Raw genomic sequence first — 57671 nt, 5'->3', positions numbered from 1 at the left:
CGGCGTCTGCCGCGATCGATACCCTGTCGACAGCACCAGCGGTGTCTCGCGCGGGACGAACCGAGTGGTCAGGCTGCGTCTGCCAACGGCGGGACAGCTTGCCCGCCCCGTCGACCAGCTCCACGCGGCCGTTGAGGTTGGCATCTGCCGCGACGCCATGGAAGGCGCCGTCGATCCGAGTCCAGGACATGTGTCCGGACGTCCGGGAGGTCGCCACGGCAGCGTGGCATCAGCGGCACTCCAGCGCGCGGTGGATGATGGAAGCCCGGCACGGCGATGCAGAATCCGGAACACGTGTGAGGCAGACATGAGCAGGTCCGACACCTGGCCCGAGCACGATCCCGCGGTGGCTTTCTACACGCAGGTCTCGGAGAACCGGTTCGCGTCCACGGAACACACGCGTGGCCCGTGGAGCGCCGACACGCAGCACGCCGGGCCACCGGCCGCGTTGCTCGGCCGCGCGGTCGAGCAGCTCGCAAGGCCTGGCATGCGTATTGCGCGTATCACGTATGACATAGCCCGGCCTGTGCCGATAGCGCCCCTCACGGTCTCGGCGACGGTGGTGCGCGAAGGCCGAAGCACCATGATCGTCAGCGCCGCGATCGAACCCTACATGCGGTGCACGGCGCTGGTGATACGCACCGCGAGCGGAGTCGCTCCCGACATCGTCCGCGAGGCTCCTTCAGGTCCCGCCGACGCCGTGCCGCGACCTTTCATCCCGGTCCCGTACAGCGTGGGCTACCACACCGCGATGGAGATCCGCTTCGTCGACGGCTCCTTCCTGGATCCAGGACCGGCGACCGCGTGGATGCGTATGCGTGGCACCCTGGTAGAAGGCGAGAAGCCGAGTCCGCTGGCGCGTGTGCTCGTCGCGGCGGACTCCGGCAACGGTCTCAGCATGGTGCTCGACATCGACAAGCACGTGTTCGTCAACCCCGACCTTTCCGTCCACCTGCTCCGCTATCCTGTCGGCACGTGGGTGTGCCTGAAATCCAGGTCCTACATCGACGGCGCGGGCATCGGCTTCGCGGACACCGAGCTTTACGACGAACTCGGCAACCTGGGTCGATCGGCGCAGAGCCTCTTCGTCAACCCTCGTTAGCAGCACGGGACGGCGGGAACAGGGTGCGTTCATGGAGCACCCGGGAACGCGCCACAGGTAGTAACGATGTGTCATGCGACGGAGGGGCACAACAATGACAGTCAGTGGCAGCAGTGACACCGATCGGTTCCCGGTCACGGCCATCGGCTGCCTGCTCGCTCCAGCGGGCCTCAACTACGTGATGTCCGGAGCGACCGTGTGGATCTACTCCACCTCGGGCGGACATCCCCTCAGCGACCGTTCGGACCTGCGATTCACTGTGCACGGCGGTGAGCGCATTCCGTTCAGCGTGGACGGTCTGCTCGACTACCTGCCGGCGCTCAGCCTTGTGGGAGCGCTACTGAAAGCGGAAACCGAACAGCTCGCCCAGGAACGGGCGGCGATCGATCTGCCGTACGGGATCCGCGACCACCTGACCGAGGCAGGCGCCGCGGTTCCCGGATCGGGGATCATCGAGGCCATGCTCACCAGCGCCGCCATTCTCGAAGCGTGGAAAACCTGGTCGGGCTACTCGGTAGTCGATTATCTCAGCGACATGGTGAACAACGGTCTGGTCATCCTGCTCGTCGAGCCTTCCTGACCCTCGCTGCGCCGCGCCCGGGAGGCCTCCGACACACAGCCGACAGTAGTGTCCATTCGCGACCTTCAAAGCGAAGTCGACTGTGACGCCCTCAACGGTTGTCACCGCTACCGCTCAGCAGGCCACGGCCCTGACGGCTGGCCAGCTTGGCCAGGTTTGAGGCCGCGATGTCGTCCAGCGAGAGGTCGAGATAGTCGGCCAGCACCGCCACATACCAGAGCACGTCACCAAGTTCCTTGGCGATGTCGGCCCGGTCGATCAGCGACTCGTCGCTGTCAAGGTCTCGTACCCACTTCTTGAACTTCTCGGCGATCTCACCCGACTCGCCGACCAGCCCCAGAACCAGGTGGAGCAGCTCGTTCCTCTTGTCACGTGGATCGGCGGTGCGCAGAGCACCGCGCTGGTACTCGTTCAGGTCCATGGCAGACAAGTATGGTCGAACCTGTCCCAACCCGGCTCGTCGAGTCCTATTCCAGCCCTCGGTCGCCGGCGATGGTGGAAGGTCCACGTCCACCGGCACGCAGAGTCCACGGCAAGCGCCGTGACTCACGATCGTCGATGAGGATCACTTCGAGAGTCCCGTCTTTCTCATCGCGATGGAACTTGATGTCACGCACTCTGGGCACACGCCAATCCTGCTGTCAAAAGGGCGAAAAATGCCGAGAGCGTCGATGACGGCCACAACGCCCGAGAGCTGATTCGAGTGACGTATGGGCAATGATGGCATCGATGCGGCGGAGTTCGACGAATTCCGCCCGGACCTGCCCGGGATCACGAGCCTCGGACTCAACTGGGACCACGGAGTTAACGCGGAGGCCCGCAACGTCGGAATCACCTTCGCAACTCCATCGGCCACACCGGGCACGACTGGGTCGCGGCCTGCGTCATCCCCGGGATGAGCCCCGAGCGATACCCGATCGCGGTCGTCCGGGAGGAGGGCTACACGGTCGACGTGTTCGCCTCGTCCATCAGAACGTGGCTGCCCTGTTACGTCATCCGGGTGGCGGAACTCCTCCTCCGCACCGCCATCCGGCGAAGCCGACATGGCTGGGAGATCCCATGGCTCGACGGGGAGGTCGACCGCATGCTCGCCGAGGAGGCAGCGCTGCGCCAGGCTCTGACCCCTTTCTCCGGCGATGTGCTGACCCCCGGTCCTGGACCTGCTGCGGCGCAAGGACTCCTTGACGGAGACGGACTGGCGGCCGGCGGCCCTCTACCAGATCGCCGAGCCGCAGGGCTATGTGCGCGCCTACCGCCAAGCAACCGAAAGCCCCGGCGACCTGCGGGCGCTGACCCGGACGTACCCCTTCTACAACAAACCGCTGTTTCACCGCTTCGCCGACGAACCGACCGCCGATCTGGCGCACGAGATGTTCCTGCGCCGCATCTTTCACGACAGCGACGGCACGACCAGGCCACTTGACGGTGCGGCGAAGGTTCTGCGCAAGCAGCGATACCCGCTGGCGGAGCCGATCGAGCCGTTGGTGCGGCAGATCGCCGAGGAAGGGGCCGAGAACGTCGCGCTTGGCGAGGCGTACTTCGCGGCCGGGCCGAGCTGGGAGGCGGCCGGCGACACCGGACTGGCGCTGGTCAGCTACGAGAACGCGGTGCACGAGTACGGTCTGCAACACGATTGGCACGAGTCGGCGCTCGGCCGCACCCGCGCGTTGACAGAGGGCGATTTCAACTACACCTACCATGTCACCAACGCGTTCAGCTAGCTTGCTCGGCTGATTCGGTGGCGGCCGGGACCGCCTTCCCACGCTCCCCCAGGTGGGCGCGGGAAGGCGGCGGCTTTGGCAGCGGATCGGACCGCTTCACCGACCGGTGGCCCGCCCGGGGGAGGTCCAGATCGCCACGACGCACGCGATCCCCGCCAGCACGCCGGCCAGCACGAATCCACGGGCGAACCCGGACATGAGGGCGTCGTTCAACACCGCGTCGAAGGAGACGCCAGCCCCGCTTGCCGCGTCGAGCTGCTCCGTGGTGACAGTGGCGGCCATCGAGGCCAGGACCGCCACCCCGACCGTTCCGCCCACCGCCTGGAACGTGCTCAACAGCCCGGACGCGATGCCCGCTTCGTGCTCGGCCACGTCGGTCATCGCCGCAGCCGCGTTTGCGACGAAGGTGGTTCCCACCCCCGCACCGAGCCCGACGAGGCAGGGCAGGAGCAGGCTCACGTAGGAGTCGTCTCCGTCGAGCCGGACGAGCAGCAGCGCGGCGAGCATCGTGGCAGCCGTGCCGCCGATCACCATCACGCGTGCTCCCGACACCACCAGCATCCGGCGTGTCACCAGCGCGAAGATCAGGACGCCCAGGCCGATCGGAAGGAACTGCAGTCCGGTCTCCATCGGCTGCCGCGCGAACACGTCCTGCAGGGCGCGGGTCAGGAAGAAGAACGACGGATAGAGGCAGCCGAAGAGCAGCATCGCGATCAGGTACGCGCCGAGCCTCGTGCGGTGTCGCAGCAGACCCAACGGCAGCATCGGCTCCGCGACGGAGCGCTCCACCAGCACGAACAGTCCGAACAGCGGGAGTGAAACCGCCAGTGCGAGCTGCGCGACCGTATCGCTCCAGCCCTCACCGCCCGCGCGGATCACCCCGTACACCAGTGCGGTCAGTGCCGCGGTTCCCGTCAACGCGCCCAGCAGATCGAGCTTCCGGCGACGGCCGGCGGAATCGGGCAGGACCTTCGGCGCGGCGGCGATGAGAAGGACGCCGATGGGCACGTTGACCAGGAAGACCCACCGCCATGAGGCTGTCTCCGTGAGAATCCCGCCGAGTACGAGGCCGAGGGTGATGCCGATTCCTGCCATGGCCCCGTAGGCGATCATCGCCTTGTTACGGCGCGGCCCGACCGGGTGCAGGGTGGTGATGAGTGACAGCGTCGTCGGGGTGGCGAGCGCCGCGCCGAGTCCTTGGGCCGCGCGGGCTCCCAGGAGCACCGACTCGTGCTGGGCGAGTCCGCCGATCAGGGACGCGACGGTGAACAACATTACCCCGAAGATCAATGTCCGGCGGTGGCCGAGCAGGTCACCGGCACGACCGCCGACCAGCAGCATGCCGCCATAGGTGAGTGTGTAGGCGTCGATGACCCACGCCAGCGAGGCGTTGGAGAGGCCGAATTCGGCCTGGAGGGCAGGCAGCGCGAGGTTGACGATCGTCACATCTAGCGTCGCCATGAGCTGCGCGGTACAGATGAGCGGCAGTGCCAGCGCACTCAACTGCGACGTCGCCACCGGATGTTTGTCGATCATGTACTACCTCCGGGTGTTTCAGGTGCATACGAGCCGCGATTGACGCGTTCCTTCGCGTTCCACCTGCGGATGCCACCCGGCGGGAACTCCGGCTCCTCCGACATCACCGCCGACGCTATGCTCGACTGCGGCGTGACGGCCTTCCATCGGCCGGTCGGCTGCAGCGGGGGGTGACCGGGGTCATGAAGCTGCCGGAGGAGACGGCTGAACAGGACCGGCTGATCATGACGCTCGCCCGCGCCTGGAGGCCTGGCGACCAGCGCGTTGCAGACGCCTGGCCCCTGGTCGTCCAAGGCTTGGAGCACCAGGGGCGGCCTGCCGGCAACCTCAGCCGCATCGCCGCGATGCTCGATCGGACGAACTGCCTCGGTGGCTGGGACGAGTTCGGCGTCGACGAGGCCACCGGCCAACCGGGCATGGTTGAGGTGTGGTTCATCCGCGAGTTCGCGACATGCGACCGGGCGGCTCTACTCGCCGAGGTGACGGCCCTCCGAGCCGCCACGGCGCAGGGCATGAGCCGACCGGGGCGTGGGGTGTCGCTGGAGGGCCGGAGCTGAAACCTGTGCTGAGCGTTTCCGGGTCGGATGTCAGTTGGACCAGCGACCGCATACTGCCGTCGAAGGCGGTCCAAAGCGTCCACCACTCGGCTCCTGCTTGGAGCTGTCGTCGGTGCATGACCTGGTCGGTTCCACCGCGGCCGAACACTTCCAGGCGGCCGTCCGCGTTGCGGGCTGCCGCCAGCGTTCCGTCGGGAAGGTGTTCTGGATATTGGGTTGCGCGGTTCCGGAAGCCGCCCAGCTTGACGCTGCCGCAGCGCGCCGAGCGCGGCTGCGGCAGCCAGTCGGAACCGGATATCCCCTACTTGCCCCTACGGCGGCCACCGCGCACGCATCACGGCCACGGTCCTGCCACCTCGGTTGCGCCCACGTCTGGGTTCCCCAACAGCACTTGCTCCCCTTCCGGCGAGCTCATCAGGAGCACGGTCGTATCGCCATGGCTGACGCGGCAGTCCGCCGGCATAGGCGCACAATGGCCCGGCCTACGTCGGCGATGACTCACAGATCCATCCCTCCGTCCGGTTCCACGCGTTGCTCGACATCCGGATCCGGCGGTCGCCGGTGACACTGCCGCACCGCCGGCTGACTGGATCAATCGCCACCACTGCTGCGACACGAGCGGCGGGCCCGATCGGTGATGTCACCGGCCGGGCCCGCCGTCTCCTTCGTCCCCGCGGTCTAGGGCTAGGCGACGTTCACAGCGACGTCGTCGATCACGAACGAGGTCTGCCGGGACGCGTCCTCGCTGCTCATGAGCTGCAGAGTGACCTGCTTGCCGGCGAACTGATCGAGCGGAATCGTGTGCCGGACGTAGTTCGCTCCGGCATCCCTGTTGGAGAACGTCGCGAGCGTGACCGACCCCAGGTTGGTGACGGCCCGGACCGTGAGCTTGTCTGTCACCAGCCCAGGCGACGGCTCGGCTGAATCGATCTTCATCCAGAAGGTGAGGTCGTAGTCGGCGCACGCCGTCGGCAGGGCGAACGTCTGGCTGATCATTTCGCTCGACATGACTCCGTTTCCGCCCAGCCACGCGAACCGGGTGCCGGAATGGGGAGTCCGGCCACTCGACCCGATGGTGTGAGTGTGCCCGGCCCAGGGCGCGGTGCCCACCTCGAAACCTGGGTTCCCGAGCTTCTGGCCAGGGCTGGCACACATGTCGCCCCGCACGGTGAGCGTGTAGTTCGCGCTGTGGGTGGAGGAGTCTGCGGCGGTTCCCGTGATGGTCACTGGGTAGGTGGCCGAGGTGAGACCGGCCGACGCCGTGATCGTCAGCGTGGACGTGCCACCCGACAGCACCGTGGCGGGGTTGAAGGCACCGACGACACCCGGCGGAAGACCCGTGACGGAAAGAGTGATCAGCTGGGGGTTGCCGCTCACGGTCACGGTCTGGACCTGGCTGGTGGCCGCGCTGCCCGCGATCACCTCACCGGCGGTCGGCGTGACCTCCACCGCGACCTCATTGCAGGTCGTCCCGTTGCCGACGACGTTGACCGCGTTCCACGCGGACTGCACAGCCTTGTACTCCCGGCTGCACATACCGTACAGATCGGCGGCCGCGCTCAGGGTGTAGGCCCGAGCGGTGTTGTCCGGATTCTCCGGGTCGACGTACGACGTGGTGGAGGTGAAGTAGACGTCCAGCGCCCGGAACCAGATCTTCGCCGCCTTGTCCCGGCCGATGCCCGTGACCGGCCTGGCCGACCCGCACACCGGGGATGTCCCGAAGGCCGTGGCACCCGAGCCTTCGGCGAGCATGAAGAAGAAATGGTTTCCCACACCGGAGGAGAAGTGCGTGTTGACGTCCTTGGTGCCAGCCGACCAGCAGCTGTGCGAAACGTTGTCCAGCGCCGGGTTGTACATGTACCGGAACGGTGTGCCGTCGCCGTCGAGGTCGATCTTCTCACCGATCAGGTAGTCCCCGCGGTCGGCGGCCACGTTGGCCTGAAACTCGACCATCGTGCCGAAGATGTCGCTCGTCGCCTCGTTGAGCCCGCCGGACTCGCTCTCGTAGATCAGCCCGCCCGGCACCATGAACTGGGTGACGCCGTGGCTCATCTCGTGAGCGACCACGTCGAGCGAGACCAGCGGTTTGCTGTTGCCCGGTCCGTCGCCGAACATCATGTACAGGTGATCGCCGTTCCAGAAGGCGTTGCTGATGGCCTCCCCGTAGTGCACCCGCGCGGGCACGCCCCTGCCGTCGCCGAAGATCCCGCTACGTCCGTGCACGTTCTTGAAGTAGTCATAGGCCTGGGCGACCCCGAAGTGCACATCGACGGCGGCGGTCTGCCGGTTGGACTGGACGCCGCTGCCCCAGATGTTGTTCAGGTCGAGCATCGCATCACATTTGATCTTGACGTTCATGCCGTCGCACGTCACCCCGTTGCCCCGCAGCGGGTCGGTGAGCGTGTAGGAGCCGCCTGACAGCGTGGTGTCGACCGGCACCGTGCCCGAGTACAGGCTGTTCCCGGTGCCGGAGACGTGCATGATCGCGTCGACGGATCCGATCCGCGCCCCGGTCTGCGCATCGCTGAAGACATGCAGCCGCGAAGGCGACTGGCCCTTGCTCAGCGTCCCCTCGACCACCGTCTCCCAGGCAAGCCTGCCACGTCCTGAAGCGGCATCGATCATGAGCTCAGGAGTGCCGACCTCGTGCACGGTACCCGCGAAACCCTCTCGCGCGGCAGCCGCTGCGGCCGCCGAGGACACCTTCGGCTCCGTGCTGAGCTGGAGCGGGGCGGACAATCCCACCGACGCGCCGGCGAATGCGCCACCAGGTGCCGCGTGCATCACGAAGTCGCCGCCGCGGACCCGCAGGCCATGGTGTTTTCTGGTGTATCGGACGTGGGCTGCCCCGTCGGGGTCGACGCGGGTGGCGAACACGCTGTAGGTGTCGTCGAGCGCCGCGCGCACTGCCGCGCCGTTGGCACGGATCGCCAGATCTGCACGCGCGACGGCCGCCGCCTCGGCAGAGACGCCTGGTTCGGCGAGCGCGGCAGGCGCCTCGGCGAGCAGCATCGTGGCCCCGAGGAGTAGTGCGGTTGCGGTGGCTAAGGTCGTACGTCTCATCGTTTTCCACTTCCGGTTCTGCGTTCAGGTGTGTCGCCGGTTGCGGCCGCATATGGGACGGCGCGACGACGACCGTCGTCGCGCCGTCCGGCTTCGGGCCTGGCGGCGTGAGGTATGAGCGGCGACCGTCGGCCCGCAGCCGAGGAGACGGGCTAGGTCGTCGGACAGCGAGACGCAGCTGCCGCTCGTGGTGCCGTCAACGTGGCGTCGGACCGATCGCCCACGCCTGCGCCGGGGAGGTGATCACACAGGGGACCTGCCGGATGATCGTGTTGTTGGCGGAGCTGTTGTTGCGCAGCTCGAGGCAACGGCCGGTCCGGAGGCTGCGCAGGACCGAGTAGGTGCGCCCCGCATAGAACTCGTGGATGACCTCCCACATCGCGCCCGTCTGCGCGCAGGCAAGGCCGGACACGGCACGGACCAGGTCGGTGCCGCCGCCGACGCCGTCACCGTCCATGGCGACGATGCACTTGCCGTTGGCCTTGCTCTTGAATACAAAGGCGTGGCGGGTGGGATTCGCCGGATCGTGCCCGGGCTCGTAGAACCAGCTGATCCACTGCTGGTTCGAACCGCCGTGGCAGCTGTACAGCTGGATCGTGACGTCGTCCTGAGTCCTCAGGTCGACACACTTGCCACTGCTGTAGGCGTGGATCGGCCTCGGCTGCGACTCCACCACGGCGGCAGCCGCCGGTCCAGCGCTGAAGGCCACGGCGAGCGAAGCCAGCGCCGCCACCAGCGCCAGGGATCTGATCTTTCTCATTAACGCACCCCTCGCTCGGTCTTTCGGTAGCTCAGGGGCGTTCCATGCTGGGACACGACGTGCACCTCGTTGCTCGACGCGACCGTCGGGACCTCGAAGCCGGCTTCACGGAGATCGATCAGGCGCGCGCCGACGTACGCACCGCCCGACATACACGTGGCCGGAGGCCGCGTTCTCCCCGGCTCGTACGGAACGGGGCCGGCCCGGCAGCCTTGCTGCCTGGACCAGCCCCGCTGTGGTTCTCGGTGCCTGTGCTCTGCTACTCGTCACTGCGGGCTGCGAGCCGGGTCAGACATCTCATGTCGTTGGCGGTCAAATTCAGCCGTCGGACAGCGACGGGGGGGTACCGCCTCGCGGAGAGCGGGAAGGACTCGGCTTCCGGTGTGGTGAGGACACGTGCGTGTCAGGGCTACTCGGTTGCGGCCGTGGATCTCTGTCGGCATATCCTCGTGTGGGTGGAGCCTTTCCAGATCGATCTTCCGTCCGCCGCTCTTGAGGACCTGTGGGACCGGCTAGACCGCACTCGGTGGCCGGACGAGGCTGATGATGCAGGCTGGCGTTATGGCACTGACCTCAGCTACTTGCGTGGTCTGGTCCGGTATTGGCGAGACGACTTTGATTGGCGTTCGGTCGAGGCTCGGCTCAACGCTGTGCCACAGTTCCGCACGGAGATCGATGGGCTTCAGGTGCATTTCGCGCACGTGCGTAGTCCCAATCCTGACGCAGTGCCGCTGATATTCAGCCACGGCTGGCCGGGGACATTCGCCGAGTTCTTGCCCCTGGTGCCGCGGCTATCGGATGCGTTTCACCTGGTCATCCCGTCATTGCCCGGCTTCATCTTCTCCGCGCCCTACACCCGGCCGGGACCACGCCGGATCCACGACGTGTGGGCCGCCCTGATGCAGCGACTCGGGTACGCCCGGTTCGGCGCGTGTGGTAGCGACGTCGGTGCCCGGGTAACCAGCCGTCTGGGCTGGTACCACCGTGACCGGGTGATCGGGATTCATATCTCCAGCGTGGACCTGGAGTGGCCGAACCCGCTGCCTGATGACCTTTCCGAAGACGAACGCGCCTACGTAGCCCGCTGCAACGCCTGGGAGGACACCGAAGGCGGCTACGCGGCCATCCAGTCGACCAGACCTCAGACCCTCGGTTACGGCCTCACCGACTCGCCTGTCGGCCTGGCCGCCTGGATCGTCGAGAAATACCGTGCGTGGGGCGACTGTCACGGCGATATCGCCACTCGGTTCACTGCCGACGAACTGCTCACCACGATCAGCCTCTACTGGTTCACCAACACGATCAACTCGGCGAACCGGCACTACTTCGAAGCACGCCATGATGCAGCACCGCTGAGGCTGCCGCCCGGTACTCGCATCGAGGCTCCTGCCGGTATCGCTATGTTTCCCGGTGAGGCAGACCTCCTCGTGCCACGCACGTTCGCGGAACGCTGCTACAACATCGTGCGCTGGACTGATCCGCCTCAGGGTGGACACTTCCCGGGGCTAGAGGAGCCCGCCCTGCTCGCGGACGATATCCGGGCCTTCTTCGACTCCCTACAGGCCAGCTGACACGTCGTCTGGGGATCGTTACCAGCTCGGATGCGATGCCAGTGGGAAGGTCTCCAACGAGTGCGCCCGTCAAGTTCGGCCGTCAGGAGCCGAGGGCGAGTAGACCCGGGAAGGCGTGTTCGGCCTTGTATGTAGTCCTGTGCTGGAGGCAGTGGTAGAGGCATCCCAGGAATCTGTTGAACAGATTTCGCAAAGCCGCGGTATGGCGCGTTCGCCGATGCCACGTCGCCGATCGTAGTGAGAACGTGGCCCAGGGGAACGCAATGCGGCGAACGCCCACATGTACCCGGTCGCTGCCAGGCGTCGATTCTTGACGGTCCTGGCGACCACGACGTGGCGGCGACCGGAGGCGCGTGCTATTGGGCGCGGCGCCGGCGTAGGCTTTCAAGGCCTTGGCATCGGCGAACCGTGCGGGGTCGTCGCCGATCTCGGCGAGCACCCGCGCGCCGGACATCACTGACAGGCCGGGCAGGCTGGTGATGATCTCGGCGTCGGGGTGGCCAGGAATGCCTCCTCGGTTGCCACAGCCAGCTCATGCACGGCGAGGCAGGCGGCGTTCAACAGCTGGAGCAGGGCGATGGTTTGGCGGCCCATCGCGGCCTCGACCGCCGGCAGCTGGCGCATCTGCTCCCGTCGGAAGGTCTCGCGGAGGCGCTCGACGTGCTCATCGGTGCCGCGGCGCAGCCGCCCGGCCTTGGTGAGCAGAGCGCGTAGCTGGCTGCGGGTGAGCTTGGCGGCCTCGGCCGGCGTTGGGGCGGCGGTCAGTACCGCGCGGGCGTGTGCGGAGTCCAGTCCGAGGTTCTTGTCGCCGTGGAATGCGGTCAGGGCGGCCGGGTAGTACAGGCGCAGGTGGGAGCGCAGCCGGTTGAGGTTCTGCTGGCGCTCCCAGACGGCGTCCTGGTGGGCGCACGCCAGTACGGCTACGGTCTGGGCCAGCTCGCTGTCGGCAGGCAGCGGTCGGTGGGCATTGGCGTCGGTACGTAGGATGTTGGCCGGCACACGGGCATCGGCAGCGTCGGACTTGGCGCGGGAGACGCTGGTCCGGTCGCGATAGCGGGCCGCAGCCAGCGGATTGATGGCATACACCGTGCGCCCTGCAGCCCGCAGACAATGGGGCAGCAGGCCGTGCGGGGTTTCGATCGCCACCGGAATCGGATCTTGCGGATCATCCCCGTGAGCGGCCAGCAGCTCCAGCAATGCGCGCAGCCCTGCCGCGTCATCACTGATCCGGAGCTTGGCGACCTGGTCGCCGTCCGCGTTGACCAGGGCTATGTCGTGCTGGTCTTCCGCCCAGTCGATACTGCAGAAGATCTGACTCAACATGTCCTCCTCGCGTTGCGGCCAGCGCCTTTGCGCTGGTCAGTGCCATGCGGAGACGCGGCGCTCTAATAGAAGTGATCAGGTCACGCCATCTCATGAGCCGTTCGTGTCTCCAGCGACCGGCAGGGACCTCGGTCTAGGAAAGACCTCGTAGCTCGCGAACTGCTGAGAGGTCGGCCCCTGCCGCGGGCTGAGAACATGAAACCGGAGCAACGCTGGTGCCGCCGGACAGGACCCGCGCTCACCCATACCGGATGGGCACTGAACCTGGCTGATACCTGTCCGACGGCAGTGATCAAGGAGCCCGGTCTGACCAAGGGGATCGCGGTCGCCAGAACGGCGGAAGGGCTTCCGTGACCTTGGTGCGTACCTGCGAAGCGCCGCTCGTACTCACCAGTGAGCTATTAGAACGGTGTGGCCACCGCGTTGAGGCAAGCCTTGTCGGCGCAGTGAACCACCTTGAGGTCGTTGGTGCCGCCGCTCTTGAAGACGGCAATGGGAAGACCGTCGCCGCCGATGGTGATGGACACGTTCTGCTCCACGGAGTCGAACTCCTCGACGGTGGTCCGCGAGCGTCCAGTCGCGTTGTCCGCGCAGGCCGAAACCTTGCAGTGCACGATGCGCATGTCGTTCCAGCGATCATCTCGGTAGGCGATGATCGCATTGCCGTCCGTGCCGAATGCGAGACCGTGCTGAGATCCGTCGAAGTCGACGACGGTGAACGACCCTGGTCCGCCTGTGCACGGCCGCGACGAGCACCGGAACAGTCGCAGTTGTGGGTCGTTGTCGGAGGAGAGCTGGGCAAGTATCGCCGGGTTGCCGCTCGGGTCGAAGGCCACCGTTCCGGAGTGAGCGCCGCCGGTGATGGCGATCTGCTCCTGCGAACCCACAACGGCACATTCGGCGTCAGCGCATCGCGCGAGCTTGAGTCTGCGGCCGATGTTGTCAGCGTCGATCGTCGCGTACAGCACGACGGGGATGCCGTCCGGACCCACCGCGATGGACACCCAGTTCGCCGTACGCCCTGTATACACAGTACGGGACAGGTAGCTCTCGCACTTCACATCGACGCAGTGAGTCACCTTGACCACCGACGACGTGTTGGGCCCCGTCCGCTCGTAGTCCACATAGGCAATCAGTGGCAGGCCGTCGGGGCCGATCGCGATGGAAGGCTTGCCCATCACCCGCGTGAACGACTCGATCGACCGGACCTGGTCCATCGTCGCGCAGGTGACGTCAGCGCAGTGCGCGAACATCACATCGTTCGTGTACACCCACTCCGACCATGTGCTTCCCGTCCGGCGGCGTTGGGAGACGTACACGATCGCAGCCTTCGCGTCGCTGCCGACCACGGCGCTGCTGAGAAGCCCGGTGTCGAGGTTGGAGTAGGGAACCGCCGAGGTGGTGTACGAGCTGCATGTCGCGTTGCTGCAGTGTGCCACCTTCAGCCGCTTGTCGTTGCCGTCACGGTAAGTGATCAACGCCAGCCCGTCGGAGCCCTTGACGATCGACGGGTCACCGACGATGGCCGCCTCGTCGACTACCGACACCACGGCGAATTCATCCTCCACGGCCGCCGTGGACACGCCACCACCAGCAGCGCCGGATGCCGGGGACAGCGCAGCCTGGCTCAACCCCAGCAGCATGGCCAGCGAGAGTGCCCATACGCCTGCTCGTCTCCGGCCGCCGGTCCTCATATTCACCACAGTTACACCCTCTCGTTGAACGGCCGGCGGGATCTCGTCTGTCCTCACCTGATGCGGTGTCGGCTCCGTGTCTGCTCGACGTTCCACACCGTTCCGTCCGAGCCGATCGCAGGTTCCCTCCGAGGGAGCAGAGCGCATACCCGCCGTGCCGCGCCGGCTCGGGAGCGAGGCCGACCGCCGGAGCACCTGACCGGGCAGCGCTCACCGGCTGACGGCGGTGACGGAGAGGGGAAGACGCCGTAGCCCTGCGGGGGTGCCCGCCATGATGCGCGGGCGTTCGGCTGCTGCGGTGCCTTCCTGCAGCCGCTGCTCGAGCCGCTCGTAACTGGCGCACCGTCGATCACGCCTGCCCTCGGGGAAGGTCACCGACTCCAGCTTCGTCAGGAACTCGCTCGAAGGCAGGTTCATGGTGGTCTGGTAGGCCGCACAGGATGCCACCAGCACCCAATCGCCGCGGGCGGGAAGGCACCCGCCCAGGGCCGACGCATAGCAACTGTCGACGACCACGACGACACGAGTGCCCGCACCGAGCCTGGAGAGTAGCCGCCCCAACCCGGCCACCGGCACTTGAGCATCCTGCAGGCACCAGCTCACGTCGGTTGAAGCCGGTCCGGTACGAATACTGTGCCCGAAGTAGGATAAAAACAGCAGGCCGCCCTGTCGCAGAAGGTGCCGCGTCCGGACGATCTCGTGCCGCATCGCCGCGGCCGTGGCCATGGTTCCGAGCAGGGGGACCTGCTCGACCACTCCCGCAGCGGCGCATATCCGGGTGAGGCGTTCCAACGCATCGCGGCCACCCCGGATGGGGGCCCATGAGGCCCCTACCGGGGTGGTCGCCTCTGTCGCCAGCAGGTGAATCGCCCTCGCCGGGAGCTTAGTTCGCTTCAACTTCGGTGATCACGGTCAGCACCGGCCGCGGGCCGTAGTCGCCACTCCCCTTCGTGGAGAACGCCTCCGAGTGCTTGGCCCAGGCCTCAGGAGAGACGGAGGACCAGATCGTGGGCGCCACCGGTGGGTCCGGCCATGCGTCCTTCTCCTGGGGAACGATCACGTCGACCCCGTCACCACGGACCAGCGTGACATCGCTGGTGCTGCGGAAGTGATAGACGCCTTCGCCCAGGACCAGCTCCGACTCGCCCGCGGAGATCAGATCCCCGTGCCGCTCGGCGACGAAGCCCGTCGCGTCGGAATAGGCGAGACGGTCGATGCGGATGTCCTCCTGGGCGACCATCGTGAGGGTCGTCGGCTTACTCACATACAGCGCCGCGGCGAGCGTTGCGCCCAGCGCCGCGGTCGATAGAGCATTCGCGACGGTGCGCGACTTTACTTCCATGACAACCTCTTCAGCCAATGAGACATGCGATGTGGACTGTCATCCAGTGTTCCGATATGGATGATGCGCCGCTGACGGGCGACTGGAGTGGCGGATGAGGCAGACTCAAGCCCGAAACGGGGCGACCGGCACTGCATCGATCGTCGCCCGCTCCGGCCCGACGGGCGCCGGGCGACCGCTGCCGACTCTCCCAGCCAGGCAGCCGCACTCTCCATACGATCAGCTTTCGGGCGCGGCCCGGCGCGCCGGCAGGGGACGGTCCGATCCACGGTTGCGCAGGCGGCGGAGCATCCTCGCGTCGCCGAACCCGACGTCACGGGCGGCCGCCTCGACCGTGGCACCATGCCCGATCAGGTGTTCGGCGCGTTCGAGACGCAGCAGCTGCTGGTAGCGCAGCGGTGTCATACCGGTCGCCCGGCAGAACGCTCTGGTCAGAGTACGTTCACCCACGCTGACCGCAGAGGCCAGCTCCGGCAGGGTCAGCGGCTGAGCGAACCGGAAATCGATGATGTCCTGCACCCGGTGCACCACGTCATTGACGTGCGACCGGAATCGCAGCATCGCGCTGGCCTGCTGCTCGTTTCCGTTGCGCCGTGCGTAGACGACCATCTCGCGGGCCACCTGCGCTGCGGCGCCGGGACCGTGGCGGCGGGCGAGCAGGTGAAGGGCAAGATCGATACCGCTGGCGATGCCTGCCGACGAGACCAGCCGCCCGTCGGTCACATACAGCACGTCCCGAACGACGGTTGCCCGCGCGTGGCGTCGCGCGAGCTCGCCCTGTAGGTCGTAGTGCGTCGTGCAGCGCCTTCCGTCGAGCAACCCGGCCTGCCCGAGCGCGAACGCGCCGGCACAGACGCTGGCGACGATGCCGCCGCCGTGGTGATGAGCCGACAGCCGGGACAGGGTCGAGGCGGAGAACTTCGCGTGACTCTCGTGCTCCGGTGACCGCCAGCCGGGCACCACGACGAGATCGTCGGGTGAGAGCTCGGGCCACGTGATCGAGGCGCGCAGCGAAATGCCCTGCGCGGTCGGGACGTCCTCCTGCTCGCCCACGAACTGCAGCCGGTAGTCGTGGCCGAGGTCGGCCGCGGTGGAGAAGGCCTGCGCGGGGCCGGCGAGGTCCAGCAGGTGCAGTTGCGGGGCGAGCAGGAAGACGACGGTGCTCACGCGCCGGTCAACTCCGCCACGGTGCGGATGGTGGCGAATCGGCCCGCGAGCGCGTACTCGGTGCGGGTGATGATGTCCTGGACCTGCAGCGTGCGCGGGTCGGCGAGGATCTCGGCCAGCGGCCTGCCGGGCGGGGCGTCGCGGTGCTCGATCGGGTGGGTCGCGGTCGCGTCGATGACATAGGTGACCTCGTACCCGAATCCGGCGGCGCAGCGGGCGGTCGTCTCCGCGCACTGCTCGGTGCGGATGCCGCACACCACCACCTCGTTGATTCCGGCGCCGATCAGCAACTGCTGCAGGTTGGTGGTGTTGAACGCGTCGAACGAGGTCTTGGTGATCACCGGCTCGCCCGCGGCCGCGGCCAGCCCTTCGATGAGTCGCACGTATCCACTGGCGGGGTCGAACACGTTGCCGGTGCCGGGCTCGACATGAAGAACCCAGATGATCATCTCGCCGTTCGACCGGAACGTCTCGGCGAGTTTGCCGACCTGCTCGGCGATGGCGGGGTTCGAGACCGCGGCCCAGTTGGGGCGCTGGCGGAAGGATTCTTGGACGTCGACGACGACGAGTGCACGCTTCATGACGACGATCCTGTCCTGCTCGCCGCGGAGTCGTCAGGCACCATCTTGCCCGGGTGCGGAACGATCCGGTCACCTGTTCTTCGGCCAGTGCGCACAGCGGCGACGGCGTTCTCCAGGACGACTTTCGTGGGGCGATGCTGATGGCCGGTCGCTCGCATCAGCAACCGGCCATCAGGAACCGCTGAAAGGCCGTCGAATCTCTCAGTAGACCTCGTCGACCGGACCAGGCCTACGCGGCTGGCCGATCAGCGGCAGAGCTTGGAAGGTGTGGTCCTGCCAGATGAGGCGGGAGGTCTCCTCGGGGTAGGCGGTGACAGTCGGCTGCACGTCGAAGATCCGCACCAGGCGCTGCGCGGTGTCGTAGGCCGGCCAGCCGGGGTCGCCGTGGGCGGCGAACGCGGTCCACGCCGCCCGCATGTGCGCGGACAGGACCTCAGCCTCCGCGGAGGGAGCTTCGCCGATCAGCGCGGCGGGCTGCCCGCTGGCCAGGTTGCCGAACACCAACGGCACGTCGAGGCCATGACAGGCGCCCAGGATGCCGCCCATGCCCGGGGCCGACCAGGTCAGCTCGTACACGTGGGCTCGGCCGCCGCCCGCGACCTGAGCCTGGGCCAGGTGCAGCGACGGCATCCGGAACAGCCAGTCCGAGTTGACGAGTTCGTAAAGCTCGTCCGGGCCGGCGGACGGGAATCCGTCCAGGTAGCGGTTCGCGCCGTCCGGGCCGGGCGCTAACACCCTCAGGGCGGTCTCGGCCTGCTCCGAGGTCACCTGGCCGAGCAGTCCCTCGAGCGCGGTCAGCAGTCGTTGCTCATCGCGGGTATGACCGACGACGAGCTCGACGTCCCGACCGGCGCCACCGGCCAGAGCCTGCCAAGGGGCTACCGGCAGCACGTCGCCGTCGATGACCGGCGCGACCGGGATGGACCGATGCGCCACCTGGCCCCAACGATCGGCCCGCCCTGCCATCGCGGCGGTGACCGCGTCACCTGCGGCCGCGAGTGCGGCCGGGGCGACGGCGGACAGGTCACCCACCGTGGGCCTCAGCCCCAGCTCGGCGGCGCACGCGGTGGCAATGTCCGTGGCCAGGGCGGGAGAGAAGAACGTGCCCTGCACACTCTGGGCGATGGCCCGCTGGAACAGCCCCGCCGCGCGCGGCATCGCCAGCAGCGCGGCGACGGCGCCCGCTCCGGCCGACTCGCCGAACACGGTGACCCGGCGGGGGTCGCCGCCGAAGGCCCTGATGTTGGCGCGTACCCAGTCCAGGGCGGCGACCTGGTCGAGCAGGCCTCGGTTGGCCGGCGCTCCCTCGATCTGCGCGAAGCCTTCCACACCCACGCGGTAGTTGAAGGTCACCACGACGACGTTGCCGTCCCGCGCCAGCCGGGCGCCGTCGTACTCGGGCAGGCTCGACATACCGATCAGGTAGGCCCCGCCGTGGATCCACACCATCACCGCGAGCTCGGCGCTCGGGTCCAGGTCCGGCGACCAGACGTTGACGGTCAGCCAGTCCTCAGCCGCCGGGTCCGACGACGCCGCCATGGGGGAAGCGCCGGCCTGCGGCGGCGCGGCACCGTACGTCAGCGCCGTGCGGACGCCGTCCCACCGTTCAACGGGGTGTGGCGCGGCGAAACGCAGCGCGCCGACCGGGGGTTGAGCGAACGGGATGCCTCGAAAGACTGCGAGGCTCGCCTCCTGGCTTCCGCGCAGCGCCCCGGCTGCGATGGTCACCTCGGGAGAGGATGTGGCAACAGTCATCAGACAATCATCGCGCGATGATATGTCGCCGCGCTGACGTCGGGCTGAAGCGGACTCGGAATCGCGTATTCCGGCGCTCGTCATGCGAAGGACCGGCTGGGCGCGGCCATGGCCGGGCGGATGGCGAAAACCTTGCGAGAGGTGGCCCGCCCGTGCGGGAGGGGACCGTCGCGGATCCGGACGGAACCGCTGGAACGCCTCTAGAGGTCAGTACGACCCGCTACTTCCACGATCCACACATCGGAGGTGTCATACATGATGCCCGACGAACTAGAGCTGTTGTCAGCGCAGGAGGAGCACGCCTACCGCATCATGGTGAAGCTCGACGGGACCCGGCCCGATGATCTTGCCGGGCTCACTGGGCTTCCGCACGACGAAGCTGCCCGGCTGCTGCGGTCGTTACAGTCCCGCGGCCTGGCAGCGGAGGAGCCGGGCGAAGAAGCCGTGTTCCGTCCGCTGCCGCCTGACGTCGCGCTCGGCAACCACCTGCTGCGCCGTCACCAGGCCCTGGAACAGGCTCGGCAGCTGGTCGGCGAGCTGAGGGACGCCTACTGGGCGGGCATGCGCCGTTTTGAAGCCGACCACCTGGTCGAGGTGATCGTCGGTGGCGGTGCGTTGCGCGAACGCCTCCAGCAGCTGCAGGACGGCGCCCGGGAGGAGATGCTGTGGTTCTGCCGGTCCAACCCGGTGGTTCTGCCCAGCGGCGAGAACACCGCGGAGCTTGACGCACTACGCCGGGGCGTGCGCTACCAGGTGATCTACGACCGGCTGTTCCTGCAGGCCCCTGGTGTCCTGAACAACGCTCTGGCCGGCATTCGGCTCGGGCAACGGGCCCGGGTCATGCCGAACCTGCCGGTAAGGATCGTCATCGCGGACCGCACCACCGCGCTCTGTCCGCTGATCCGCGACACCGACGGCGGCGAGCCCACCGCCGCTGTCATCGGGCCCAGCGAGTTGCTCAACGCCGTCATTGCACTATTCGATGCGTACTGGGCGACAGCCACCCCGCTACATGGCCCTGGCGACACCGCCGCCCCGGGCCCCGACACACCCGATGACGACGAGCTGTACGTGCTGTCGCTGATGGTCGGTGGTGTGCCCGACAAGGCCATCGCGTCCCAGCTCGGCGTCAGCCGCCGGACTGTGCAGCGGCGGCTCGACCGCCTGATGGCCTTGGCTCACGTCGGCAACCGCCATGGCCTGGCCTACCACGCCGCCCGACACGGTTGGCTCTGATGGTCGACCGGCGCTTCGTCCCCGCCCGGCGGCATCCAGCGGTCGGCGAATCGCCAGGATCCATCAGGAAACGATTCGTGACAATGTGGAACTTACTGGAACGTCACCTTCGCACTAGCAGGTGTTCATGATCTGAAGGCTGGTGAAGGTGTTGGGTAGGCGACGAAGCCTGAAATTGGTGACCGTTGGTGCGGTGCTCTCGGTCTTGTCCGTCGGTGGTGCGGCCCGGGCTGGCGCCTCGGCGGCGGATGGCGGGGTGGCGGCTGGTCCGACGTATTCGATCACCGCTGACAGTCAGGTTGACCTGTTTGTTCAGGCGGTGTCGGTTCGGGACGCGGTGATCAAGATCGCGGGGAATGTCAATCTGAACCTGAGCGGCAAGCAGGATCTGGCGGTGGCGCCGGGGGTTCAGATCATCGGCGATCAGTCGACGTACCCGAAGGGGCCGCGTTTGTTCACCTCCACGAACCCGACGTACCTGTTCGATATCGGTGACGAGTGGGCTGGGCCGAGCGACAACGTTCGGATCAGTGGGATTCGGTTCGATGGCGGTACGCCTCAGGGGACCGTCAACAGTGTCGCTGTTTCGGTTCGGTCGAGCATCAACGTGGAGATCGATCACAGCGAGTTCTACGGGTGGGGGGTGGGCGTCGAGGTCGTTGATCCTTGGGGGAATCGGATCACGTTGGCGAACGCCTCGACGGTCCATATCCACGACAACTACATGCATGATCTTCAGGTGCAATTCGGTTATGGCGTGGTGACCGGCAAGGGTGCCTCCGCCCTGATCGAGGAGAACGTCTTCTACAACAATCGGCACTCGATCGCCAGCGACGGGAGGGAAGGCTCCGGTTATCTGCTCTATCGGAACCTGATCCTGGCGAACAGTGGGATCAACGCCGACGAGCAGCAGATCGACATGCACGCGGTGAACCATTGCGGCGACGGGCACTGGAACTGTGGCCCGGCCGGTGAGTACATGGACATCCGGTACAACACGATCCAGCACGTCGAGGGCCGTTCGTTCCTGCTGCGCGGGGATCCGTACCATCGCGCTGATGTGGCGTACAACGTGTTCGCGCTGCCCCAGCAGGAGGCGTTGCATCAGAACGAGGGCAACGACATGCTGGTGTGGGGCAACACTTTCAGCCTGAACACGTACAACGACGCGAAGTACTGCGATTTCGATGCCGATGGTCAGACGGATCGGTTCATGGCCACGGGTATCACCTGGTGGTACAAGTCGAGCCTGACCACCCGGTGGACCTATCTGAACCAGTCGACCAAGCGTGCAGGCAGCCTCACGCTGGGCAACGTAACCGGTGACAGCCGCTGCGACATCAGGCACGACGGTGTCACCTTCGACGCGGGCATGAACCCGACCCGGGGAACTGACGTGCTGTGGCGCAAGGTCGATGGAACGAACCCGCTCGTGTGGCAGGTCAACACAGTCGGGCAGGTGCCGGCGTCGAAGAACCCTGGTTCTGCGCTGGCCGGCAGCGATCAGATCCTCGGCACAGGGGACTTCGACGGTGACGGTGACAGTGATGTCATCACCAAATCGACCGATGGGAAGGTCCATCGGGTGCTGATGGACAACGGCCTTGCCTCCTCGAAGGACACGCAGCCCACCTGGATCGGCCCGATCCTGGCCGGCGTCGGGGACTTCGACGGTGACGGCGCCGATGACGTGTTGTGGCGACGGGCCGGGGGCCGGCTGGAGATCTGGTTCTCCGGTATGGCGATCCGCTCCGCCGCGCCGACGTTCAACAACTCGGGCGCGCCGGTGGCCGACAGTATGCAGATCAACGGTGTCGGTGACTTCAACGGTGACGGGTACGCCGACATCCTGTGGCGCGACGCCCAGGGTGATGCCTCGATCTGGTACATGAACGGCGGCAGGTTCGTCAGCTCCCTCACCCACCCGGGTACCGACCCGTTCCACGTCTTCCAGGTCGCGGCGGTGGGCGACTTCAACGCCGACCACCGCGCCGACATCCTGTGGCGGTCCACCGATGGTCGCCTCGTCATCTGGTTCAGTGGCCAAGAGGCGGGCAAGGTGTTCCCCACCTACAAGAACCTGCCCGGGTGGCTGGCCAGCAGCACCTGGCACATCAAGAACGCCGGGGACTTCAACGCCGACGGGCGTGCCGACATCCTCTGGCACAACACCGCCAATGGTCAGGTGTTCATCTGGTTCATGAGCGGCGGCACCTGGCTCGGTGAGGCTTTCCCCGGCAACGACAGCGGGGGTGTATGGAAGATCGAAGGACTCCTCCCGATCCGCAACAGCTTCGCTAACACCCCGCCCCCACCCAGTGGCATCACCGTTGTGGTCCCCAACCTGACCGGCCTCACCGAAACCGAGGCAAGCCAGGCCCTCCGTGACAGGAACCTGCTCACCGGCCTTGTCGGCACGGTCATCGACTGCGGTCTGCTCGACGTCGTCGCCGAGCAGACCCCCAACCCGGGGACCGTAGTCCCCGCCGGAACACGCATCCACATCGACACCGGCGTCGTACCCGCGCCACCGGCCAGCTGCCAGTAACGACAGCAGCACACCAGGGGTGGGACGCCGAACAGCGTCCCACCCCTTCCCATGTCAGCAGGGACGGCAGTGGGTGTACGAGATAGCTGTCAGACGGTGGACTGGCTGCGGGAACAGGTCTGTATGGCGCACGGGCCACCCTCTGGGCGGAGGTTTCACGGTCGATCCGACCGGCCACGCTCAGCGAGGAGCCTTCTCAGAAACGGATGGGCGTCCTTCCCCCGCGGGAAGGACGCCCATCCGTTCTGTCAGCGCAGGTCGTAGGCGCGTACGACGGTCTGGGTGACCGTGTTGCCCACGCCGTCGGTGGCCCGGGTACGCAAGGACACATGGCCAGTCCCCGCCGGAATGTGCGCCGTGTAGGCGTCGCCGCGTCCCGTCACCCGCACCGCCCGCCAGCTCTTGCCCTCGTCGAACGACACCTCGACGACCAGCGTCGTGTGCCGCGGCGCGGGCAGCCCCGCCTGGTGGCGCAGCCCGATCCCGACGGTGTGCGGCCGCCCGCCGACCGAGCCGTTGAGGTCGGCCGGCACCCGGTAGTCGACCTGGAGCAGCGCCAGCGGCCTGCCCTTGTCACCGGACACCGTCGCGGACCGGAAGTCCCACACCGTGTCGGTGTGCGTGGCCCGCGCCCACTCCGCCACCGGCCGTGCCGTGGTCAGCTGGAGCCGGTAGTCGGCTGCTCCGGCCGGCACCGCCACGTCCCGCATGGCGTCGGGCAACTCCGCGACCAGCGTCCCGTCGCGCCACAGCTTGGCTGCGACCTGGTCGGTGAAGTTGCGGAACCCGCCATGGCCGGCGGCGTCGACGAACTCGGGCACCCGCAGCGACAGCTTGTCGCCCAGACGTGTGGAGACCAGACCGTTCGCCGCCGCGGGGCGGACGACCGGCCCGAACCAGGTCTCCCGCGCTTTGCCCGGCCGGTAACTGCGTGGCAGGTCGGTGATGCCGCCGACCAGGATGTCCCCGGTGATCAGCTCATATTCCTGGTGCACCCGGTGGTGCCACACCGCGTCGCCGGCCGACACCCACTCCTCACGCACCGACGGTGTCGGCACGAAACGCGTGGTGTCGTTCCAGGAGAACGTCTGCCACGGCCGCCACGCGAACCGCTGCTCCCGCGTCCACGGCTCGCCGCCGTTGTGCACGTAGCTGGTGTCGATCCGCATCGAGTTCGCGGTTGTCACCCGGTGCACGATCCGCTGCGGGACGCGCCCGTTCTCCACGTGGAAGACGTCGTACAGGTAAGGGCTCACGAGGTTGACGGTCAGCTCGATCGTCGCTCCGGGCCGTCCGGCGCGGGCAAGCAAACGCTGCCCGTCGTCGTTCGCGACGAACATGGCCGGGATCGGCTCGCGCGCACCCAGCGGATTCCATCCCGTCCACGCCGAAATGCCCGCGGGCACGACGATCACGATCGCCACGGCTCCCGCGGCCGCCGCCGCCGCGGTCTGCTCCTGCTCGGTGCGGTCAGGCGCCGCCTCGACCAGTGCCACCGCGTCGCGTACCCGCGCCGCAGCGAGTTCGTCCGGCGTGCCGGTGCCCGCCCGGACCAGTTTGAGCCGCCGCGGTCCGCTGTAGCCGGGTGACTGGTGCAGCAGGTTGATGTCGAGTGGGCCGTCGACACCGTCGACCTTGGTCTGCACCCGCGGCGCAACCAGCTGCCAGCGGGACGAGAACTCGTACGTGCCCGCCCGGACGGGTTTCGTCGGCGTCACGCTCACCTGCTCGATGTCGCTGAGGTGCATCGTTCCGTGGCTGATGCTGCGGCCGTTGGGGAACACACGATGTACGTAGTAGCTGAAGGCGGTCTGCTGCTCGGCCGGCTTGGGCGTCTCGATGCGGATCGGGGTGCCCTTGCGGGCGTCCAGCACGACGGTCATGTCGCGGTCGACCTTGAGCTCCGGGTCGGTGACGAGGGTGTACCGCTCGATGGGCCGCCCGTAGTCGACCAGGCCGTGCAGCAGGTATGAACCCTCTTCGACCTGCACGTCGATGCCATCCTCGTAGAAGAACGTGATGGTGTCGGATCGCCTGCCCTCGCTGTGCAACATCGCCAGCGACACACCGGTGGGCTTGCCGTCCAGGTCGACAGCGCGCAGCGTGACGGTGTGCTTCTGTCCGGCCAGGGTGATGCCGACCGCGGTGCGCAGGGCGACGCCGCCGGGGCCGGTCGCGGTGATGACGCCGCTGTGGGCACCCCGTTCCAGCTTGGCCGGGTCGAGGGTGGCGGTCACCTCGGCGGTGCCGTTCGCCGGGACCGTCACCTGGCTCGCGCCCACGGTCAGCCCGTCTGTCTCGGCCACATCCCGATCGAGGTTGCGCAGTTCGACCGCAAGGTCGAGGGTGACCGGGGCACTGCCGGTATTGGTGAACGTCAGCGTCCGCGTCAGCGGCGGTGCCGACGGGGCGTCGATGACCAGACCGAAGTCGGCGGTGGCGGTGCCGTACACGGTCTGCGTGACGGCCCGGGACACGTCGACCCGGCCCGCGCCCTGTTCGTACACTGTAAGCGACGCGTTGGCGCGAGCAGTGCTGACCAGAGCGTTCTTCAACTGTCCGGCCTTCCAGCCCGGATGGGCCTGGGCAAGAAGCGCGGCCGCGCCGGCCACATGCGGACTGGCCATCGAGGTGCCGGAAGCGGACGTGTGGTTTGCGTCGACCACGGAGCCCATGGACGTGCCTGCCGCGCGGGCCGCCACGATGCCGACACCCGGCGCGGTGATCTCGGGCTTGAGGCCCTCGTCGCCGACGCGCGGACCGCGACTGGAGAAGTTGGCCAGGTTCTCGTTGCGGTCGACAGCCCCGACTGTCAGCGCCGACGCCGCCGCGCCGGGAGAACCCACACTGTATTCGGCACCCTGGTTGCCTGCCGCAATCACGAACAGCGAGCCGCTGGCGGCGGTCAACCGGTCCACCGCCAGGCTCATCGGGTCCTGGCCGTCGGTGGCCTCACTGCCCAGGCTCAGGTTCACCACCTCGGCGCCCTGCTCCACCGCCCACTCCATACCTGCGATGATCCAGGACTCAAAGCCGAAGCCGCCGTCGCTGAGCACCTTGCCCACCAGCAGGTTCGCCCCGGGCGCGACGCCCTTGCGGGTGCCGCCCGAGGCCGCGCCGGAGCCACCGACGGTCGCGGCGACGTGCGTGCCGTGCCCGTGCCGGTCGACGGCGTCGGGGCTGTTGGTGAAGTTGCGGGCCTGCCCGATGCGGCCGGCCAGGTCGGGGTGGTTCGCGTCGACGCCGGTGTCCAGGATCGCCACGTCAATGCCCTTGCCGTCGTAGCCGGCGGCCCAGGCGTCGGGCGCGCCGATCTGCGCGACGCTGCGGTCCAGGTCGGCCTCGACGCGGCCGTCCAGCCAGATCCGCTCGATGCCGCCGCCGAGGCGTCCGCCCTGCGCCGCGCGATCCCGCACGCTGCCCGCCGTGTCAGCCGCGGGCGCGTTGGCACGCCAGAACTCGGCAAGGCCCGCCGGGCTCGCAGTCACCGCCACACCGCCGATGCTCGGCAGGTCGCGCACGGCGGTGATGCCTGCCCTTGCCTGCTTAGCCGCCATGCCGTCCGCGTAGCGCACGATCAGGGGCAGGCCGGTCGCGGAGGTGTCCCCGTATCCGTCCGCGAGCAGGTCCTCGACGTCGAAAAGGTCGGCGTCGAGCGCGCCCGAGACCACGTAGGGCACCGCATCGGATGGCAACACGCGCAGGCCGCCGTCGACCTCCAGCGTATGGAAGGTGATCCGTTCCCGGCCGGGCGCCGGGCGCACCGTGGCGGTGGACCGGCCCCCGCCGGCATCGATCAGCGTGACGACGTCGCCGGTTATCAGGGTGACGCTCTGGGCACCGGCCGACGGGATCGCCGCGGTCCGGTCGGGCGCGGTCGTCGCGGCGGCAGCGGTCTGCTGCGCCGGGCTGACCGCGGTGAAGGTGAGTACGGCCGCCATACCGCCGGCGGCGGTGGCGCGGCCCAGGGGTGACCACATCGTGTGCAGCTCCTCACAATCAACGCCGCTGGCTGCGGCGAAGTTGATCGGATTGTTCAGCGGCGAGGGCCCGCGGTCACTACTGCGAGCACCGCGCAGAAGAGACAATGTCACCAGGTGGACAGAGGCCATCACTGCATCGCAGCCGCCTGACTACACACCGTCAGGTCGGGGTGAGGGTCGCCGGTTCCGACAGGTCGTTCTATTCTTCGCCCTGGGCGGCAGCAGCACCATGCGGAGCACTGCAGGTCCGCAGCAGCCCGAGTCAGCCCGGTGGCATCCTTGTGGCCGACGAGATCGACTATGCGGAAAGGCATGAGCTCCACAGCGAGTTGAACCAAGCGCCGACACGCGCCTTGGACGGCAGCAGTGCGCGGCACCGCAGTCCAGGGCGGTTCCGAGCACCAGCAGCAGTGCTGCGGCATCAACCCGCCCGCCACCAAACGACTGCACAAGTACCGGGAAAACTTCCGCTGCTCAGCGCCACCCTGAATCGGTTTGTCGCGATCACCGCCCAGGCATGCTCCGCACACCTTTCCGGAAATGCCGGGGAGGTTACCAGCGCGAACAAGTCGTCGAATGATTCAGAAAGCACCTCGTCGATGGACTCCGGAAAGCCTGTGGCGGTCAGCTGGACACTCAGCGGCTGCACCTCGCCGACCATGAGCAGTGAATGCAGTTGTGAATCAGTCATGCGGAGCAGATTCGCCGCTCGGTCGCACTGCAACCGCAGCTCGCCAGCCTCCCGCGGCCACGCCGGGCCCAACGCCAACGGCATCGTGGCCAGTGCCGCGATCAGATCGGGAATGTCTCTACGGGGGCGGCCTTGTGCCTTGCCTAGGCAATATGGCACGAACTCCGGAAGACCCATGCCGAACGCCGCCGCAGCCAGCCTCAACCAGAACTCTCTCGGCAGCTCCATGTCCCGACCAGTCTCCTGCGCGAACCAGCCCACGTCCTGCAGGCCATTCATCCACAAATGAAGATAGGCGAACCTTGCGCACTCGGTCAGCTCTTCACCTAGCCCGCTCTCAGAGAGCAGATCTAGCGGGATCAAGGACTGGGCTGCCGCAAGCAACTCCTCGACTGTGCCCTCTGGGGGAAGCGCATGATCCGCTAGCCAGTCAGGAACCATGACTCTCCTACATCACTCACTAACCAGTTGCCCGGCGCTTGGCCATCCACCCTGACACGATGGGCTGAAGCCACACTGAAGGCTCCGCTGCCGCCAGCCTCCGTTCAGGAAGATCGCGTTGCGCCGACCCGGTGCACCTGGTCTATCAAACCGCGTGGATGGCCTGCCGTGGTCACGCAATGCCCGCCGCGAGTGGGCTGCGCTGGCAACAACGGCTCCAGCGCAGCCCACTCGGCATTTCGGGGGCACTCACGGGCCGTGGCCCCCCGACAACCCGATTCATGATCGACGAGATGGAACCAGGACTGTGGGCGACTGGCCGTCACTCCAGGCCTGGAGGCCCCGGCTGCAGCACCGGGCGAAGCCCGCCGAGGGCGAGGTTGCTCTGCGAACGAGTGTCCACACCTGGGAGGTCGACGACCATGGCGAGCCCACCGACGGCGAGCGCGACGAGCATGTGTGCCGCACGCAACTCTCGGGACCCCAGTAGGACTTTGTCATGATTTCAGCCCGCGCGTGGCTTCCGTTGAGGGAACCGGGTTTCGCAGGTCGGGCATGTACCGATGAGTCGGACGAGGATGGCTTGGATCTGAGGCCAGTGCGAGATCCACCAATGCGGCGGTAACCACAATCAGGCACTTCTTTCTTGACCTCGTCCTGGTGGTCGGCGACGAGGTCCCGATGACCGGTTGAGCCTCCAGCAAGGCCGATGCTGGCGCGTCGGTCGGGAAGGCACACCTGGGGTGCTGACTCTAGTCGCGGAGAATGGGGTGCGCCGTGAGGGCGTCTCGTTGCTTGGATGACTTCATGCCGGGAGGGCGTACGGCTGATGCTGACCGCCGCACCGAAGGCCGAGTCTGCGTTGGGGTGGAGCGATCCACCCCAACGTAGACGTTCGCAGGGTCACTGGCGGATTTCGTATGCCCGGATAATGGTTTGATCGACGGTGTTTCCGGAGGCGTCCAGAGCGTGGGCTCGCAGCGAAACGAATCCTGACTGACGCGGGTGTCGCACTAGGAGGAACCTGTGCCCGACAACCGTGATCACCTTCGCCCGCATCCACGTCCGGCCGTCGTCATGGGAGACATCGATGGTGAGCCTGTCGATACGGGTGGCGTCGGAGTCGGCGGTAGGTGACGGTCCGGGTCAGCACCTGGTCGTCATCATGCGGCCACTGCTGGCGGCCGAAGCTGACCGTGGCTGGGCTCGTGGTCACCGTCTGTGTGACCGCTCGGGCAACGTCGACTCGGCCGGCACCCTGAGCGTAGACACCGATGGTCGGGTTCGGGTTCGCGGACGCGATCAGCGCCGACTTGCGCTGGTGCGGGGTCCACTGCGGATGGCGTTGGGTGAGGACAGCGGCCGCGCCTGCCACGTGTGGCGCCGCCATCGACGTGCCCGACATCGCCGTGTACGACTCCCCTGGCTCGCCGGACGAACCGTCTCTTCCTCTGGCCGCTGTGATGTCGACGCCAGGTGCGGTGATCTCAGGCTTCAAAGCCGCGTCACCCACCCGCGGACCGCGGCTGGAGAAGTCGGCCAGTTCATCCGTCTTGGTGACCGCGCCTACCGCCAGGGCGGCGTCGGCGCTCGCCGGGGAGCCTACGGTTGAGTCTGCCGCCCCGGCGTTGCCGGCCGAGATGACGAACAAGGCGCCGTACTGTGCGGTCAGGTCGTTGACGGCCTGTTCCAGGGGTCTGCCCCAGGGCCGTCGGTGCTGCCCAGGCTCATGTTGACCACGTCAGCGCCGGACTCGGCGGCCCATTGCATCCCAGCCAGGATCCACGACTCCCTGCACCCGCCAACAGCGCACACTTTACCGTCGAGCAGGCTGGCACCTGGGGCAACGCCCTTGTACTTGCCGCCGGACGCGGCGCCGCTGCCGGCGATCGTGGACGCGACGTGCGTGCCGTGACCCACATGGTCGAGCGCGTCGTCTGCCTCAGCGGCGAGGTTACGGCGCGAGGTGACCTTGCCCGTCAAGTCCGGATGAGTGGTGTCGATTCCCGTGTCCAGCACCGCTGACGGTGACCCCGGTGCCGTCGAACCCAGCCGACCACGCGCTCGGGGCGCCGATCTGCGCCGTGCTCGCATCCAGCGTGGGCTTACGCAGGCCGTCCAGCCACACCTTCCCCTGGCTGCCGGACTTCACCGCGACTGAGCTGGTCAGCGACTTCCAATAGGCGGCCAGCTTCTCCTTGCCCACCTTAGCGGTGTAACCACGCACTGCGGCGAGTTTGCGGATGGACTTCAGCTCTCTGGGTGCGGCGGCGCTGTCGCCGGTGACACCGGAGACGACCAGCCCAAGGCTTGCGTGCTTGTCGTAGCCCGCTTCCAGCAATGCGGTGACGTCGAACAGGCGCCGATCGAGCCGATCCGAGCGCAGCAAGGGCAGCGCATCAGATGGAATCACGTACCGGTGATCCGCAACGGCATAACGGAGAAAACGCACGCCGTCGCGCGGCGCCACCGCGATATGGCCGCTGCCATATGACGTGACCTGGTCACCGGTGACCAACGTGACCGTGCGCGGCTGGGCCGCCGCCGGCCGGCCCAGCGGCGCGCTCGCGGCGGGCGGTGATGCGGCCGTCGCACCACCCGTTCCCGTACCAGCCGCGAGCAGCGAGACCGCCAACGCGGTAACCATAAGACCGCGTACACGGCGGCCGCCTGACTTGAGGGATGACATCCTTCTCTTCCTTGATCGAGTCCGGGCCGCAGCTGAGGCAGCATCCGGCCACGGGTAAGCCGCTGGGCTTCCGGCGGCAGCGTGAGGTGGTGTTGCAGTCGCGTGGGATTGCCGACCACCTGCCGCAGCGAAGCGAACTGGGGCTTCGGCACGGGTCAGCGTTCGATCTCGGTGGCACGGCAGCGTAGGGGGCGCGGAACGCAGGTGAGCGCTCTGCCGAAATCGTCGCCAACGCCTGGTCGGCGGGTGTGCCGTGCGCACCGCCGGCACACCCGCCGACCATCCATCGATACCGTCACACAGGGTTTTGCGCGAACGCGACATCAGGCGCGCGGTTGCCGGCCCAGTCCGCAGCGTCGATCAGGCTCAGCGAGAACACGGTGCACAGGGTCAAAACGGCAGGCAGTACTCCCACCGCGTCGTGGAGCATGTCGTTGGTTCCGAATACCAGCCCCGGGTCGTATCCGCTGATCGTTGCCGGGTACCACCACAGCGCGTCTTTCCGCGGCGCGGCGTGTGCGTCCAACACCGAGAGAACATTCGCAATGGTGCTGAGCTCCAGGACCATCAAGCCACCGAACGCCGTGACCAGGACGGCCATCAGGCGGCCGCCTTCACGAAGCTTCGCCCGCACCGTGATCAAGCCCATCAGGCCGAGGCACCAGGTCGCTGTGGCGGGAATTGTGGCCAGCAGGCTTTCGCCCAGCGACTCGCCCGCCATCGGGATGGAGGGCACGGTCCAGACAAGGGTGACCGCAGCAGCCAGGGCGAGGGGTACCACCAGGCCAGGCGCCGCGATGAGCCTGGTGCGCCCCATTCGCCGTCCCCACCACAGCGCCAGGAGCGCCACCGGAACCAGCATCGCCGCGCTGGCGATTGCCACCGTCTGATAGCCGGCACCCGGGTCGACATTGTTGAACACCATGATCACGGCGGACAGCGCAACCAGTAGCGCGGCGCCGAAGACAACCGGTGCGGCCATGATGGTGGCCAGCGTAAAGGTGCGCGATCGTGCTTCGGCCATGGTCATCGTCTCCGGTCTCTGAGAAAGTCGGTCGGACAGCGCGCACCAGGCCACGTCGGCCAGATCACGCGCGGGTCGGGGTGAGTGGACGAGCATGTCGGCGACCTCGTCGCCGTAGCGTTCGCGGATCGAGCGCGGGTACACCGCCAGCACCCCGCGAACAAGCCGTGGCGACATCAGGCCACCGCCAGCCGGCGCAGACCTGTACCGGCAACCGCGCGCATCCGTTGCAGCTCCACGTTCAGGGCCGCGCGGCCGATATCGGTGAGCCGGTACGGCTTACGACGGTCCTGGTCCGGTAGCGCCTTGATGTATTCGTGCTCCTCCAAGCGCCGGATCGCGCCGTACAGGGTGCCAGGCCCGGGGCGTTCGCCGACGAGCTCGGCGATGTCGTCCTGCATGGCGTAGCCGTGCTTCGGCCCCGCCGCCAGGCTGATCATGATGAGCACCGCAGGTTCGGAGAACCTGCCGAGCTCGGAAAGTCCATACATGGGGCCCCCTTCCTACGTTCAGCGCTATATCGCTGAACGTAGTATCGCAGCACGTAGTACGCCGATGTCAAGCCCCTGCGCAAGCGGTGCCCCAGCAGGGCACTGTCGAGAACCAGGCGCCCACCTATCGATGGAACACGGCGGAACGGCGAGGCCCGACGCGGCACGCCACTCTGGACGATGGCACGCGTCGTGCCGCAGGAAGGGCGAAACAATGAAAGTTGGCCGCAGACTTACAGACGACACTGACCGCGACCGCATCGATGATCAGCCCGGCGCTGGCCACGACGCCTGAGCCGGGGCCGCTGGCCGGGGCCGAGGTCCGGAGCTTTGATCACGACAAGTGCCTCGACATTCGGCTCCAGGACTCGCGCACAGTCCAGCAGTACACATGCGATGGTGCGATCAACCAGCGATGGGTCTACAGCTACTGGCCGGACAGTAATGACTTCACGTTCTGAAGCCCCTACAACCAGGGGTGCATCTCCGACACGTTCAACTTCTCAACCGAGAGGCGCGAGATCCTTGCCATTCCCGGCTCCTGCGAGACCTCGAACGCCCGGTGGGTTCTCCACTACACAGAGAACAAAAGCCTTCGATCAACCTGCGCTCGATATCGACGCCGAGTCGCGGACAGAGTCGGCGGTGCCGGGACTGCGATACCTCGCCGACTGGCTCAACGCCGATGCCAGCAGGGCCTTGCTCCAGCGCGTTGATTCCGAGCCATGGTCAGCGCAGCTGAGACGGCGCGTCCAGCATTACGGCCACCGGTACGACTACGGCCGCCGCGCCGTGGCCGCGGACCCACAGTCATCCGCTCCGCCGCTCCCGGGATGGGCAGAGGAGCTGAGCATACGCCTGGTGGGTGAGGGTTTGATGGACCAGGTGGCCGAGCAGGTCATCGTCAACGAGTACCAGCCAGGGCAGGGGATCAGTGCACATGTCGACTGCGTGCCGTGCTTCGGCCCAGTGGTCGCCGCCGTCTCCCTCGGGTCGTGGTGTCTCATGGACTTCACGAATCCTGCCGACGGCACGAAGGTCGCAGTGCCGATCGCACCAGGCAGCCTGCTACTCATGACCGGTCCGGCCCGATACACCTGGCGCCACGCGATCGCCGCGCGCAAGAGCGACCCCGGACCGATGGGCAGGATGCTTCGCGTCCGCCGTGTTTCGGTGACCTTCCGTACGGTCCTGCACCCCGGTGAGTAGACCGCGACGCTGATCCGCCGGGTCGACGGCGAGATCTGTCGACCCGGCACGGTTCCACGAGTACGGGTAGGGGCGAGGCCCCACAGGTCTGGGCCTGACCATCGGTCGGTTCAAGGAGCTTAGTTGTTGACCTACAGTGCGACGGTCCCTGGGTCTTTCCACCGTTCACCTGAGGTTTCTGGCGCTTCCGGATCAGGTGTACCAGCTTGCACAAGCGCTGGTGGATACACCGCAAACGCACGTGCGGCACGAACCTACAGGCCCGCGCGAACGAGACCGGCAACCTGCTGTGGATCTCCGGCGCTGCCCGGCTCAACCCACGACCTGAACGCCGCCAGGCAGCACGGCATTGTTGACGCCGCCTTCCGGCACGACGTGCAGCTGTGGGCCGACCGCGGCTGCCAAGGCGAAGCGCCCGCCGTGATCACCCCTGTCAAAGCCGGCAAGAACAAGCCACTGATCCCAGCAGCCGAGGCCTGAACACGCCGCCCGTCGTGCTCCGGGCGAGCGCGCCTTCACCACGTTGAAGTGCTGGCAGATCTTGGCCCGGATCCGCTGCACTGCCGGCAAGACCGGTGCCATCACGCGAGCCATCCTGGCCCTACACCACGCGGCATCGACACCAATCAAGACGAAATGAACTCAGCGTGGTTGTTCCGCATCGTCGTGCGAGCAGCCGATGTCGGGCGTACGAGGCCGCAGATCATCAAAGTCGATAACCTGGCCGTTCGTATCCTTTATGACGACGCTCTGCAGAACCCGCGCGAGAGCCTTGGCCCTCCGCAATTTCGTATACATGGGTGTCAGAGTGTCGCTCTCCATCAGCCGTTCGATGACGTCCTCGGCGTCAAGGTGCGTGGAGGATGCCTGCTGGATCACCTGAGTCGCGAATTCACGTTCGGTCACCTTGATATCCATCGCGTCTACCAGTCCGTCAAGGACGCTCTCGGCCATCAGCCTGTTTCGTGTCCATGCCAGAAACTCCGCGTCGGCGCGGGCCTCAGTCGTCCCCGCGGCGCTGAAGTATTCGGCCAGTGACACCCCTTCGTTGAGTTGATCCTCCAGGTCCTTCTTTCGGTCGGCCAGGGCCTCCTCAAGCATCTCAGCCGGGATCGCCATGCCCCAGATCCGCGCGATCTCCTGTAATGCCAGATCGCGCGCGGCGTACAGCTGCCCTGAGCGCCTGGCGCGGGTAAGGCGTGTCGCCACCGCATCGCGGAGGGCCTCGACGGTGTCAGCACCCGTAGCCGCTACGGCGAACCGGTCGTCCAATGGCGGCAGTTGCCTCTCCGCCACGCTGCTCACGGTGATGGCCAGGTCGGCCTCCTGACCGGCGAGCTCGCCGCCCACAAGCCGCGTCTTGATCGTTTTGCGAGCCCCCGAAACCATGCCCACGACCGCCTCGTCCAAGCCTTGCAGCAGGTGACCTGACCCGACCTCGTGCAGGACGTCGTCAGCCTGACCTCGCTCGACGTCGGCACCGTCCACGGTCGCGGCGAGAGACATCCGCACGAAGTCTCCCGCCTCGGCCGGCCTGGACACCTCGTTCAGGAAGGCGAATCTGGCACGAACGCGCTCGATGTGCTCATCGACCTCGTCGTCAGGCAGCGTGACCGGATCCACCTCGACGACGATGGCGGACAGATCGGGAAGCGCATATTCCGGTGCGAGGTCGACCGTAGCGACGAACCGGAGGAGACGAGGCTCGTCGAGTTCGACGATCTCGACTTCCGCGAAGTTCCGCACGCTGACCTGGTGCTCCCGCACCGCTTCGGCGATGCCGGTGGATATGGCGGCGTCGACGGCCGGGGACAGACTCGCCCGATCCGACCCGCACAGCCGGAAAGGCAGCAGGACTCGCTCCCCGTGCGCTCCGTGCCCGCGCTCCGCGGCGGGACGACCGTCCGGCAGCACATCGTCGACCTCGGACCCGAGCGACATGTGGACCGAGAGCTTCGCCTGCGAAAGGCTGACTACTTCGATGGTGCTTTCCATCCGCGTCTTCTTCATTACTGCCTCCGGTATGTTGCGGGCACAGGGGCATGCGGTCAGCGCTGTCGACGGGGCTCTCGCTGCCAAAGTCACGACGTAGGGGCATGTTCGTAACATCGCCGAACGGCGGGGGCGGGTGACCACCTTCCACCGGATCACCCGCCCCGATCGCGGCACGCTGTGCCGATCGCCGATCCTTAACGATCACGAGCTATTTGCGGCTGCCGTCCCAGACCCCGAGGTACAGGTCCACAGCAGTGCCGGGTTGCACAGCAGTCCCAGCGGCCGGAATCTGCTGTGCCACCTTGTTGCTGTCGAAGTACTCGCCGACCGGAACGGTGCGGATGGGGCCGAGTGGGAGCCCAACCGCTTGGATGGCGGTGGTCGCGGTCGCCCGTGTCTTGCCACGAACGTCCGGCACGGCGATGTTGACCTTGAACGTGAAACTGTTGGCGAACGAGTGGCCGTAGTTGTCGGTGACCGTGAACCCCACCAGGTAGGTGCCGGCTTGGGTGAAGGTGCCCGAAATGATACCTGCGGGTGTCCACGTGAGGCCGGGAGGCAGGTTGGTGAAGGTCCAGGTGAACGGGCCCTGCCCCCTGACCACAGCCGTGTTCGAGTCGGAGAACCACTGCGTGCCGCGCAGGACGGGCACACTGACGCCGTACGAATTAGCGGCGAGCTTCAGCATCGAGAACGGCATCGAAAGCAGCAGCTGCGTGTTGCGGTGGATGAACTTGGACTGGTGGTCGCCGACGCCTTGGAGCTCGTTGGCGGCCACTTGGCGGCCGAGTGCCGCGAGCGCCCTGGGGGTGCTGGTGTCTCCGTTGTAGTTGAGAGGAGCATCAGCGTCGACCATCGTCGTGTAGATCGACAGAACTCCCGCCCCTTCGGTCATCTCGATGATGCGGCTCTGGATCGGCCAGTCGATGTGCGAGGCGGTGTTCACCTCCCAGAAGCCGCCCGGTGTTCCGAATTCCGGCGTCCGCGCGTGCGGCCAGATGTTGTTGCTGTGCTTGTGCCCGTCGACCATCAGCACCACGTTCGGAAAACACAGGAGCAGTCTCCGGAGGTGGTCACCGCCCCAGTAACGCTCCTGCCCGGGCAGGCTGGTGGTGTTGGTCATCGACGACAGCGGGTGGTGACAGTAGATGACGATGAGCTTGTCCTCGACATCGTGGTACTTGTGTATGAACTCCGGAGGCGGGGCGCCGCCGTCGGAAACCGGGTAGTGGATATCGATGTAGTGCGAGCTGTATGCCTTGAGCCGCTCATACAACCACCCATACTGGGTATCGCTGATGGCGCCACGGGGGCCGACCATGTCGGTTCGGGTCGAGTCGAGGCAGATGAACCTGAACAGGTCGTTCGGCTGTGCGGGAATCTCGTAATATGCCTTGTTGCTGCCCGAGGTGAAACCATGCCCGGCCGGTGTACCGGTCGTGTTGAAGTGCTCGGCTATCCAACGCGTCTTGGTCAGCAGGAACCGCGACGGGTCAGCTGTGACGTCACGGCCGGCGAAGCCGCTGGTCAAGCTCCACAGAAACTCCATGTTGTCCGGGTCGTACCACGCGGGATCCGAATCGAGGACGGGGGGCAGCGGCTCCCCGAAGTCGGACGGCTTGAAGGCGCCGACAGCGAGTTCCCGCATGTCGTCGCCGAAGATGGGCATGTGGGCCGGGGCATTGCCTTGCACCAGTGCATCGTGGTTGCCGTACGCCGCATACCAGGGCATGCCGAGGCCCGTGGCGTCGAACTGCCGCCGCGCCGCCGACGGCAGGTTGGGCACATTGGGGTAGCCGGCCTGGAAGTACCGGTCGAGTCGCCCCTCCTGCTCCTGGTAGGCCTTCTGATCAGGATGCCAGTACCGCACGTCGAGCGCGCCGAAGGCTCCGCCGCCCACGCTCTCGTCGTTGCCGAGATCTCCCGAATCCGGGCGCACGAGATTGCCGTCGAGGAGGTCGATGTACCACCGCAGCTCGTTGTACTGCGCGTTGTCGATCATGTCGCCGGTCACGATCGTGAACCTGAGCGGCAGCTGTGTCTTGGGGCCCTTGCCGACGCGCCGGATCGCCCGGCAGATCGAGTCCGTCAACTGGGTCGACAGCATCTCCTGTGCCCGGTAGGCAGCCTTCGTGGGGTAGGAGCCGAAGTGAGGCGCCCCCTGGTTGGCGTATTCGTCAAGCCACTCGACACGCATGGGCGACTGGTCGTCGACGATCTGCATGTCGCTCATCTGCGCAAAGGCGATCAGCGGGCGCTCGACCGGAGCCTTGGTGAGCCCTTCGAGGACGTCCGAACGCAGAATGTGCGGCTCTCCCGGCCCAAGCACGATCGTCTTGAAGGGGCCGCTTGTTCCGTCGATCAGGAGCGTCTGCTCCAGAGTGGTCTTGTAGGGGGGCTCGACGGCGTAAGCGGCGTTGCCGCCACCGCGGACCAGGCCGAGCGGATCAGCGGCTGCTGCCACGGCACCGAGGCCGCCAGCCAAAAGGAGTTTACGACGACTTAGGCTCACAGAATGGCTCCCGCGTCAGATGGACATATCTCGCTCACCTGCGTTCCACCGTGTTCCACCGCCGGATTGCGTCGATGGCACGAAGACTCCGCACGAAGCCCTGATGCGCAGACGCGACCAACTGAATACGTTGACCGATGCAATGGTCGGTGGGGTTGTCTGGGTCTCCGAGGGCCCGGCCCGCTCATCGAACGAGGTTCGTTGCCCGCGAGACACGTCCGTGAGGATGTAAGGCGAAGGATCAGCAGCGATGGCCCGAGTCGCCGGGACCGCGCCGCGCAGGGACCGCAGGCTTTGCTGCCTGCGGTCCCTGCTCACGAGGCCGCCGTAACGGCGTGGCGCACCGGCGGCCTCGCTAGACCGCCGGACCGGGCGGCCGGGTGAGCACTGCCTCCAACTGCCAGACATTGTCGCCGTGGCCCGGGTTCGACTGGCTGACGTAGACGCCATTGATCATGAACCAGATGTAGACCTGCTTGGTCGTCTCGTGCTGCCAGACGATGTCCGAGTGGCCGTCTCTGTTGACGTCGGCGACCGCCTTGACCTTCATCGCCGCCGGGATCGGCCCGCCGGGTGTAGCCGGGAAGAGGTTGACATGACCCTTGCGGGAGATGCCCATCTCACCGTTGACCGACAGCCAGAGAGTGTCGGCGTGCCCGTCGGCATCGAAATCACCGACGCCGGCGATCTGCCAGACGCCCATCTCATCGGTGGTTCCGGGCGTGATCGTGCCGACATGAAGGGCGCCGGACATGTACCAGATCGCGGTCTGACCGTTGGAATGTCTTAGCAGGATGTCGGCACGTCCGTTGCCGTTGAAGTCGCCGGCACCTTTGATCTGCCAGGCCGCGTCCAGCGGCGCGCCCAGGTTGTCGCGGCTGGGCGTGGCGACCCGGTCCTTGGTCCCCGAGAACCAGATTTGGAGCTGGCCGCCGGAAAGCCGCCACAGCACGTCGGCCGACTTGTCGCCGTCGAAGTCCCCGACTCCGCCCACTACCGCACCGACCATCGTGTGCTGGAACGCCGGTGCCCCGACCACACTGCCGTCACGGAGGTAGGTGACCCAGATGCCATGGTCGGCGGCGCGTGTCAGGACGTCGCCGTGTCCATCGCCATTGAAGTCACCGGCTGCGATGACCTGTCCTCCATGCACGGAGGACGTGCTCTTGGTCACCGGAACCTGCCCGACTTCGTTGACCCGCCAGATCAAGGACTGGCTACGGTCGGCCTTGCCCCACAGCACGTCTATCTGCCGTGCCGACGCCGGTCGGTTCAGCACCGGCAGCACCGCGACGGACTGTGCATGGCTCGTGATCGCCATCAGCTTCGTGATCGCCGCGGTAAAGTTGGTGGCTTGGGAGATCGTCACATAGCGCACCTCCTCTCCGTGGAAGGCGACGCAGCGCTGCCGGTACTCCCGGATGCGGCCGCCCTCGCTGACCGGAGTCGCCGTGCAGGCCGGGGTGAGACGCTGGATGTTGGCCGAGTTCGCGGCGGCGATCTGACTCGTCAGGGTCGCGCTCGACAGGTTGAGGCGGCTTCTGGCGATCAGCGCGAGCGGGCCCACGGTGTTCATCGCGAATGCCACGTCGTTGACTGCCGACCTGTCAGAAAACGCATTGATGTACTGCGCCGCCAGATTGGTGCAGAGTGTCGCGTTGGTGGCGAAGCTTTCCAGCAACGTGGTGGACATGACGGGAAGGTTCTCCACGTCGGCGACCGCGGAATTCGTGCACGCCCGCACATCGGCGGCGCCGATCCCATCGACTTCGCTGATGATCGCATCCCTCGCGTCGGCGACCGCGTCCAGGACCCTTTCCGTCGCAAGCTCCAGCTCGGTAGGACCACCTTGGAGGCCCTTGTAGATCTCGTAGGCCTTCTGCGCGTACTCGATCACCTTCCCTGCTTCTTCCAGCGTGAGGGCCTGGGCAGGACTGGCGCCAGCCACGACGACCCCGAGAGTCAATCCGGCGATTGCAGCCATGCTAGCCGCAGTCCGGACGACCGGTCTTTTCACGATAATCCTCCCCTTTCCTGGACAATACGACGCGGGCTGAACGCAGCGGCTGCACCAGCGCCTGCTTCTCCACCCGTTGCCGCAGCCCGCAGGCAGAGCGGCGTTCCAGCAGGTTCCACATGCCAGGAACGGCAGGCGAAGTGGTATGCCGCCTGCTGCCCGCCGCCTGTGCGGTCGAGCCTGGTGTCGCGGTCCGCAGACGTCCTGCTCCATCCAGCACCGGGTTCTGAACCGAGAGCCCTATGGTGGAGCGATGGGGCTCGGAACGTCACCTCTGCCCTGGCGCGCCAGGATCGCGGACAGCCGATACAGCGGAAACGCCACGCCGTCCGGGCCGCCATCCCGACACGGTGCCAAGCCGGCAACATCAGGGTCACCCCGTCAGGCGAAGGGGTGACCCCGCGAGGTCAGGGCCGCAGGATCCCGTCGATGAACACCCACGGCGTGAAGGGATCAGCGCCGCGATGTCTGTCGGGTGCGCCAAACCTGACTTCTCGCCGCGCCACCGAAGCAACATCCGCGCAGTGCACGACCCCGAGGTCGTCAGTGACCTCAACCTTCGTGAACGGCGGCGTCGACATCACGGCCGGAGGTTCATGTGCATGGCCGTCCACGGCGTGATCGAGTTGGAGCCCGGCGCGGTCTGCCGGCAGTGCCACAACTCGCCTGAGGGTTCGACGCCGAAGATGTTCACCCTGCCCTGAGCGTCGGTCTCGGCCGCTACCTGTCGCATCACCCTGGTGTCGAGCGGCACCCATCCGTTCCAGATGTCGACGCCCGGGCTCTGGGAACGTGTCCAGACCCGGCCCTCCGGGCTCACAGCGATCAGCATCAGCTCCCCGGTGCTGGAGCGCGCTGCCGCGACGTATTTCACCTTCAGGCCCCCGTCGAGCTGCTTCCAAGCCGACCACAGGCCCGATGGACTACTCTGATAGCGGTGCCAGATATCGCCGCTGGTCTTCACCGCGAACACCTCGATCCGGCCGTTCGACTGGTGGCTTTCGGCCGCGATCGCGCGGACGTTCACCAGTCCCATTTGTGCCCACGCCGACCACGTGTTCGAACCTGCCCCGGTCTGATATCGGAGGAACGTCTCGCCGGCGGCGTTCGCACCGAACATCTCCAGACGTCCGTCACTGTTACGTGCCATTGCGACCGACGTCAGCGCTCCGTCGAGCCGCCCCCACGGCTGCCAGAAGTCGATGTTGGTCTTCGCCTGCCGTCGACGCCAGATCTGCTCGTTCTGCATCACCCCGACCAGTTCGATCCGCCCGTCCTGGTTCGCCTCCGCGGCCGTCGAACGCCAGCCGGCCTCACGAGACTGCGACCACGGGCTCCACACACCCGAGCCCGGGTTCGCCTCAGGTGCATGGAACAGGTTGCCGTGCCTGTTGACGCCGAACACGTCGAGCCGGCCATCCGCGTGCTTCGCCACCGCCACCGAGGAGCCGCCGGACGGCGAAGGCGGATCGGTGAACAGTAGCTTGTTGGTGGTCAGCGGCGGAGAGGTCACGACCCCGCTCGCCATGTTCTTGATCTCTGCCTCGATCTGTTGCGGGGTGGCGTTCGTCCAGCCGTCACGCTGGAGGATCAGCGAAACAGCACCTGCCACGTGCGGCGCGGCCATCGACGAGCCGCTCATCGTCGCGGTCTGATTGTCTCCTGTGTGGAAGGCCGAGACAATCCCCACCCCAGGAGCCATGATGTCGACACACGGCCCGTGGTTGGAGAAACCGGCCATATTGTCGTTGACGTCCGAGGCACCGACCGCGATCGCTTCCCGGACGCCCGCGTTAAGCGCGGTACACGCGTCCACGGCGAGGTTTCCGACGGCGGTGACGACAGGGACACCGGCGTTGATGACGCCCTGGGTAGCGGCGCTGAGCGCCATGGTCTTCGCCTGGCAGTTGACTACCGGCTCGGTGGCACCGCAGTAGATCTGAATGCTGGCGTTGAGCACCGCAGGCTTAGCTGCGTTGACGGCCACCCACTCGTAAGCCGCCACGATGGCTTCCATCGGCCCGTACCCCGAACAGTCGAACACGCGGAGGGCGCCGATTCTCGCCCGTTTGTTGACGCCGTACTTGAGGCCCGCGATCGTCCCGGCCACGTGTGTACCGTGGCCGTGGCAGTCCTCGGCCACGGGATCGTTGTTGAGGAAGTCCCAGACGCTGAACGCCCGGTTGCCGAACTCACTGTGACTTAGGCGCACCCCGGTGTCGATCACGTAGACCTTCGGCTCGATGCCGGGCCCGGGCTCGTGCCACGTGTACGAGCCGCTCAGCGGCCGATTTCGCTGGTCGATCCGATCGAGCCCCCAGGTGGGATTCTCCTGGGTATCGGCGACACTCGCCTGACCTGCGACGAACACCGACTTCACGGCCGGGTCTCCCGACATCTGCGCGACGCTCGCCGCGTTCAGTTTCACCGAGAAGCCCTGCAACACACGGCTGTAAACGTAACCGACCTTGCCGCCGAACTTCGTCGCCAGAGCCTTCGCTGTTCCCTCAACCCCCACGGATCGCACTGAGGCGCTGTCGTGGAGAGTGACGATATAGGTGGTGTCTGCCTCTACGGCGACCGCGGCAGCGCCATCCGCGCCCCGTGCAGCACTCGCCGTGCCGCCGCCGGCGCCCAACATCACCCCGACCGACAACGCACATGCCATGTATCTGCCTGGCCACCTGCCGAACCGGGCAAGGCTGCGTAGCCTTCTCATGATCTCGTATCTCCTCTGTTCCGTCTCCCAGAGCTGAACGTTCCAATTCGTTCCCTGCCCCGATCGCGCCGCCGAGTCAGGGGGTTGTTCGCGCGCTACGGCCTCAAGCCGTGGATTGCAGCGGTCGGCGGTGCCGTCGACCTCACCAGCGACGGGCTGTTCGGGGAGATCAGAAAGCAGGGTTACCAAGGCATCGTGCTAACGGGTCGCCAAACGAAGCCCGCCAGCGCGGCGGGGGACGCGAACCTGTTCGAGACGACCTGCGCAGCTATGGGACGGCGCGGCTGAGCACCGTGGCGGGCGGCCTGATCGTCGACGAGAACGGGTGTACGCCACGACGCGTTGGATGAGTGTGGAAGGAGGACTCAACCGCGGATCATGGCAGTGACCGGCTGAAGCTGGGTACTTGCCGAGCCCGCGGTCCGTGGTGAGAATAAGGCCGCTGATGTCGAGTGAGGGCATGCTGGACGAGTGCGAGCACAACCCCAAACTGTGCCCTGCTGCGCTTCACCAACATTGTCCCCACCGGGGCGGAGTGGCTGCAGAGCACGGCCAGTCCGCGGCCGATCATCTGATCGATGTCAACTCCGTTTGAATACTGTTCGCGGCCCTCCGACGCGCTCGCCGCGAAGCAGGCCGCCGATGCGACACTCAGCGGCACCCTGCTCGGACTGGGCATGGTCGCGCTGCTTGTCGGCGAGTCGGCATGGCCAACACCATGGTGATCTCGGTGCTGGAGCGGCGGGCCGAGATCGGGCTGCGCCGCGCGCTGGGCGCCACCCGGGGGCAGATCCGGGTCCAGTTCCTGACCGAGTCGCTCCTGCTGTCAGGGCTCGATGGCGCCAGCGGCGTGGCAACGGTCAGGCAAGAACCCGCTGCAAACCGCCCGGCAAGATCCACTCGAAGCCTCACGCCGGAGGCCGCAGAGGCGATCCTCCAGTAAACGGGCTCCTTCGCCGAGGTCACGATCGCCGCGCGAAACGGGGCGCCGCTGGACGAGCCCCCTTCGCATCGGCGGGGAGGCTACCGCCCGACAATCCGTGACAGGTTGTGGCATCACGGCCGGCGGTAGGTTTTGAGCTGGCCGTGGGCCGACAGCCGTGCGCTGAGGTTGTCGGGCTTGTCGCGAAGTGTGGTGTCGAGGAATGCCGCACTGACGTCAACGGTCATACGCAGGCTTTCCAGGGGGCCGAGGGAACCGACCAGTGCGGGAACGGGCGGCAGGTAGAGGGGGCCGTCGGTAAAGGTCAGGTGCGCTGAACCCGGGACGGTGAGCAGGTAGCTCGGCGAGGTGCCGCGCTGGAGGACCTGGTCGAGACTGGGGAGGTAGGTCGGGTTCTCCTGCGGATCGACGGGGTGTGCCACTGCAAGGATCGGCTGTCGGATCGGCTGGTTGGCGGGGTCGCGGGGGAATCCGTCGAGGTTGATGACGGCGGCGAACCGGGTGTCCTGGCGGGCTGCTTGCAGCGCTGCGGCTCCGCCGATGGAGTGCCCTGTCGCGGCAGCCCGGTGAATGTCGATCCGGCCGGTCAGCGGACTCGGGAGCTCGCCCTTGTCGAGGCGGTCGAGCTGGGTCAGGACGAAGCTGAGGTCGGCGGCACGGATTGCTGTCCAGTGGACCGGGTCGCCGGTGGCCGTGACCATGGTTCGGATGGCACGGCCGTCAGCCAGGACGACTGCCGCAGAGTCGTAGGGATGATCAAGCCCGGCGACGATGTAGCCGCGGCTGGCCAGCTCTTCCGCCCAAGCCGTGTTCTGCGTTCGCACGCCGCCCAATCCGGGAGAGAACAACACGACCGGAAACCGCCCGCCCTCAGGTGTCGCCGCAATGTCGAACATCGAGTGCGTACGGGCTGGCGCGAGATTGTCGAGCAGGAATCCCGGCACCCCGAGATAGCCTGCTAATGCATCGGCGACGGTCCTGGCCTCCGGCCTGGTGCGCCCCAGATACTGCGCTTGGTGCTTGTCGGTAGCGCCCCTATGCGCGGGGTACCACAGCTGCACGACCACTGTGCGGTGGTCGCTTGGTGTGGGAGTGGCCGTCTCCTCACGGTCAGGGTCGGTCCACTCCAGCACGGTGGTGCCGACTGAGTACTGGCCGGAGGGCTCAGGGAAAACCGGGACGGGAAGGGCCCATGCCGTCACCGGGCCGAAAGCGATCAGAACGAGGCATAGCACTGATCCCGGCGCGGCCAGCCACCACCGTGCTCGCCAGACCGGTCGATCGGCGCGACGCGCCAAGAAGGTGGGGACTGCGAAGGCGAGCGCGACCCCCGCGCCGGCGAGGACCGGCACCATGTGCCAGCGCAGGCCAAGCGCCACCAACGCCACTCCAGGCAGCAGAACCAGCGCGACGGCAGCGAGCGTGACCGGCCGGCGGACGCCGGCCGAGGTCCAGCGGGCCAACACCAACGCCACGGCGCCCAAGAGAACAAGGGCCTCCAGGGGGGACATGCCGAGACCCGTGATCATCTCGGTCATGAGCCTACTCCTGACGAGGTTTGGTTCTTGAGGACGTTCGTCATCGGGCCCGAGCCGTCGTACGGGGTCGGCAGGCACATCCACTCCTGGTGACCGCGCGAATGGATCGAGGTGTAAGCGGCACCACCCGGTGCGGATTCACCGGCATGCGCGTGCGCGCCGGCCGGCGCACCGGCTGTTGCGAGTCCAGCTGCGGCCGCTGCAGCAGTGATCGCTTCTCGTCGTCTCACCATCGTCCTTCCTCTGTTACTCAACTACGCCGGTCGCCTCGATCGCACAGCGGTGGGGCGTGCCGGTCGGGCAGGTGATCGCCGTAAGTGATACGCCGCCCTACCCGGTATGCCGTTCCCCCTTGTTCCAAGGTGCGAGCACACCGTCCTGGGCTGCTTCACCAAGTGCGGCGGCGGACCGTGCCGGCCGGCCGTCGCTCGTGCTGACCGGGTCACGTCCAGTTGCTCCTATGTCAAGCGTCGGCCAGAAGTGCCCGGTGGACGACGTCGGACAGACGGCGCTTGAGCGCGCGGAGGGACTCGGTGGTGGTGTCTCCGTCGGCTCGGCGGCGTTGCAGGAAGTCGCGGGCAGGCTGGTGGTAATGGGCCTGGGTGATCACGATCCGGTGGATGGCGGTGTTGAGCTGCCGGTTGCCGACCCGGCTGAGTCGGTGGCATTGCCGGTTGCCGGACCACACCGGTAGCGGAGCGGTGCCGTTGTGGCGTGCGTACGCGTGCCGGGAACGGAAACGCTTCATACCACGTCGCCCTCGACGAACTCGCCCACGGCTGGACCGCCAGGGTCACCCTCACCGGCAACGGCGCTCAAGCCATGCATCCGGGCCTGATCATCGAAGGCAGCAACCTCAGGACGTGAACGAGATGTCACCGATCCACAGGTATTGACAATTCCTCGCAACGCCGCGATGGAGCACGACAACAGGTCTCCACTCAGAGGCCCACTCCGTGTATCGCCCGACCGGCCCTCGGACTGTTGACGCTCGCAGAACAAGCGCACTGGCACCGGAACACCGACCCCGGCGAGGGCACGAAGGTCGCAGTGCCGATCGCGCCGGGCAGTCTGCCAGTCACGATCGGTCCGGCCCGATACGTGTGGCGGCACGTGATCGCCGCCCGCAAGAGCGATCCCGGCCCGGCGTGTCGGCTGCCCGCAGCCGCCGCGTCTCCGTCACCTTCCGCACCCTGCTGGCTGCCGGTGGGTGACGCGCACTGCCGTAACGTGCGGCGGCCTCCTCAGCGGTGCCGCTCCACGTCGGGAGATCGATGCGGCGATGCCGGCAGCCTGTCCACCGGGTTGCCGGACACATGTAAGGCGACCAGTCCGGTGAGTCCTTCGGGCAGCGTGATGAGCTGATTGTCGCGCAGGTCGAGCTCAGTGAGCTGCACGAGGCTCCCCACCCGGTCGGGGAGCTCCGCGAGCTGATTGCCGCGCAGCAGCAGCCGTTGCAGGCGGGTGAGGTCGCCGAGCGACGGCGGCAGATGGGTGAGGCGGTTCTCGTTGAGCCACAGTTCGGTCAAGTCGGCCAGCTGGCCGATCGTCTCCGGCAGGGTCGTCAGCCGGTTGCCCCATAGGTTCAGGGCGGCCAGCCGCCCCAGGTCGCCCAGGGCATCCGGGAGGCTGGTCAGCCGATTGTTGGGCAGCCAGAGCCAGGTGAGGTCGGCAAGGTCGGCCAGCGTGGCAGGCAGCGAGGAAAGCCGATTCGCCATGAGGTTGAGCCTGGTCAGCCGGGTGAGGTTGCCGAACGATTCCGGCAGGCTCATCAGCTGGTTGCCGTTCAGATGCAGCTCGGTCAGCCCGGATAGTCGGCCCAGCGTCGGCGGCAGCTCGGTCAGCCTGTTGTGGCTCAGCCAGAGCCCGCGTAGATGCGTCAGTTCGGCGAGCGACGCGGGGACGGTTTCGAGGCCGAGGCCGGACAGGTCCAGGGTCCCGGCTTCGTTGCGCTGCGCTCGGGCGATGCGTTTGAGTGCCTCCGAAGCCATGGTCACCACCGGGTCCGGCAGATTGTATGAAGCACGATTGTCTCCTTGGTGGGGGCGTCGTCGTGGAGGACGGCGTTCCGTGGCGGCATTGGGTCATGCCGCCGAGCCCCGCATTCGGTCTGTCTGACAGCAATGGCGCGAGCCGGAGCCGACCATGCGATCCGGGGACGCACACCCTGTCAGCGCACTCACGGTCGACCCCAGGAACTCCTGGAACCCATCGGGGAGCATGGGACGCGGGCTTGGCGACTTGACGGCCCGGCCGCGATCTTTGTACATCATCCCGTGCGCGCTGCTTCTGGCCGACACCACCCTGCTCGCCATCCTCACCGACAACAGCCCGGACACGGCGATCCTGCTGGCCGACCACGACGACGCCGTCCTCGCCGACCATCACCGCCCGCGCCGACCAGCAGACCGCAATCGTCCTCGCCGACCACCACGACCGCACCCGCGAGCCAGAAATAGTGGAAAAGAGTCTGCTCGCACCCGGAACGAAATGAAGATCAAGTGTCGCGACAAGGACATGGCAGACAAATTCGCGCACCGCGACAGCGCCCTACAGGACCCGGCCGACGCCGCCGACGAGACCTACCCACGGCTGTGGAACGTCTCGGCCGCAGCGATGCACCCCGGTCGTGCTGCGCGCCACCGAGCCCCAACCCGCCGAGTACGTGGCCATACCCCTGCCCGCCGCTGGCCGCCGTGACCTGGCCGCCGCCGTCATCCAGTGGAACCTGCTGTGGGAGGCCGCACAGTACCGGCAGACATGTTCGACGACTGGGAACTGCCAGCCGAGATCGCCGCGGTCGCCGCCAAAGGCCACCACAACGTCGTGTTCGTCCCCCGCACCCCGACCCGCTACTACGAGTACGCGCCGATGTTTCACCTAGTGCCGGCCGCGTGCGAGGACCCGTTGTCCAGGACCACATGGATCTGGCGGGTGGGGTCGATGGACCGGTCGAGCATTTGTCGATGTCCGGTAGATCTCCAGTGCGGTGACGGCGGCGAGGGTGGCCGGGAAGTTGACAAGTAGCCGCCGGTAGCCGGTGGCAAGGATCTTCCAGTTCTCCAGATGGGCGATGACGCGTTCCACGCGGGCGCGGTGGGACGCGATCATGTTGTTGAACGCGCGGGTGTGTTCGCTGATACCAACATGATCCGCACATCGGAGGTGCACCGCACGATGCCCGACCCGCTCGAACTGCTGCCCGCGCTGGAGCAGCAGGCCTACCGCATCCTGGTGAAATTCGACTGGACCCGGCCCGACGACCTCGCCGAGCTCACTGGTCTCCCGCAGGCCGAAGCCACCCGGCTGTTGTGGTCGTTGCATGCCCGCGGCCCGGCCGCAGCGCAGCCGGGCGAAGAGTCCGCGTTCCGCCCGCTGCCGCCCGACGTCGCGCTCGGCAATCATCTCATGCGCCGCCACGAGGCCCTGGAACAGGCCCGGCAGCTGGTCGCCGAGCTGAAGGACGCATACCAAGCCGGCGTGCGCCGTTTCAAGCCGACCACCTGGTCGAGGTGATCGTCGGTAGCGAGGTGTTACGCGAGCGCCTGCAGCAGCTGCAGGAGAACGCCAGGGAGGAGATGCTGTGGTTCTGCCGGTCGAACCCGGTGGTCCTGCCAAGCGGCGAGAACACCACAGAGCTGGACGCGCTACGCCGGGGCGTACGCTACCAAGTGATCTACGATCGGCAGTTTCTCCTGGTCCCCGGCGTCCTGGACAACGCACTCGCCGGCATCCGGCTCGGGCAGAAGGCTCGGATCCTGCCCGATCTGCCGGTCCGGATCGCCATCGCGGACCGCACCACCGCGATCTGCCCACTGGTCTGCGAGACCGACGGCGGCGAGCCCACCGCCGCCGTGGTGGGCCCCAGCGAGCTGCTCAACGCGGTCACCGCGCTGTTCGACGCGTACTGGGCAGCCGCCATCCCGTTGCACGGGCCTGGTGATCGGACCGCATCCGGCCCAGACACCCGACGACGCCGAGTTGCATGTGCTGTCCCTCATGCTCGGCGGCGTGCCGGACAAGGCCATCGCATCTCAGCTCGGCGTCAGCCGCCGCACCGTGCAACGGCGGATCGACCGGCTGATGGCGCTGGCCTGTGTCAGTAACCGCCACGGACTGGCTTACCATGCCACCCGCCACGGGTGGCTGTGATCCTGGCACCGGCATCCGGCACGGTACTGGGCAACGCCGCGCACCCCGCACTCGCAGACCCGATGGGGCGTACTGGCAAGGAAGACGCGGATGGGCGCCCTCCGCACAGGAGGCCGCCCATCCGGTCCCGCTAACGGAGGTCGTAGGCGTGCACGACGGTCTGGGTGACCGTGTTGCCCACGCCGTCGGTGGCCCGGGTACGCAGCGAGACATTGCCCGTCCCCGCCGGAATGTGCGCGGTGTACGCGTCACCGCGACCCGTCACCCGCACCGCCCGCCAGCTCCTGCCCTCGTCGAACGACACCTCCACGACCAGCGTGGTGTGCCGCGGCGTGGGCAGGCCGGCCTGGTGGCGCAGACCGATGCCGAGGTGATGCGCCCGCCCGGCGATCGAACCGGCCAGGTCGGTCGGCACCCGGTAGTCGACCTGCAGCAGCGGCAGTGCCCGCGCCTTGTCCGTCGTCCCGGAGCGGAATTCCCACACCGTGTCGGTGCGGGTCGCGCGTACCCATTCCGGCGTCGCGCGCTTGGTGGTGAGCTGCAACCGGTATCCGGCCGATCCGGCCGGCACTTCGACGTCGGTCATAGCACTGGGAAGCTCCGCGACGACCTTCCCGTCCCGCCAGAGGCCGGCGGTGACGATGTCGTCGAAATTCTGCACTCCGGCGTGGCCCTCGGCGTCGACGAACTCGGGCACTCGCAGCGACAGCACATCACCGAGCCGGGTGGAGACGAGACCGCTCGCCGCCGCCGGGCGGACAACCGGTCCGAACCAGGTCTCCCTCGCCTTACCCGGCCGGTGACTGCGCGGCAGGTCGGTGATGCCACCGAACAGCCTGCCGGTGCTGAGCAGCTCGTACTCTTGGTGTACCCGGTGCTGCCACACGGAGTCACCTGCCGACACCCATTCCTCCCGTGTCGACGGTGTCGGCACGAAACGAGTTCCGTCGTTCCAGGAGAACTCCTGCCACGGCCGCCACCCGAACCGCTGCTCGCGGGCCCACGGCGTGCCGCCGTTGTGCACGTAGCGCGTGTCCACGCGCCGCGAGTTCGCGGCCGTCACGTGGTGGACGATGCGCTGCGGCACGTATCCGTTCTCCACGTGGAACACGTCATACAGATAGGGACTCACCAGGTTGACGGTGAGCTCGATCGTCGCGTCGCGTCGCTCGGCGCGGGCCAGCATGCGCTGCCCGTCGTCCCACGCGACCACCATGGCCGGGATCGGCTCCCGCTCACCCACTGGGTTCCAGGCGGTCCACGCCGACCGGTCCGCCGGCAGAACGATGATGACCGCCGTGGCGCCGGCAGCCGCGGCAGCCGCGATCTGCTCCTGCTCGGAGCGGTCCGTGGCGGCCTCGACCAGAGCGACAGCGCCGCGCACCCGCGCCCCTGCCAGCTCCTCCGGCGTCCCGGTGCCGGCGCGGACCAGCTTGAGCCGCCGCGGCCCGCTGTAGCCCGGCGACTGGTGCAGCAGGTTGATGTCGAGCGGGCCGGCCACGCCGTCGACCCCGGACTGCACCATCGGCGCCACCAGTTGCCAGCGGGACGAGAACTCGAACTCGCCCACCCGGACTCGCTTCGTGGGCGTGACGTTCACCTGCTGGATGTTGCTGAAGTGCATCACCCCGTGGCTGACGGAGCGGCCGTTGCCGTGCACCCGGTGCACGTAGTAGCTGAGCACCGCCTGCTGCTCGGACGGCTTGGGCGTCTCGATGCGGATCGGGGTGCCCTTGCGGGCGTCCAGCACCACGGTCATGTCTCGGTCGACGATGAGCTCCGGGTTGGAGACGAGGGTGACCTGCTCGTCGAGGGCTCCTCCGTGTTCGATCAGGCCCTGCAGCAGGTAGGAGCCCTCCTCGACCGTGCCGGTGGTGCCGCCTTCCTCGAACCAGGTGATCGTGTCGGAGCGCCTGTTCTCGCTGTGCAGCATCACGACCGGCACGCCGGTCGGCTTGCCGTCCGGATCCACCGCCCGCAGGGTGACGGTGTGCGTCCGTCCGGCCAGAACGGCGCCGACCGCAGTGCGCAGGGCGACCCCGCCGGGACCGATCGCCGTGATGAAGCCGCTGTGCCGCCCCCGGTCCAGCTTGGCCGGGTCCAGGGTGGCGACGACGTCGGCGGTGCCGCCCGCCGGGACGGTGACGTGCTGCGCTGAGGTGGTCAGGGCATCGGTCTCGGCGACGGCCCGGTCGACGTTGCGCAGGTCGACGCTCAGGTCGAGGGTGACGGGGACGCTGCCGGTGTTGGTGAACGTCAGCGTACGGGCCGACGCCTGCGCCGCCGGTGCGACCGTGATCAGGCCGAAGTCGGCGGTGGCGGTGCCGTACACAGTCTGCGCGACGGCCCGGGTCAGGTCGACCCGGCCCGCGCCCTGCTCGTACACCGTCAGCGACGCGTTGGCGCGAGCGGTACTGACCAGGGCGTTCTTCAGCTGCCCGGCCTTCCATTCTGGGTGGGCCTGGGCCAGCAGCGCGGCCGCACCGGCCACGTGCGGCGTGGCCATCGAAGTGCCCGACGCGGTCGTGTAGTTCGCGTCGACCACGGTGCCCATCGACGTGCCCGCGGCACGGGCGGCGATGATGCCGGCACCTGGGGCGGTGAGCTCGGGCTTGAGACCTTCGTCGCCCACACGCGGGCCCCGGCTGGAAAAGCCGGCCAGGTTGTCGTCGCGGTCCACGGCCCCGACGGTCAGCGCGGACGCGGCCGCACCGGGCGAGCCGACGCTGTACTCGCTGCCCTCGTTTCCGGCGGCGATCACGAACAGGGTGCCGCTGGCGGCGGTCAGCCGGTCCACGGCCAGGCTCATCGGGTCCTGGCCGTCGGTGGCCGAGCCGCCCAGGCTCATGTTGACCACCTCGGCACCGGACTCGACCGCCCATTCCATGCCCGCGATCACCCACGACTCGGAGCCGGAGCCCCCGTCATCGAGTACCTTGCCGACGAGCAGGTTCGCAGCCGGAGCGACGCCCTTGCGCGTGCCACCGGAGGCCGCGCCGGTGCCGCCGACGGTCGCGGCGACGTGCGTGCCGTGCCCGTGCCGGTCGACCGCGTCGGGACTGTCGGTGAAGTTGCGGGCCTGCCCGATCCGGCCGGCCAGGTCGGGGTGGTTGGCGTCGACGCCGGTGTCCAGGATCGCCACGTCGACGCCCTTGCCGTCGAATCCGGCGGCCCACGCGTCGGGCGCGCCGATCTGCGCGACGCTGCGGTCCAGCGCCGCCTCGACCCGGCCGTCGAGCCAGATCCGCTCGATCCCGCCGCCGAGCTGCCCGGCAGTGGCGCGAGCCGGTGCACCGTTCGAGGATGCCGCGGCCGGCGCGGTGGTCCGCCAGAACGCAGCGAGGCCTTCCCGGTCTGCCGTCACCGCGGCCCCGCCGATGCTCGGCAGGTCACGCACCGCGTTGATGCCGGCCCATACCTGCTTCGCAGCACTGCTGTCGGCATAGCGCAAAATCAGCGGCAGGCCGGTCGCGGCGATGTCGCCGTGTCCCGCCGCGAGAAGTTCCTCCACATCGAACAGGTCGACGTCGAGCGCACCCGAGGACACGTACCGCACGACATCGGATGGCAGTACTCGCAGGCCCCCGTCGACTTCGAGGGTGTGGAAGGTGATCCGTTCCCGGCCCGGGGCGGGGCGCACCACGGCGGCTGACCGACCCGCGCCAGCATCGCTCAGGGTGACGAGGTCACCGGTGATCAGAGTGACCGACCGCGGGCCGGCTGCCGGGGTCGCGGCCGTCCGGTCGGGCGCGGTCGCCGGGGCGGCAGCGGTCGGCTGCGCCGTGGCGGCCACGGTGAAGATGAGAACGGCCGCCATACCGCCGGCGGCGGTGGCGCGGCCCAGGGGTGACCACATCGTGTGCAGCTCCTCACGATCAACGCCGCTGGCTGCGGCGGAGTTGATCGAATTGTTCAGCAACGACAAACCCGTAGTCACCACTGCGAACAGTGCGCAGAAGAGACAATGTCACGAGGTGGACACCTCGGCTTCACTGCACAGCGCGACCAGCTCAGCAGGGCCAGGCAGCACGTCGATCCGACCGCGACCCGGCAATCCGTACGGCGCTGCCGACGTCCACGTGCAAGGACCTGCAATGGCTGTCCCTGATCACAGCGCCGGTTGTTGTACGGGGCCTGTAATTAATCTTGTGGGTGAGTCCGGTGTGGCCTGTTGAACCAGGCAAGGGCCTGGTTCGGAAGGGATCACCGGATGTCGAAGGAAGAGATCACCCAGGAGCTCGCGACGGCTGAGGAGCCGGTCGTCGGGTCGGGGGTGGCGGTGCCGGCGGAGCAGCGCTGGGCCGAGGAGCTGCTGGCGCAGGCCAGGGCCGACGGGTTGAAGCTGGTCGGTCCGGGTGGGCTGCTGGCAGGGATCACACGCCGGGGGCTGGAGACCGCCCTGGAGACGGAGCTGTCCGATCACCTCGGCCACGAGAAGGGCGACCCGGCCGGTCGCGGTGCGCCCAATGAGCGTAACGGGCACTCGGCCAAGACGGTGCTCACCGATCTGGGTCCGGTGCGGATCAAGGTTCCGCGGGACCGGGCCGGCACGTTCGAGCCGCAGGTGGTGCCCAAGCACGCCCGTCGGGTCGGCGGGTTCGACGAGGCGATCCTGTCGCTGTACGCCCAAGGGCCTGACCGCGGGCGAGATCCAGGCGCACCTGGCCGAGGTCTACTCCGCCGAGGTGTCGCGTGACCTGATCTCGAAGGTCACCGACTCGATCGTGGAGGAACTGCCTGCCTGGCGCAACCGGCCGCTTGATCGGGTGTACCCGTTCGCGTTCGTCGACGCGATCGTGATCAAGATCAGGGACGGTGCGGTGGCCAACCGGCCGGTCTACGTCGCGGTCAACCTCGACGGCGAACGCGACGTGCTCGGGCTGTGGGTCGGCACCGGCGGTGAGGGCGCCAAGCAGTGGCTGTCGTACCTGACCGAGTTGCGCAACCGTGGCGTGGCCGACGTGTTCATCGTCTGCACCGACGGGCTCAAGGGCATGAGCGAAGCGATCGAGGCGACCTGGCCGGCTACGATCCACCAGACGTGCGTGATCCACCTGGTGCGCGGCACGCTGCGCTAACCAGCCGCAGGGACTGGCAGCACCTCATTGTGGAATTACGGGCGATCTACACCGCGGCCACCCTGGCCGCGGCCGAGGCCCAACTGGAGGCGTTTGCCGACAAATGGGGTGACAAGCACCCCGCGGTGATCCGGCCCTGGCGCGAGGTGTGGCCGCGGTTCATCCCGTTCCTGGACTACGACCAGGAGGTCCGCAAGGTCATCTACTCGATGAACATGGTCGAGAGCCTCAACTCCCGGTTCCGGCAGGCAACCCGCCGACGCGGTCATTTCCCGACCGAGCAGGCCGCGTTGAAGGTGCTGTATATCGTCCTGCGGGAGAAGAGCCGCAACGGCAGCAACCTGCTGTCCGTGCGGATCTACGGATGGGTGAGTCGGCACGAGGCGCGGTGACGGCATTACTGCCGTTCCGTCTCCCCGTGCCGCTCTCCGAACCCGCCGTGCGCCTCTCAACGCAACGGGCTCTCCACGGTCGCTGCCGTCAGGCGTGATTCAGTCGCTTCCATGGGCTGGGGATCTTGTTGCCTCGGTAGCGGTATCGAGTGACCGACACCGATGCCGGATTGAACAGGGTCACCCCGTCTGCCGACAACGGCAGCCACCGTCCGGAAGCGGTGGTGAAGTGCCGGCGGAACTGCCCCCAGTGCCAGCGGTGGAGTTTCCTCAGCCACCTGATCACCCGCCAGTTCGCGAAGTGCCGCAGATGGTCGAGGGTGTGACTGCATACCGCGTGCCTGAAGTAGTTGACCCAGCCGCGCAGTATCTGATTGATCCGCGTCAGCGTGGTACCCATGTTCGCCTGTGACGTCCTGTGTGTCAGGGCACGGATCTTCGCCTTCACCGACTTCAAGGGCCGGTCGGCGATGAAGGTGTAGACGTACCACTGGTTCGTCCCTCGTTTGCGCCTCCACTGGATGTGAAAGCCAAGGAAGTCGAACCCGTCGCTCATGTGCACCACCCGGGTCTTGGCTGGTGACAGCCGCAATCCCAAAGGTGCCAGCACGTCGGCGACGTCCTCGCGCAGGGTCTCCACGTCGGCCTGCCGGCCATGCACGAGTACGACGAAATCATCCGCATAACGAATGATTCGCCATGTCGGCAGACCCTTGAGTCGACGCGCGTGACGTCGATAGAGGGTTCCCATCAGCCCATCCGGTTTCCACGGCGCCATCACATGCTCGGCAGGACCGCGGCGGCGTGCGCGGTGAACGCGGCAGCCACCACCGGCCATGACATGTCCAGGTCGCGTGCTGCCTGCATGATCGTGCGTCCGCCGTCGGCGACCGCGGCGCCGGCCGCCGAGCGCAGCCGTCCGGTCAGCCGCTTGCGGGCCGGGACCGCGGTCACGGCCTCGGTGAACGAGGCGCGGGCGCAGCCGGGCTTGTCACAGCGCCACCGGCGCTTGAACCAGCGCAACCTGGTCGGGCGCCCGCCCACGGGCAGGTCACGAGGCCGGGTCACCCGCCGCCCCTTCGACCGGCGCGCCGCAGTCCCGCACTCGGGGCACCGCCGTGCCCGCTCATCGGCGGTGACCAGGTCAACTACCGGGCCGTGCGGCCCGTCGGCGACCGCAATGACCGCCAGGCCGTCAAGGCCCAGCAGCCGGGTCGTAGCATCTTCCATGCCCGTGGCTCTTCACTTGTGAACGATCTTGCTTCGACAACAAGATGATCACTGAGAGCCACGGGCGCCTTCACGTCGGGGGTCTCCTTCGGACGCCCGGCCGACCCCCGCAAACTTCGTTGAGCCATCATCGCCAGGTCCGTGGCGAGGATTGCCGAAAAGAGGTCAGAGGTTGGCATGACGGTCGAGTCTAGTACGGCAGCAGTAGATCGGCTCTATCTGGGCAGGTCGATGGATGTGCGCCGTCGGTAGTGGTGGAAGCGTGCTCGGGCTTGGTGGCGTAGCCGCCAGGCGGTCCAGGCCAGGGCGTGATCGATCGATTGCTGGACAGGTTTGATGATCCAGTGCAGCAGGCGGCGGGTTTCGGGCACGGACAGCCCGATCGGGTCGTCGGGCCGCGGTAGCGTAGGCCGGGGTGGGCGGTGGCGGGCCGACAGGACGGCCAGGAACGCGAACGCGACCATGGCCAGGGTCGTGAACCGGTACCACGACCGCCAGGTGCGCACCTGGTGCTCGTCGAGCCCGACCTGCCCCTTGGCCTGCTGGAAGCTCTCTTCGATGGCCCATCTGGCGCCCGCGACGCGCACCAGCGCCGCGAGAGCGACCGGCCGCGGTGACCAGCAGCGGTAGAACGCCAGTTCGCCGGTGGTGATCGAGCGGCGGATCAGCAGCCAGTGGTGGCCGGCCACGCTCCCGTCGGCCTCGCTCTCGGCGATCTTGACGTAGGCCCAGTCGTAGGTGCGCGGTCCCTTGGAGCCCGCTCCGGCGCTGTAGCGGCCCCACACGTGTTCGGGCAGGAACGTCGCGATCTGCTGCGCGGTGACGGTCAGGTGCGGGTGGTCGGGGCGGGTCATTCGGGTGTCGCGCGAGACCGCCATGACGTAGCCGAGCCGGTGGGCCCGCGCCCGGGCGCGTAGGACCGGGTCGTTGCCGTAGACCTCGTCGCCGGTCAGCCAGGACAGGTCCAGTCCCGCGGCCAGGGCGCGTTCGAGCATCACGGCCGCCAGTTGCGGCTTGGTCGCGAACTTCACCCGCTCGGGCACCCCGGCGTCGCGACGGCGGTCGGGGTCGGCGGCCCAGCAGCGCGGCAGGTAGATCTCCCGGTCGACCAGGGCGTGCCCGGCCCCGGGCTGGGCGTAGGCCAGGAACACCGCGACCTGGCACGAGTCGACCCGCCCGAGCGTGCCCGAATACTGTCGGGCCACGGCCACCGTGCGGGTGCCTTATGCCGAGCGGTGGGTTATGCCGAGGTCTCTCAAGCGCTGCAGGTGAGCGGCGCAGCCGTCCCCTTATGGGTCGGCATAACCGAGGCCGCTTGATCGATTGCTTCCGCGGAGGATCCCCGTCCGCCGCCCTCGCAACCGCAGCGCACGTGTTGCGCTGCAACACCTCCTCAGGTGCCACACATGCCGTTACCAGGCACGGGCACCCGCTCCCCACCCCTCACGACACTCTGATTATGCCGACGCACACGAAGGCCGGGTCTGGTCCTGCAAGGCACCTCGGTCCCACTGCGGCATTACCGCGTGCTCGGCATAAGGCACCTAATGCCGATATCGGCATTACACACCCTTCTTCGCGTCGGCGGTCTCGTCGATGATCCCGATCCCGCCCCCGCCCAACTGCGCCGCGACCCACGCCCGCAGGTCATCGCGTACCCCGTCGTGGTCCCAGACCGCCCGCCCGAGCAGGCGCTGCATCCTGTCCGGCGTGTCGTCCCCGGCCGCTTCGGCCAGCTGCCAGCACGAACGCGTGCTCACCGGCGCCAGCATCGCCCGCACGAACGCCTGAGCCTGTTCCCGCGGCTCGGCCCGCGCGAACCGGCCAGCCAGCCGAGAGCACAGGCCCTCCCACTCGGCCCGCCACACCGCAGGGTCTACGCTCACCCCAGCGGCCATCACAAGATCTGAAGTTGTCTCCACAAACGACGATGATCACGTGATGGCCGTTCCACGTTCAAGACGACGAACCCGCAGGTCACCAAACTGTGATCATCGACGAACGTGCCCGGCCGGATCTACTGCTGCCGTA

At 67.4% G+C, this 57671-nt stretch carries 42 protein-coding genes and 6 pseudogenes; 16 read left to right on the top strand and 32 right to left on the bottom strand.

Features of this window, described 5'->3' with window-relative positions; genetic code table 11:
* The first annotated feature begins 307 nt into the window (after positions 1-307).
* Both ACFQO7_RS32095 and ACFQO7_RS32090 read left to right on the top strand, forming a co-directional pair.
* Positions 308-1102 carry a thioesterase family protein gene (locus ACFQO7_RS32095; protein ID WP_376809895.1) on the top strand — a complete coding sequence of 265 codons (795 nt, stop codon included), beginning with the start codon at positions 308-310 and terminating at the stop codon, positions 1100-1102.
* A 94-nt stretch (positions 1103-1196) separates the two neighbouring features.
* Positions 1197-1682, top strand: coding sequence for a hypothetical protein (locus tag ACFQO7_RS32090; RefSeq protein ID WP_376809894.1), 486 nt, complete (start codon positions 1197-1199; stop codon positions 1680-1682).
* A gap of 91 nt (positions 1683-1773) precedes the next feature.
* On the opposite strand, the gene ACFQO7_RS32085 is transcribed toward ACFQO7_RS32090, so the two are convergent.
* Positions 1774-2103, bottom strand: a complete 330-nt coding sequence (locus ACFQO7_RS32085; protein ID WP_376809893.1) for a nucleoside triphosphate pyrophosphohydrolase family protein — start codon at positions 2101-2103, stop codon at positions 1774-1776.
* Positions 2104-2863: 760 nt separating this feature from the next.
* Between ACFQO7_RS32085 and ACFQO7_RS32080 the strand changes: the two genes are divergently transcribed.
* Complete coding sequence (locus ACFQO7_RS32080) at positions 2864-3403, top strand: hypothetical protein (protein WP_376809892.1); 540 nt, start codon at positions 2864-2866, stop codon at positions 3401-3403.
* A 96-nt stretch (positions 3404-3499) separates the two neighbouring features.
* On the opposite strand, the gene ACFQO7_RS32075 is transcribed toward ACFQO7_RS32080, so the two are convergent.
* Positions 3500-4939: an MFS transporter gene (locus tag ACFQO7_RS32075; RefSeq protein WP_376809891.1), complete on the bottom strand. Its 1440-nt coding sequence runs from the start codon at positions 4937-4939 to the stop codon at positions 3500-3502.
* A 182-nt stretch (positions 4940-5121) separates the two neighbouring features.
* Here ACFQO7_RS32075 and ACFQO7_RS32070 point away from each other — a divergent pair, with 182 nt between their 5' ends.
* Entirely contained in the window at positions 5122-5496 is a 375-nt protein-coding gene (locus ACFQO7_RS32070; protein ID WP_376809890.1) for a hypothetical protein, read from the top strand.
* A 58-nt stretch (positions 5497-5554) separates the two neighbouring features.
* On the opposite strand, the pseudogene ACFQO7_RS37805 reads toward ACFQO7_RS32070, so the two are convergent.
* The 3 genes and pseudogenes from ACFQO7_RS37805 to ACFQO7_RS32060 all read right to left on the bottom strand — a co-directional run.
* Positions 5555-5680, bottom strand: a pseudogene (locus tag ACFQO7_RS37805) (hypothetical protein); the annotation flags it as partial.
* A gap of 500 nt (positions 5681-6180) precedes the next feature.
* Complete coding sequence (locus ACFQO7_RS32065; RefSeq protein ID WP_376809889.1) at positions 6181-8559, bottom strand: M4 family metallopeptidase; 2379 nt, start codon at positions 8557-8559, stop codon at positions 6181-6183.
* A gap of 196 nt (positions 8560-8755) precedes the next feature.
* The gene (locus ACFQO7_RS32060) at positions 8756-9319 is read right to left on the bottom strand and encodes an RICIN domain-containing protein (RefSeq protein ID WP_376809888.1); all 564 of its coding nucleotides are present in this window, start codon (positions 9317-9319) and stop codon (positions 8756-8758) included.
* Between the two features lie 455 nt (positions 9320-9774).
* Between ACFQO7_RS32060 and ACFQO7_RS32055 the strand changes: the two genes are divergently transcribed.
* Entirely contained in the window at positions 9775-10890 is a 1116-nt protein-coding gene (locus ACFQO7_RS32055) for an epoxide hydrolase family protein (protein WP_376809887.1), read from the top strand.
* Positions 10891-10972: 82 nt separating this feature from the next.
* On the opposite strand, the pseudogene ACFQO7_RS32050 reads toward ACFQO7_RS32055, so the two are convergent.
* From ACFQO7_RS32050 to ACFQO7_RS32020, 7 genes and pseudogenes are all read right to left on the bottom strand, one after another.
* A pseudogene (locus ACFQO7_RS32050) lies at positions 10973-12213 on the bottom strand (IS110 family RNA-guided transposase).
* 401 nt (positions 12214-12614) lie between these two features.
* Complete coding sequence (locus ACFQO7_RS32045; RefSeq protein WP_376809886.1) at positions 12615-13856, bottom strand: hypothetical protein; 1242 nt, start codon at positions 13854-13856, stop codon at positions 12615-12617.
* A 261-nt stretch (positions 13857-14117) separates the two neighbouring features.
* Positions 14118-14663: a hypothetical protein gene (locus ACFQO7_RS32040; protein ID WP_376809885.1), complete on the bottom strand. Its 546-nt coding sequence runs from the start codon at positions 14661-14663 to the stop codon at positions 14118-14120.
* Positions 14664-14790: 127 nt separating this feature from the next.
* Entirely contained in the window at positions 14791-15249 is a 459-nt protein-coding gene (locus ACFQO7_RS32035) for a hypothetical protein (protein WP_376809884.1), read from the bottom strand.
* A gap of 219 nt (positions 15250-15468) precedes the next feature.
* Positions 15469-16416: a GlxA family transcriptional regulator gene (locus ACFQO7_RS32030; RefSeq protein WP_376809883.1), complete on the bottom strand. Its 948-nt coding sequence runs from the start codon at positions 16414-16416 to the stop codon at positions 15469-15471.
* A complete protein-coding gene (locus ACFQO7_RS32025; RefSeq protein ID WP_376809882.1) occupies positions 16413-16997 on the bottom strand; it encodes a cysteine hydrolase family protein in 585 nt (194 codons plus the stop codon). The genes ACFQO7_RS32030 and ACFQO7_RS32025 overlap by 4 nt, the downstream gene beginning before the upstream one ends.
* 201 nt (positions 16998-17198) lie before the next feature.
* Positions 17199-18752 (bottom strand): carboxylesterase/lipase family protein, encoded by a 1554-nt coding sequence (locus ACFQO7_RS32020; protein ID WP_376809881.1) that lies wholly within the window; start codon positions 18750-18752, stop codon positions 17199-17201.
* A gap of 255 nt (positions 18753-19007) precedes the next feature.
* Here ACFQO7_RS32020 and ACFQO7_RS32015 point away from each other — a divergent pair, with 255 nt between their 5' ends.
* Together ACFQO7_RS32015 and ACFQO7_RS32010 are read left to right on the top strand one after the other, a co-directional pair.
* On the top strand, positions 19008-19988 hold the full coding sequence (locus tag ACFQO7_RS32015; protein WP_376809880.1) for a helix-turn-helix domain-containing protein: 981 nt from the start codon (positions 19008-19010) through the stop codon (positions 19986-19988).
* Between the two features lie 178 nt (positions 19989-20166).
* Positions 20167-22536: an FG-GAP-like repeat-containing protein gene (locus ACFQO7_RS32010; RefSeq protein WP_376809879.1), complete on the top strand. Its 2370-nt coding sequence runs from the start codon at positions 20167-20169 to the stop codon at positions 22534-22536.
* Positions 22537-22784: 248 nt separating this feature from the next.
* On the opposite strand, the gene ACFQO7_RS32005 is transcribed toward ACFQO7_RS32010, so the two are convergent.
* The 6 genes and pseudogenes from ACFQO7_RS32005 to ACFQO7_RS31985 all read right to left on the bottom strand — a co-directional run bounded on the left by ACFQO7_RS32005 (position 22785) and on the right by ACFQO7_RS31985 (position 31804).
* The gene (locus ACFQO7_RS32005; protein WP_376809878.1) at positions 22785-26516 is read right to left on the bottom strand and encodes a S8 family peptidase; all 3732 of its coding nucleotides are present in this window, start codon (positions 26514-26516) and stop codon (positions 22785-22787) included.
* Positions 26517-26940: 424 nt separating this feature from the next.
* On the bottom strand, positions 26941-27651 hold the full coding sequence (locus ACFQO7_RS32000; protein WP_376809877.1) for a hypothetical protein: 711 nt from the start codon (positions 27649-27651) through the stop codon (positions 26941-26943).
* Positions 27652-28759: 1108 nt separating this feature from the next.
* A pseudogene (locus ACFQO7_RS37785) lies at positions 28760-29670 on the bottom strand (S8 family serine peptidase); the annotation flags it as partial.
* On the bottom strand, positions 29606-30286 hold the full coding sequence (locus ACFQO7_RS37780; RefSeq protein ID WP_417281909.1) for a hypothetical protein: 681 nt from the start codon (positions 30284-30286) through the stop codon (positions 29606-29608). The gene ACFQO7_RS37780 and the pseudogene ACFQO7_RS37785, both read right to left, overlap by 65 nt.
* A 349-nt stretch (positions 30287-30635) precedes the next feature.
* Complete coding sequence (locus tag ACFQO7_RS31990) at positions 30636-31541, bottom strand: hypothetical protein (RefSeq protein ID WP_376809876.1); 906 nt, start codon at positions 31539-31541, stop codon at positions 30636-30638.
* Positions 31541-31804, bottom strand: coding sequence for a PadR family transcriptional regulator (locus ACFQO7_RS31985; RefSeq protein ID WP_376809875.1), 264 nt, complete (start codon positions 31802-31804; stop codon positions 31541-31543). Before ACFQO7_RS31985 ends, ACFQO7_RS31990 begins: the two co-directional genes overlap by 1 nt.
* 447 nt (positions 31805-32251) lie before the next feature.
* Here ACFQO7_RS31985 and ACFQO7_RS31980 point away from each other — a divergent pair, with 447 nt between their 5' ends.
* Positions 32252-33064 carry an alpha-ketoglutarate-dependent dioxygenase AlkB gene (locus ACFQO7_RS31980; RefSeq protein ID WP_376809874.1) on the top strand — a complete coding sequence of 271 codons (813 nt, stop codon included), beginning with the start codon at positions 32252-32254 and terminating at the stop codon, positions 33062-33064.
* 312 nt (positions 33065-33376) lie between these two features.
* Here the strand turns inward: ACFQO7_RS31980 and ACFQO7_RS31975 are convergent, their stop codons facing one another.
* The 6 genes from ACFQO7_RS31975 to ACFQO7_RS31950 form a co-directional block, all read right to left on the bottom strand.
* A complete protein-coding gene (locus tag ACFQO7_RS31975) occupies positions 33377-33649 on the bottom strand; it encodes a hypothetical protein (protein WP_376809873.1) in 273 nt (90 codons plus the stop codon).
* Positions 33650-33706: 57 nt separating this feature from the next.
* Complete coding sequence (gene tig / locus ACFQO7_RS31970) at positions 33707-35074, bottom strand: trigger factor (protein WP_376809872.1); 1368 nt, start codon at positions 35072-35074, stop codon at positions 33707-33709.
* A gap of 193 nt (positions 35075-35267) precedes the next feature.
* The gene (locus ACFQO7_RS31965) at positions 35268-37571 is read right to left on the bottom strand and encodes a TIGR03767 family metallophosphoesterase (RefSeq protein ID WP_376809871.1); all 2304 of its coding nucleotides are present in this window, start codon (positions 37569-37571) and stop codon (positions 35268-35270) included.
* Between the two features lie 355 nt (positions 37572-37926).
* Entirely contained in the window at positions 37927-39555 is a 1629-nt protein-coding gene (locus ACFQO7_RS31960; protein ID WP_376809870.1) for an FG-GAP repeat domain-containing protein, read from the bottom strand.
* Position 39556: 1 nt separating this feature from the next.
* On the bottom strand, positions 39557-39709 hold the full coding sequence (locus tag ACFQO7_RS31955; RefSeq protein WP_376809869.1) for a hypothetical protein: 153 nt from the start codon (positions 39707-39709) through the stop codon (positions 39557-39559).
* Positions 39710-40168: 459 nt separating this feature from the next.
* Positions 40169-42256, bottom strand: a complete 2088-nt coding sequence (locus tag ACFQO7_RS31950) for a S8 family serine peptidase (protein ID WP_376809868.1) — start codon at positions 42254-42256, stop codon at positions 40169-40171.
* A gap of 135 nt (positions 42257-42391) precedes the next feature.
* On the opposite strand from ACFQO7_RS31950, the gene ACFQO7_RS31945 reads away from it, so the two are divergent.
* On the top strand, positions 42392-42595 hold the full coding sequence (locus ACFQO7_RS31945; RefSeq protein ID WP_376809867.1) for a hypothetical protein: 204 nt from the start codon (positions 42392-42394) through the stop codon (positions 42593-42595).
* 314 nt (positions 42596-42909) lie between these two features.
* A pseudogene (locus tag ACFQO7_RS31940) lies at positions 42910-43160 on the top strand (ABC transporter permease); the annotation flags it as partial.
* 203 nt (positions 43161-43363) lie between these two features.
* Here ACFQO7_RS31940 and ACFQO7_RS31935 read toward each other — a convergent pair.
* From ACFQO7_RS31935 to ACFQO7_RS31925, 3 genes are all read right to left on the bottom strand, one after another.
* A complete protein-coding gene (locus tag ACFQO7_RS31935) occupies positions 43364-44788 on the bottom strand; it encodes an alpha/beta hydrolase family protein (protein WP_376809866.1) in 1425 nt (474 codons plus the stop codon).
* A gap of 463 nt (positions 44789-45251) precedes the next feature.
* Positions 45252-45536, bottom strand: a complete 285-nt coding sequence (locus tag ACFQO7_RS31930) for a transposase (RefSeq protein ID WP_376809865.1) — start codon at positions 45534-45536, stop codon at positions 45252-45254.
* A gap of 496 nt (positions 45537-46032) precedes the next feature.
* A complete protein-coding gene (locus ACFQO7_RS31925; RefSeq protein WP_376809906.1) occupies positions 46033-46779 on the bottom strand; it encodes a leucine-rich repeat domain-containing protein in 747 nt (248 codons plus the stop codon).
* A gap of 271 nt (positions 46780-47050) precedes the next feature.
* Here ACFQO7_RS31925 and ACFQO7_RS31920 point away from each other — a divergent pair, with 271 nt between their 5' ends.
* The 4 genes from ACFQO7_RS31920 (at position 47051) to ACFQO7_RS31905 (ending at position 48940) form a co-directional block, all read left to right on the top strand.
* A complete protein-coding gene (locus tag ACFQO7_RS31920) occupies positions 47051-47488 on the top strand; it encodes a hypothetical protein (RefSeq protein ID WP_376809864.1) in 438 nt (145 codons plus the stop codon).
* 60 nt (positions 47489-47548) lie between these two features.
* On the top strand, positions 47549-47815 hold the full coding sequence (locus tag ACFQO7_RS31915; RefSeq protein WP_376809863.1) for a hypothetical protein: 267 nt from the start codon (positions 47549-47551) through the stop codon (positions 47813-47815).
* Positions 47816-47854: 39 nt separating this feature from the next.
* A complete protein-coding gene (locus tag ACFQO7_RS31910; protein WP_376809862.1) occupies positions 47855-48304 on the top strand; it encodes a helix-turn-helix domain-containing protein in 450 nt (149 codons plus the stop codon).
* A 483-nt stretch (positions 48305-48787) separates the two neighbouring features.
* Positions 48788-48940 carry a helix-turn-helix domain-containing protein gene (locus ACFQO7_RS31905; RefSeq protein WP_376809905.1) on the top strand — a complete coding sequence of 51 codons (153 nt, stop codon included), beginning with the start codon at positions 48788-48790 and terminating at the stop codon, positions 48938-48940.
* A gap of 130 nt (positions 48941-49070) precedes the next feature.
* Here ACFQO7_RS31905 and ACFQO7_RS31900 read toward each other — a convergent pair whose 3' ends face one another.
* Positions 49071-52796 (bottom strand): S8 family serine peptidase, encoded by a 3726-nt coding sequence (locus ACFQO7_RS31900; RefSeq protein ID WP_376809861.1) that lies wholly within the window; start codon positions 52794-52796, stop codon positions 49071-49073.
* Between the two features lie 354 nt (positions 52797-53150).
* Here ACFQO7_RS31900 and ACFQO7_RS31895 point away from each other — a divergent pair, with 354 nt between their 5' ends.
* Both ACFQO7_RS31895 and ACFQO7_RS31890 read left to right on the top strand, forming a co-directional pair.
* On the top strand, positions 53151-53636 hold the full coding sequence (locus ACFQO7_RS31895; protein WP_376809860.1) for a transposase: 486 nt from the start codon (positions 53151-53153) through the stop codon (positions 53634-53636).
* Positions 53626-54410, top strand: a pseudogene (locus ACFQO7_RS31890) (IS256 family transposase). Before ACFQO7_RS31895 ends, ACFQO7_RS31890 begins: the two are co-directional and overlap by 11 nt.
* Before the next feature lie 88 nt (positions 54411-54498).
* Here ACFQO7_RS31890 and ACFQO7_RS31885 read toward each other — a convergent pair.
* From ACFQO7_RS31885 to ACFQO7_RS31870, 4 genes and pseudogenes are all read right to left on the bottom strand, one after another.
* Positions 54499-55161 carry a group II intron maturase-specific domain-containing protein gene (locus tag ACFQO7_RS31885; protein ID WP_376809859.1) on the bottom strand — a complete coding sequence of 221 codons (663 nt, stop codon included), beginning with the start codon at positions 55159-55161 and terminating at the stop codon, positions 54499-54501.
* A 32-nt stretch (positions 55162-55193) separates the two neighbouring features.
* Positions 55194-55640: pseudogene (locus ACFQO7_RS31880) on the bottom strand (transposase family protein); the annotation flags it as partial.
* A gap of 215 nt (positions 55641-55855) precedes the next feature.
* Complete coding sequence (locus tag ACFQO7_RS31875; protein WP_376809857.1) at positions 55856-56851, bottom strand: IS701 family transposase; 996 nt, start codon at positions 56849-56851, stop codon at positions 55856-55858.
* Between the two features lie 351 nt (positions 56852-57202).
* Positions 57203-57538, bottom strand: coding sequence for a transposase (locus ACFQO7_RS31870; protein ID WP_376809856.1), 336 nt, complete (start codon positions 57536-57538; stop codon positions 57203-57205).
* Positions 57539-57671: the final 133 nt, after the last annotated feature.

The organism is Catellatospora aurea (assembly GCF_042663325.1).
Taxonomy (GTDB): domain Bacteria; phylum Actinomycetota; class Actinomycetes; order Mycobacteriales; family Micromonosporaceae; genus Catellatospora; species Catellatospora aurea.
The sequence above is the reverse complement of the archived record's forward strand: the minus strand, read 5'-3'. Positions and strand labels throughout refer to the sequence as shown.

Bases quoted from the DNA above. Each gene is read 5' to 3' on its own strand.
- ACFQO7_RS32095 (WP_376809895.1), top strand. From the start codon at position 308: ATGAGCAGGTCCGACACCTGGCCCGAGCACGATCCCGCGGTGGCTTTC.
- ACFQO7_RS32090 (WP_376809894.1), top strand. From the start codon at position 1,197: ATGACAGTCAGTGGCAGCAGTGACACCGATCGGTTCCCGGTCACGGCC.
- ACFQO7_RS32085 (WP_376809893.1), bottom strand. From the start codon at position 2,103: ATGGACCTGAACGAGTACCAGCGCGGTGCTCTGCGCACCGCCGATCCA.
- ACFQO7_RS32075 (WP_376809891.1), bottom strand. From the start codon at position 4,939: ATGATCGACAAACATCCGGTGGCGACGTCGCAGTTGAGTGCGCTGGCA.
- ACFQO7_RS32070 (WP_376809890.1), top strand. From the start codon at position 5,122: ATGAAGCTGCCGGAGGAGACGGCTGAACAGGACCGGCTGATCATGACG.
- ACFQO7_RS32065 (WP_376809889.1), bottom strand. From the start codon at position 8,559: ATGAGACGTACGACCTTAGCCACCGCAACCGCACTACTCCTCGGGGCC.
- ACFQO7_RS32060 (WP_376809888.1), bottom strand. From the start codon at position 9,319: ATGAGAAAGATCAGATCCCTGGCGCTGGTGGCGGCGCTGGCTTCGCTC.
- ACFQO7_RS32045 (WP_376809886.1), bottom strand. From the start codon at position 13,856: ATGCTGCTGGGGTTGAGCCAGGCTGCGCTGTCCCCGGCATCCGGCGCT.
- ACFQO7_RS32035 (WP_376809884.1), bottom strand. From the start codon at position 15,249: ATGGAAGTAAAGTCGCGCACCGTCGCGAATGCTCTATCGACCGCGGCG.
- ACFQO7_RS32025 (WP_376809882.1), bottom strand. From the start codon at position 16,997: ATGAAGCGTGCACTCGTCGTCGTCGACGTCCAAGAATCCTTCCGCCAG.
- ACFQO7_RS32020 (WP_376809881.1), bottom strand. From the start codon at position 18,752: ATGACTGTTGCCACATCCTCTCCCGAGGTGACCATCGCAGCCGGGGCG.
- ACFQO7_RS32015 (WP_376809880.1), top strand. From the start codon at position 19,008: ATGATGCCCGACGAACTAGAGCTGTTGTCAGCGCAGGAGGAGCACGCC.
- ACFQO7_RS32005 (WP_376809878.1), bottom strand. From the start codon at position 26,516: ATGTGGTCACCCCTGGGCCGCGCCACCGCCGCCGGCGGTATGGCGGCC.
- ACFQO7_RS32000 (WP_376809877.1), bottom strand. From the start codon at position 27,651: ATGGTTCCTGACTGGCTAGCGGATCATGCGCTTCCCCCAGAGGGCACA.
- ACFQO7_RS31990 (WP_376809876.1), bottom strand. From the start codon at position 31,541: ATGTCGCCACGGCTTGTTCGCGGGGTGCTGGCGGTGTACCCGCGCTCG.
- ACFQO7_RS31985 (WP_376809875.1), bottom strand. From the start codon at position 31,804: ATGATCAGCCTGGCGGCGGGGCCGAAGCACGGCTACGCCATGCAGGAC.
- ACFQO7_RS31980 (WP_376809874.1), top strand. From the start codon at position 32,252: ATGGTGCGATCAACCAGCGATGGGTCTACAGCTACTGGCCGGACAGTA.
- tig (WP_376809872.1), bottom strand. From the start codon at position 35,074: ATGAAGAAGACGCGGATGGAAAGCACCATCGAAGTAGTCAGCCTTTCG.
- ACFQO7_RS31960 (WP_376809870.1), bottom strand. From the start codon at position 39,555: ATGGCTGCAATCGCCGGATTGACTCTCGGGGTCGTCGTGGCTGGCGCC.
- ACFQO7_RS31955 (WP_376809869.1), bottom strand. From the start codon at position 39,709: ATGTGGAACCTGCTGGAACGCCGCTCTGCCTGCGGGCTGCGGCAACGG.
- ACFQO7_RS31950 (WP_376809868.1), bottom strand. From the start codon at position 42,256: ATGGCATGTGCGTTGTCGGTCGGGGTGATGTTGGGCGCCGGCGGCGGC.
- ACFQO7_RS31935 (WP_376809866.1), bottom strand. From the start codon at position 44,788: ATGACCGAGATGATCACGGGTCTCGGCATGTCCCCCCTGGAGGCCCTT.
- ACFQO7_RS31930 (WP_376809865.1), bottom strand. From the start codon at position 45,536: ATGAAGCGTTTCCGTTCCCGGCACGCGTACGCACGCCACAACGGCACC.
- ACFQO7_RS31925 (WP_376809906.1), bottom strand. From the start codon at position 46,779: ATGGCTTCGGAGGCACTCAAACGCATCGCCCGAGCGCAGCGCAACGAA.
- ACFQO7_RS31915 (WP_376809863.1), top strand. From the start codon at position 47,549: ATGTTCGACGACTGGGAACTGCCAGCCGAGATCGCCGCGGTCGCCGCC.
- ACFQO7_RS31910 (WP_376809862.1), top strand. From the start codon at position 47,855: ATGGGCGATGACGCGTTCCACGCGGGCGCGGTGGGACGCGATCATGTT.
- ACFQO7_RS31905 (WP_376809905.1), top strand. From the start codon at position 48,788: ATGCTCGGCGGCGTGCCGGACAAGGCCATCGCATCTCAGCTCGGCGTC.
- ACFQO7_RS31900 (WP_376809861.1), bottom strand. From the start codon at position 52,796: ATGTGGTCACCCCTGGGCCGCGCCACCGCCGCCGGCGGTATGGCGGCC.
- ACFQO7_RS31895 (WP_376809860.1), top strand. From the start codon at position 53,151: ATGTCGAAGGAAGAGATCACCCAGGAGCTCGCGACGGCTGAGGAGCCG.
- ACFQO7_RS31885 (WP_376809859.1), bottom strand. From the start codon at position 55,161: ATGGGAACCCTCTATCGACGTCACGCGCGTCGACTCAAGGGTCTGCCG.
- ACFQO7_RS31870 (WP_376809856.1), bottom strand. From the start codon at position 57,538: ATGGCCGCTGGGGTGAGCGTAGACCCTGCGGTGTGGCGGGCCGAGTGG.